The following is a 57,671-nucleotide window of genomic DNA, read 5'->3' as shown; positions in this document are numbered from 1 at the left end:
TACACCTATCTGCGCTCCTTCTACGTGGATGAGACCCGTCCGTTCGGGGTGAATAACGCCGTGTTCCCGTCCGTGGGCATGCCCCATGTGCTGGAGCCGTTGCAGGGAACCCCCCGTGCAGAGTTCGCTACTCACACGGTCGACGGAGTGGAAACCCAGCAGGTTGTCAGTATCAAATCTGACGGTAATGGTGAAATGGATGACGAAGAGTATGATCAGACGGTACTGGATCTGGTAAACTTCTTGGTCTACTCGGCTGAACCGGTACAACAGGAGCGTGAACGCATGGGCTTCTGGGTGCTTGGTTTCATCGTGATCTTCTTCATCTTCACTGTGCTGTTGAAGAAGGAATTCTGGCGCGACGTTCACTAAGCGACCAGATCCGGGTAATATAATGCACGGCAATGAAGACCAAGATGCTTCATTGCCGTTTCTGCTTTTTAATGACGGGAGGGTTCAATGGCTGTAGCTGCCAATAAGCGTTCGGTAATGACGCTGTTTTCCGGTGCCAACGATATGTTCAGCCATCAGGTGCGTATTGTCCTGGCGGAGAAGGGTGTTAGCGTGGATATCTGCCAGGTTGATCCAGCCAATCTGCCGGATGAGCTGGCCGAGCTGAACCCGTACAACTCTGTACCGACCCTGGTTGATCGTGAGCTGGCACTCTACACCTCGCGCATCATCATGGAGTATCTGGACGAGCGCTTCCCGCATCCGCCCCTGATGCCTGTTTACCCGGTTGCCCGTGGTAACAGCCGTCTGATGATGCACCGCATCGAGCTGGACTGGTACTCCCTGGCCGACAAGATCATGGCCGGTACCGATGCTGAAGCGGCACGCAACGAACTGCGTGACAACCTGCTGGCCATCGCGCCGATCTTCGGTGAAATGCCCTATTTCATGAGCGAAGAGTTCGGTCTGGTGGATTGCTACATGGCACCGCTGCTGTGGCGTCTGCCGAGTCTTGGTATCGACCTGACCGGTCGTGGTGCCAAAGAGCTGAAGGCCTACATGGTTCGTCTGTTCGAGCGTGAGTCCTTCCAGGCTTCCCTGACCGAAGCCGAACGCGAGATCCGTGCTGGCGTATGAGCATGGAACCGACAATGACACCGAGCCGCCCGTACTTGTTACGGGCGTTCTTTGACTGGTTGCTGGACAACGATCTGACCCCTCATTTGGTGGTCAACGTCAACATTCCCCATGTGATGGTGCCGATGCAGTTTGCTCAGGATGGGCAAATTGTACTGAATATCGCGCCCCGAGCCGTGATGCAATTTCACATGGATAACGAGGCTATCAGCTTCAGTGCCCGTTTTGGCGGGGTATCCCAGCAGGTCTATATCCCGATGGCGGCCGTGCTGGCTATTCATGCCCGGGAGAACGGCGTGGGCACCATGTTCCCGCCCGAGCCGGGTTACGATATCTGGCTGGAGCAGGCTGAAGCGCCAGTGGAGCCTGAGCCGGAACCGCCGCGTCCAAGCGGTCGTCCGACCCTGAAGGTGATCAAATAAAAAACGCAGCCGATTGGCTGCGTTTTTTTATGTGCGGTCGGGCTTAGTTCTGGGCGAATTCGAAGGCCTTGATCACGCGCTTCACGCCGGTGACATGGCGGGCGATGTTGACTGCCTGCTCTCCCTCCTGGCGAGTCACCAGACCAATCAGGAACACCTCGCTGTTCTCGGTGACCACCTTGACCTTGGTGCTGTCGAAATTCTTGGTGCCGAACATATCGGCTTTCACCTTGGAGGTGATCCAGGAGTCATTGCTGCGGGTGGTGAAACTGGCAGGTTGGCCGATGCGTAATTCGTTGTAGACGTGGCGCACCCCTTCGATGCGACTGACAATTTTGCCCGCCTCAATCTTGTAAACGTCAGAAGGTGTCTGGCCGACCAGCAGGACGCGGCCATTGTTGCTGTAGACGCTGATCTTGCTGGCTGCGCTGAGGGGTTTGTTGTCGGCCAGCAGATTGGCCGCTTTCAACTCGATGGTCTGGTCATCCCACTGCGCGCCCAGGGTTCGGCGATCGCCAGAGGCCTTGGCAGTCCCTGCGGCGCCGCCAACAACCAGGGCTGCGCAGCCTTGCAGCAGCAGGGTGCTAACCAGCAGACCGAGCAGGATAGTGTGCTTTTTCATGGTTTCAATCTTCCTGTTGCGGGAAAAGTGTCTGGTCGATGAGATCACACAGGCAGTGCAGGGTCAACAGGTTCACTTCCAGAATGCGAGGGCGACGGGCGGAGGGAACACGGATCTCCACATCGTTCGGGCCGAGCAGACCAGCCATTTCGCCACCGTCCCCCCCGCTCAGCACCACTATGGTCATGTCACGGGAGAGGGCAGCCTCGGCGGCCTTGATCAGGCTGCGGCTGTGGCCGGAGGTGGTGATGACCACCAGAATGTCGCCAGGCTGGCCCAGCGCGCGGATCTGCTTGGCGTAGACCTCTTCAAAACCGTGATCGGTGGCGATGGCGCTGATGGTCGCCATGTCCGGGGTCAGGGCCATGCCGGGCAGGGAGGGGCGCTGGGTCTCGTAGCAGTTGACCAGCTCGGAGATGAACAGTTGCGCGAGTGCGGCAGAAGGACCGTTACCGCATGCCAGCACCTTGTGGCCATTGAGCAGGCAGATGGTGATCATCTGGGCTGCAGTATGGATGGCATCCGGCAGCGCTTCGGCGGCGGCGATCTTGGTCTGGATGCTTTCGGTGTAGTTCTCTTTGATGCGGTCAGTCATAGGGTCCTCTTAAAATGCGTTCTGGATCCAGGCTGGCTGGTCGCCCTCGAACGCAATCACATCGAATCGGCAGGCCTGATTGGCCTCGTTGATGGCATGTTGCTTCAAATAGTGGCGCGCTGCCAGCATGATCTTGTGCTGTTTGCTGCGGGTGACCGAGCTGGCGGCCCCGCCATGGCTGCCGGTGGCCCGGTAGCGCACCTCAACAAACACCAGGGTCTGGCCCTGGTGCATGATGAGATCTATTTCACCGCCACGACAGCGGTAGTTGCGAGCTACCGGTTGCAGGCCCCGAGCCTGCAACCAGCGTTCAGCGACTTGTTCAAAGTGCTGTCCCTTGCTCGTTGGTGAGGGGAACAGGCTCGGCAACTGCTGGCGCATCCGTTTCCATAGTTCCTTCATTGGAGGGCTCCTCCAGCTGCTGAACGGCGTTCTCGTCGACCAGTTTGCCGTTCTGGTAGGTGGCCCAGCTCAGCATCCGCACGATATTACCCTGGGCATCCACGCTCAGCTGACCGCTCATGCCGGCCTGCTGCATGCCACCCACCTTGCGCATCTGCTGCAGGTTCTCTGCCAGACTGACGGCATCGTAGCCCATGGCAAACAGGCGCAACAGGTCACCCTGGGTCTGCGGCCAGAGCAGGGCGATCTGCTCGCGCTGTTTCTCGTAGCCGCCCAGCAGCAGCGGCATATCGGCGATATGCATACCGTTGAGCTCGGAGGCGACCTCGGTGGCGGCGCTGTCGTAGCCACGGGAGCTGGTGTAGATGGGCAGGCTGCCCATCGGATTGACCGAGACATCCACGTAGGGCTTGATCATCCGGGTTTCCAGGCTGTTGGCCACCACATATACGGCATCGATGCTGCGCGGTGCGGCATCAGAGAGTTGCACCACTTCACCAGCTCGGGCGGTAGAGCGGCCGCTCAGGGCATTCTTGACCATCCCCTGCACTTCGTTGCGGGCACCGAAGGTGGCAACGACCGGCTTATCCTGGCTCAGGGTAGCCCAGCTCTGCTCGAACGCCTTGATACTGCTGTAACCGATCCGCCCCTGGGCGGCGATCAGCAGCGGTTTACGGTAGCCTTGGGTGTAAAGGTACTGGGCTGCCTGCGCGGCATCTGCGGCGGCAGAGAGGGAGAAGTAGTAGGTGGTGTCGTTGACGACCGGCTTGTCCAGCTCGTTGAGTGCCAGTACCGGCACGGTCGGATTGGCCTTGAGCAGCTCCTCGACCCGGTCTTTCAGCAGCGGGCCGATGATCATGTCAGCCCCTTCCTGAATCGCCTGCTTATAAAGGTCGCCGGTTGACTTGCTCTGGGTGTCGTAGAAGTTCAGGGTGAATTGCCCCTGATTTTCCTTATAAGACATCAGCATACCGTTACGGATGGCGGCGCCCTGCGGCTCCAGATTGCCGGAGAGGGGCAGCAGCACAGCGATCTGTTGCACCGAGGTGCTGGCAGTGGCCGCCAGATCGCCCAATCCTGCCGGCATATCCTTCTGGGCTGGATGGTTGGGGAAGTCGCGCTTCCAGCCTGCCAGTTGGCGGGCCAGCAGGTTCGGCTGGGCGCCAAACTCGTTGACCAGTGCCGCCAGTCGCAACCAGCCGGTGGTCACATCAGGGGCCGGAGCCTCTTCCAGCGCTTGCAGGGTGGAGGGGGTCATGCTTTTGAGCAACGACCAGATTTGCTGATGGTTGGTCGCCTGCTCGCTCTGATTGAGGTAGGGCTCCAGTGCAATCAACGACTTGGCTGCGCCAAACTTGTTGTTGATGTCGAGCTGCAGCACTACGCGCTGGCGATACCAATCCTTTTGGGTATCGGCATCAAGCACCACCTCGGGTTTGCCTTCCAGCAGGATCAGCGCCTGATTGGCGTGGCCTTGCGCCAGCAACAGATGGGCTTGCAGCAGTTGCAACTGCGCCTTCTGAACGGGATCCTTGGCCTGCTTCTGCAATTGCTGGAACAGTGCCGAGGCCGGTTTGGCCTGGCCCAGCGCCAGATAGCTGCGTGCCGCCAGCATCTGCCAGGTAAAGGACTCGGCCGGCTTGGCGGGGTCCACCTGCTCAAGATACCACTGGGCATTCTTGGTCAGATTGGAGAACGCAGAGGGCATGCCTGACTGCCCTGACGGTTGATTGGGCTCCGACGCACAGGCGGCGAGCAGTACTGCCGCGAGTATGATGCCGAAGAGTCGTGATACACTTAGCTGCTTTGTAACCCGGTTCAAGTTCATTCCCCGACCAGTGTTGAAGTTCCCCATAGTGTAAACGGGCCAATATGGCGACACAATTGTCGGGGCACTCGGAGATCCCATGAGTGACATCCCAACCCTGTATATAGTCCCCACTCCGATCGGTAATCTGGCGGACATCACCCAGCGTGCATTGGATATTTTACGCAGTGTCGATCTGGTGGCCGCCGAAGATACCCGTCATACCGGTATCCTGCTCAGCCACTACCAAATCTCGGTGCCGACCTTCGCCCTGCACGATCACAACGAGCAGCAGAAAGCCGATGTGCTGATCGGCCGGATCAAAGAGGGTAAGAGTGTTGCGCTGGTCTCCGATGCCGGCACCCCGCTCATCAGCGACCCCGGTTATCACTTGGTCACCCGCTGTCGTGAAGCCGGGGTCAAGGTGGTGCCGTTGCCCGGCCCTTGTGCCGCCATCACCGCCTTGAGCGCGGCCGGTCTGCCCACTGATCGATTTGCCTTTGAAGGCTTCCTGCCCGCCAAGAGCAAGGGTCGCGATGATCGTCTGCAAGCCGTTATCGAAGATCCCCGTTCGCTGGTGTTTTACGAATCTCCGCGCCGTGTGCAGGATACAGTGGAAGCGATTGCTCGCATTCTCGGTGAGCGTCAGGTGGTGGTGTGCCGTGAGCTGACCAAGACCTTCGAGTCGATCCACGGTCTGCCAGCCTCTGAAATGCTGACCTGGCTTGGTGAGGATGACAACCGCTGCCGCGGCGAGATCGTGCTGGTCGTGGCTGGTGCCTCCAAAGATGAAGAAGATCTGCCAGCCGAGGCGATCCGCACTTTGGGACTGCTGGTGGCAGAGCTGCCACTGAAAAAAGCGGCTGCCCTGACCGCCGAGATCCACGGCGTGAAGAAGAATGCCCTCTATAAATACGGTCTCGAGCACTATTGAGTCGGTGGAATAGGCCGGCAGACTGTTTTTTGACCTGAGCAATCCCTTGTATCGACAATCAGTCAGCCTATAAACGGGGGCCAAAGCGCGATAAATGGCTGTAAACGGGAATTGCCGGTTTACCCCGTGCGTATCGCAAGGCTATAATCCGCGCCTCGGAGTTGGCTGGGCAATCGCTGCTTCGTCGTTGTGTCCCTCGGGACAGACGGGCGGAGGGGAGGAAAGTCCGGGCTTCACAGGGCAGGGTGCCAGGTAACGCCTGGGGGGCGTGAGCCTACGACCAGTGCAACAGAGAGCAGACCGCCGATGGCCCGCAAGGGATCAGGTAAGGGTGAAAGGGTGCGGTAAGAGCGCACCGCGCGACTGGCAACAGTTCGTGGCACGGTAAACTCCACCCGAAGCAAGACCAAATAGGCCCCTATTGGCGCGGCCCGCGTTGGGGGCGGGTAGGTTGCTTGAGCCAGCGAGCGATTGCTGGCCTAGAGGAATGATTGCTACCCGGGGCAACCCGGTACAGAACCCGGCTTACAGGCCGACTCCGACCTCATTCCGAAGAGCCCTGCGATTTATCGCGGGGCTCTTTTTTATGCATGAGAAAATATGGCTTCTTTGGCAGGATATTTTCGACCTTGTCATTTTGAATGAAAATATATGTTTTAAATCAATCGAATAGTTTTGTATTTGGCGCGATGGCAGCGATAGATGGTGATAGAACCCAGGATGGTTGTTCGCACCCACATATTGTGTGTGTTCTCAGTTCATTCACTTATTTCAATTAATCACCAGAGTTTAACGCCAAATAACTTGTGGAAAATCAACCCACTCAATCTGCGGTATGCAATTGCTGCGTCAATATGTTCCCTCTGTCCCATCTCCTTGCTTGAAAAGCCCCCTGCACGTCCTTAAACTTCAAGGTGGGGAAAAGTGGATCAAAGTGGTTTTTAGAGGGGCAATCTGCCTGCTCACTCACCTTCAGGGACTGCAATTTGTTGCGTGGCGCTCATGCCATCAGCCTGGACAGTAAAGGGCGGCTGGCAATTCCGACCAAATTCCGTGATTGGCTGCGCGATGAAAGCGACGGCCAGCTGGTCTGCACCATCGATATTGCCCATCCCTGTTTGCTGCTTTATCCCCTGAATGAATGGGAAGAGGTCGAGCGCAAGCTCAAGACTCTCTCCAGCATGAATCCGCAAGAGCGCCGTTTGCAGCGCCTGCTGCTGGGACATGCAACCGAATGCGAGCTGGATGGCAATGGCCGTCTGCTGCTCAGTCAGCCACTGCGCAACCATGCGGGGCTGGACAAGAAAATCATGCTGGTGGGCCAGCTCAACAAGTTTGAGTTGTGGGATGAAGCCCGCTGGCAACAACAGGTCAATGACGACATCTTGGGTCTGCCCGGGGACGATTGGGCAAGCTCACCACGACTACAGGATTTCTCTTTATAAATGACCCAAGCCGCTGAACACATCACAGTGCTGCTGCACGAAGCCGTTGAAGGTCTGGCCATCAAGCCGGACGGTGTCTACGTCGACGGTACTTTTGGCCGTGGTGGTCATTCTCGTCTGATCCTGCAGCACCTTGGCCCCAATGGCCGCCTGATCGCCATCGACCGCGACCCGCAGGCGATCGCCGAGGCCGCCAAGATCCAGGATCCCCGTTTCGAAATCGTGCATGGCCCCTTCTCCGGCATCGCCTCCTATCTGGATGAGCGCGGTTTGCTGGGCAAGGTGGATGGCTTCCTGCTGGATCTGGGGGTCTCTTCACCTCAGCTGGATGATGCCGAGCGCGGCTTCAGCTTTATGAAAGATGGTCCGCTCGATATGCGGATGGACCCCACCTCCGGCCAGAGCGCTGCCGAGTGGCTGGCCAAGGCCGATGTGGATGACATCGCCTGGGTGCTGAAGACCTTCGGAGAGGAGCGTTTTGCCAAGAAGATCGCCCGCGCCATCGTGCATGACCGTGTGACCGAGCCTTATGTGCGTACCCGCCAACTGGCGGAGATGATTGCCCGGGTCAATCCGAGCAAGGAGAAAGGCAAGCATGCGGCAACCCGCAGCTTCCAGGCCATCCGCATCTATATCAACAGCGAGCTGGACGAGATCGAAACCGCGCTCAACGGTGCACTGGAAGTGCTGGCACCACATGGCCGTCTCTCAGTGATCAGCTTCCATTCGTTGGAAGACCGGTTGGTGAAGCATTTCATCCGCAAGCACGAGAAGGGGCCGGAAGTGCCTTATGGCATTCCGTTGACCGAGGCCCAGCTGGCTGGCGGTCGCAAATTGAAGTCGGTCGGCAAGGCACTCAAGCCTTCTGATCATGAAGTATCTGAAAACAGCCGGTCACGCAGCTCGGTGTTGCGGGTTGCCGAACGGCTGGCGGAGTAAGCGATGAGCGAAGTGCGTGTTCATCTGGCCAAGGAGATCGTTGCCGATCTCTGGCGGCACAAGCTGCAGATTTTTCTGTCGGTCGCCGTGCTGGTGACCGCGTTTGCCGTGATCCTGGTGACCAACATGACCCGCGGTCTGACGGCCAAGCAGAACGATCTGATGGCAGAAGAGGATCGCCTCAATATCGAATGGCGCCACCTGCTGCTGGAGCAGGGCACCCTGGCTGAACACTCCCGGGTGGCGAGTCTGGCGATGGACAAGTTGCAGATGGGTCGTCCGCTGGTGACCACCGAGAAGGTAATTACCCAACCATGAAACGCAAGGCTACAGCCAAAGCTGCCAAAGCGAATGTCAAAGCGCCATCGATCTATCCGTGGCGCTTTCGCACGCTTGCGGTGTTTATCGGCATCGCGTTTGTGGGTCTGATCCTGCGTCTGGCCTGGATCCAGGTGATCAATCCGGATCGTCTGCGTCAGGAAGGGGACATGCGTTCCCTGCGTACCACCTCTACCCAGGCGGTGCGCGGCATGATCACCGATCGCAACGGCGAGCAGCTGGCGGTTTCTGTGCCGGTCGAAGCGGTCTGGGCCGATCCCAAGACGGTACACGAATCCGGCGCCATCAATAATGAGCGCGCCTGGCTGGCGCTCTCCGCCGTGCTCAAGCTCGACATCAATACCCTCAAACACCGCATCGCCAACCCCAGCAAGCGCTTCGTCTATCTGCAGCGTCAGGTTACTCCTGCGGTGGCGGAATATATCAAGGGGCTCAAGCTGGGTGGCGTCTACCTGCGCCCCGAAGCACGCCGCTTCTACCCGACTGGCGAAATCAGCGCCCATCTGGTGGGGGTGACCAACATCGATGGCAGCGGTATTGAAGGGATTGAGCGCAGCTACAACGAGTGGCTGACGGCGACACCCGGCGAAATGCGGGTACGAAAGGATCGTCAGGGGCGCGTCATCGAGCGGCTTGGCATCGTCAAAGAGGGCAAGAACGCCAACGATCTGCAGCTCAGTATCGATCAGCGGGTGCAGGCTCTGGCCTACCGTGCCCTCAAGCGGGCAACCGACGAGAACAAGGCGACCTCCGGCTCCATGGTGATGCTGGATATCAAGACCGGTGAAGTACTCGCCATGGTCAACACCCCCTCCTATAACCCGAACAACCGCGGCCAGTATCAGAGTTTCCGGGTACGCAACCGGGTGGTGACCGATACCTACGAGCCGGGTTCTACCGTCAAGCCATTGATTTTGCTCAGTGCCTTGCAGGCAGGTGTCACCAGCTGGAAAGATTTTATTCCCGGTGGGCCGCTCTTTATCGGTGCTAAGCAGATCAAGGACGTCAGTATCCACAAGGCGACCAACCTCTACGATATCCTGCGCTACTCCTCCAACATCGGTATGTCGCGCATCGCGCTGCGGATGCCGGCGCAGGAGATGATCAATACCCTCAGCATGTTCGGTTTCGGCATGGATACCGGCAGCGGGCTGATGGGCGAGAGTAGCGGCATGCTGCCCCAGCGTCGCCGCTGGTCCGATATCGAGCGAGCGACCCTCTCGTTCGGTTATGGTCTGCGGGTCACCCCGCTGCAGCTGGCTTCCGCCTACGCCACCCTGGCCAACAAGGGCAAGCGGGTGCCGCTCTCCATCGTCAAGGTGACTACGCCGCCCAAGGGTGAGCAAGTTATTGATCACAACAACGCCGCTGCCATGTTGCAGGCGCTGGAGTATGTGGTCGACAACGCTATTCCAAAAGCCAAGATCCCGGGCTATCGGGTCGGTGGCAAGAGTGGTACCGCCAAGGTCGCCGTCGCCGGTGGCTATGGCAAGGATTACATGGCCTGGTTTGCCGGTTTCGCACCCGCCAGTGATCCCCGTTTCGTCATGGTGGTGGTGATCAACGAGCCAAAAGGCAGCGCCTATTATGGCGGCGCCGTGGCGACCCCACCGTTTGCAGAGGCCATGGGCGGGGTGCTGCAGCTCTTCAATATTCGTCCCGATGCGGTGCCGCCAGCGGTGCCCACCAAACTTGCCCGTACGGAGGCTTCTCTTGTCCCGCGCACTTGATGCATTACTGCGCCCCTTCGGTATCCTGGCGCCGGCGCTCACCTTGACCGATATCCAGCTGGATAGTCGGCGGGTTGGCCCCGGCTCGCTCTTCGTGGCCATTCGTGGTCATCAGGTGGATGGCAGACGGTTTATCGAACAGGCGGTGGCTCAGGGAGCGACCGCTGTTGTGTTTGAGGAGGATGGTGAATTTATCCCACCATCGACTCCGGTTCCCTGTATCGGGATGCGGGATCTGCCCGCTCACCTCTCTGCTCTTGCGGGCTATTTCTACGATCAGCCAGCCCAAAAATTGGATCTGGTCGGGATCACCGGCACCAACGGCAAGAGCACTACCGCTTTGCTGGTCGCCAACTGGCGCACCCTGCTGGGTGGCAAGGCGGGTGTGATGGGCACCATCGGCAACGGCCTGTTTGGCAATTTGATCGAAGCGGAAAATACCACCGGCAGTGCCGTTCAGGTGCAAGCCAATCTGGCTGCGCTGCAAGCGCAGGGGGCGGATCTGGTGGCGATGGAGGTCTCCAGCCACGGTCTGGTACAGCACCGTGTTGCCGCGCTGCCCTTTGCCGCTGCCGTTTTCACCAACTTGAGCCGGGATCACCTCGACTACCACGGCACCATGGAAGCCTATGGCGCCGCCAAGGAGCAGCTGTTGCAGCTGGTCGATGAGTCGAATGCGGTGATCAACCGTGATGACGAGCTGGGTGCCAAGTGGATCGAAAGATACCCGGCAGCGGTGGCCTTCAGTGTGGATGGCCCGATTGAACACCATTCTGGCCGTCAATTAACGGCGCAGCAGCTCGATTTTCACCAGCAAGGTTTTCGCGCGCAGATTAACTCCAGCTGGGGGAATGGTGTATTATCCGCCCCCTTGCTCGGGCGCTTCAACGTCAGCAATGTGCTTGCCGCAATGGGCGTGATGCTGGTGCTCGGTTACGACTTCAACGAGCTGCTGGCGACAGCGCCTCAATTGCAGCCGGTGACCGGCCGCATGGAGTGTTTTGGCGGTGGTGATACGCCGCTGGCGGTGGTCGATTACGCCCACACCCCGGATGCGCTGGAGAAGGCATTGCAGGCCCTGCGGGTGCACTGCACAGGGCAGCTCTGGTGTCTGGTCGGTTGTGGTGGCGACCGCGATCGCGGCAAGCGCCCCATGATGGCCGCCATGGCCGAGCAGTATGCGGATCGCGTGATCCTGACCGACGACAATCCCCGTACCGAGGAGCCGGCCCGGATCATGGCCGACATGGTGGCGGGTCTTCGCGATCCTGCTGCGGTGCAGGTGGAGCACGACCGGGTCAAGGCAATTGCGCTGGCCATCGGTCAGGCGAGCAAGCAGGACATCATCCTGGTGGCCGGTAAGGGTCACGAGGATTATCAGATCATTGGAACCGACAAGCGGCACTACAGCGACCGGGAAACCGTCGCGGCCGCCTTGCACACATTATTGGAGTCATTCAAATGATGACCCTCAGGCTTGCCGAGCTGGCGCAGGTACTCGATGCCCGTCTGATTGGTAACGATGGCGAGATCACCGTCGTCAGTACCGACACCCGCACTTTGGGCGCGGGTGCCCTGTTCGTTGCTCTGCGCGGCGAGCGCTTCGATGCCCACGATTTTTGCGAGCAGGCCGTTCAGGCAGGGGCCTCTGCCCTGCTGGTCGAGCGTGAACTGCCGCTGGCCATCCCCCAGCTGGTGGTGACCGACAGTCTGAAGGGGCTGGGCCGTCTCGGCAAACTGGTGCGTGAGCGCATCAATCCGAAAGTGCTGGCCATTACCGGCAGCTGCGGCAAGACCACAGTGAAGGAGATGGCAACTGCCATCCTGCGCAACGAAGGGGAAGTGCTGGCCACCGCTGGCAACTTCAACAATGAGGTGGGCGTGCCGCTCACCCTGCTGCGCCTCGAGCCGCAACACCGGTTTGCAGTGATGGAGCTGGGTGCCAACCATCCGGGCGAGATCGCCTGGACTACCTCGCTGGCCAAACCCGATGCCGCCATCATCAACAACGTGGCGGCGGCCCATCTGGAGGGCTTCGGCTCGTTGGAAGGGGTATTCCACGCCAAGAGCGAAATCTTTGAGGGGCTGAGCGAGGGCGGCACGGCCATTGTCAACGCCGACAACGAATTCTGGCCGAAGTGGCGTGAGCGTGGCATTCAGTGCGCCTTCTCTATCGAAGATCAGAGTCAGCCGTTCCACGCGCGCAACCTTGTGCTCAACGAACAAGGCTGCGCCGAGTTTGTGATGGTGACCCCGCAAGGTGAGCTGAGCCTGACTCTGGCGATCCCGGGTCGCCACAACGTGGCCAACGCACTGGCTGCCGCCGCGGGCTGTCTGGCCCTCGGCGCATCCCTCGGCTCCGTCAAGGCGGGGCTGGAACAGATGGCGCCGGTCAAGGGGCGCTTCTGCGTGCAGCGCTGGGGCGGTCTGACCCTGGTGGATGATACCTACAATGCCAGCGTGGAATCCGTGCTGGCTGGCATCGATGCCCTGACCGCCATGGGCGGCTTCAAGGTGCTGGTGTTTGGTGATATGCGGGAACTGGGTGAGGAGTCTGCCGAGCAACACGCCCGGGTTGGCCGTCATGCCCGCGAGTGCGGTCTGGATGCCGTGCTGACAGTGGGGGAAGATAGTCGCCATACCGCAGATGCCGCGGCGGGCCGACATTTCGATAACAAGGCGTCGTTGTTTGAAGTGCTTGCGCAAATGATAAATACACATCAGGAAATTTCGATTCTGGTCAAGGGCGCCCGTGGCTCCCGCATGGAAGATATCGTCGAGATGGTCAAAGGCCATCAGGAGTCAGCCACATGCTAGTCTGGCTGGCCGAACTGCTCACCCCGCACTTCACCTTCTTCAACGTCTTCTCCTACCTGACGTTTCGCGCCATCCTGTCGATCATCACCGGACTGGGGGTTGCCCTCTGGATGGGGCCACGCCTCATTCGCCGTCTGCAGATCCTGAAGTTTGGTCAGGTGATCCGCAACGACGGTCCCGAGTCCCACCTCAGCAAGCGGGGCACCCCGACCATGGGGGGCCTGATGATCATTGCTGCGATTTTCACTTCAGTGTTGCTCTGGTGCCGCCTCGACAACCCCTATGTCTGGCTGGTGCTGTTTGTGCTGGGTGCCTACGGCGCCATCGGCTTTGCCGACGACTACCTCAAGGTGGTGCGCAAGAATACCGACGGCCTGATCGCTCGCTGGAAGTATTTCTGGCAATCCGCGGTAGCGCTGGCGGTGGCTGTGTTCCTCTATGCGACCGCAACCCATGAGGGCCAAACCCAGCTGGTGGTGCCTTTCCTCAAGGATGTGATGCCGCAGCTTGGTCTGATGTTTATCGTGCTGACCTACTTTGTCATCGTCGGCACTTCCAATGCGGTCAACCTGACCGACGGTCTCGACGGCTTGGCTATCATGCCGACCGTGATGGTGGCGGGGGGCTTTGCCCTGATCGCCTGGGCTACCGGTAACGTCAACTTTGCCAACTACCTGCACATTCCCTACGTGCCCTATACCTCCGAGTTGGTGATCGTCTGTACCGCCATTGTCGGGGCGGGTCTGGGTTTCCTCTGGTTCAACACCTATCCGGCGCAGGTCTTCATGGGGGACGTTGGTTCCCTGGCGCTGGGCGGCGCGCTCGGCACCATCGCCGTGTTGGTCCGTCAGGAGTTCCTGCTGGTGATCATGGGCGGCGTCTTCGTGATGGAGACCGTCTCGGTGATCCTGCAGGTGGGTTCATATAAGCTGCGCGGCGTGCGGATCTTCCGCATGGCGCCGATCCATCACCACTACGAGAAGAAGGGCTGGCCGGAGCCGCGCGTCATCGTGCGCTTCTGGATCATCACCCTCGTGCTGGTGCTGCTGGGTCTTGCCACCCTGAAGGTGAGGTAAGGCCATGGTCATCATCATCGGATTGGGCAAAACTGGACTCTCCTGTGTCGATTACTTCCTCGGCCGTGGCGTGACGCCATTGGTGATGGATACCCGTGCCAACCCGCCCGGCAAGGATCAACTGCCGCCTGAGGTAGAGCTCATTCACGGGCTCGACGAGGCGCTGCTCAAGCAGGCGCACATGATCGTCGCGAGCCCGGGTATCGCGCTGGCGACCCCCGAACTGAAAGCGGCTGCCGAGTGTGGCGTGCAGATCGTCGGTGATATCGAGCTGTTTGTGCGCGAAACCCAGACCCCGGTCATCGCCATCACCGGCTCGAACGGCAAGAGCACCGTCACCACCCTGGTGGGCGAGATGATTGCCGAAGCCGGTCTCAATGTCGGCGTGGGCGGCAATATCGGCACGCCTGCGCTGGAGCTGCTCAAGCAGCCGATGGATCTCTGCGTGCTGGAGCTCTCCAGCTTCCAGCTGGAAACTACTCACAGTTTGCGTGCTGCCGCCTCCGTGGTGCTGAACCTCTCAGAAGATCACATGGATCGTTATCAGGGCATGGCCGACTATCGCGCCGCCAAGATGGAGATCCATCAGCACTCCAAACACATTCTGGTCAATCGTGACGATGCCCAGACCCTGCCTGATGTGGGTCAGGTGTGGCAGAGCTTTGGTCTCGACTGCAATGGCTATGGCCGCTGCCTGCTGGATGGCCGCTACTGGTTGACCCTGCACGGTGAACCACTGCTGGCAGTGGACGAGATGAAGATCGTCGGTGCCCACAATCAGGCCAACGCGCTGGCCGCCATGGCGTTGTGCGATGCGGTCGGTATTCCCCGTGCGGCTCAGCTTACCGTGCTGCGTCGTTTCGAAGGCTTGCCCCATCGTGCCCGCTTCGTGCGGGAGGTGAACGGGGTGCGCTGGATCAACGACTCCAAGGCCACCAACGTGGGGGCCACGCTGGCTGCCGTTGCCGGTGTGCGCGAGTCGGTCAAGGGGCGCCTGCTGCTGCTGGCCGGTGGTCAGGGCAAGGGGCAGGATTTTGGCCCGATCCAGGCGCTGTTGGGCAACCAGATCGATCACATGTACTGCTTCGGTCAGGATGCCGAGGTGCTGCTGGCACTGGGCGAGCAGACCGAACGGGTGGCCGACTTGGCCGCTGCAGTTGCCAAAGCGGCGGCCGATGCCAAGCCCGGTGACTGGGTGCTGCTGGCGCCGGCCTGTGCCAGCCTCGATCAGTTCAAATCGTTCGAGGTGCGCGGCGATCGCTTCACCGAGATGGTGCTGGCACTATGAACGCCCTTCGCGCAGCAGCAGGTCTGTTCCAGCGCTGGTTGTTACCGGCGCGTCCTGCCGGTCTCTACGATCGGCAGCTGGTACTGCTGGCGCTCTCCCTGATGGCGGTCGGGGTGGTTATCGTGGCCTCGGCGTCGATCCCCGAAGGGATTGCGCTGGGGGATGACCCCTTCATGTTTGTGAAGCGTCACGCCCTGTTTCTGGTGATGGCGCTCGGTATCTCCTGGTTTGTGTTGCAGGTGCCGATGGCGCGCTGGCAACAGCACAACGGCCCCATGCTGCTGCTGGCGATCTTGATGCTGGTGCTGGTGCTACTGGTGGGCCGCAACGTTAACGGTGCGGTGCGCTGGTTGCCGCTTGGCCCCTTCAACCTGCAGCCTGCCGAGTTTGGCAAGCTGGCGCTGTTTGTCTATCTGGCCGGCTATCTGGTGCGACGCCAGAGCGAAGTGCGTGAAGCCTGGATCGGCTTTTTGAAACCGCTAGCGGTGTTCGGGGTGCTGGCGGTCTTGCTGCTGTTGCAGCCTGACCTGGGTTCCACCGTGGTGATGTTCGTTACCTCGTTCGGCATGCTGTTTCTGGCCGGTGCCCGACTGGGACAGTTTTTGACCCTGATCGGCGCGGGCCTCGGCTCTGTGGTGATGTTGATCATCGTCGAGCCCTACCGGATGCGGCGGGTGACCTCCTTTATGGATCCTTGGGCCGATCCGTTCGGCAGCGGCTACCAGTTGACCCAGTCGTTGATGGCGTTTGGCCGTGGCAGCTGGTTTGGCGAAGGGCTTGGCAACTCCATCCAGAAGATGGAGTACCTGCCGGAAGCGCACACTGACTTCGTGTTTGCGATCCTCGGTGAAGAGCTGGGTTACGTCGGGGTGCTGGGCGCCCTGTTCCTGATTTTTGCGCTGGCGGTCAAGGCGCTCAAGCTGGGGCATCGCGCGCTGGTGGCCGAGCGGCTCTATGACGGTTATCTGGCCATCGGCATCGGCATCTGGTTCAGCTTCCAGACCTTCGTCAACGTCGGCGCGGCCAGCGGCATGATGCCGACCAAGGGCTTGACCCTGCCGCTGGTGAGTTACGGTGGTTCCAGTCTCATCATCATGTCGGTGGCGGTGAGCATGTTGATTCGAATCGATTTTGAGTTGCGTCAGGCGACAGCCCAGGCGCGCGTGCGGGAGGTTTAGTGAGCAAGACTCTGTTGGTGATGGCAGGTGGTACCGGTGGGCATGTGTTCCCCGGTCTGGCCGTGGCCGATCGCCTGAAGGCCCAGGGCTGGACTGTCCACTGGCTCGGCACTGCCGACCGGATGGAGGCGGAGCTGGTGCCCGCCCACGGTTATCCCATCTCCTTCATCGATATTCAGGGGGTGCGTGGCAACGGCATCAAGCGACTGCTGGTTGCGCCCTATCGCATCATCAAATCGATCCTGCAGGCGCGTCAGGTACTCAAGACTGTTCGTCCTGATGTGGTACTCGGCATGGGCGGTTTTGCTTCCGGCCCGGGTGGCGTGGCGGCCTGGTTCTCCGGCATTCCGTTGTTGCTCCATGAGCAAAATGCTGCTGCCGGCATGACCAACAAGCTGCTGGCCCGTATCGCCAGGCGGGTGCTGATGGCATTTCCGGGCGCTTTCGCGCCGAGCCGTCGTACCGCCGTGGTGGGCAATCCGGTGCGTCCCGAAGTGGTCGCCCTGCCGGATCCGCAACTGCGCAGCGGGGATGAGCCACTGCATCTGCTGATCGTGGGTGGCAGTCTGGGGGCGCGGGTGCTCAACGAGCAGGTGCCTGCTGCGGTGGCGGCATCCGGCGTGCCCATTGAAGTGCGTCACCAGTGTGGCAAGGGCAATGCCGAGACAGTGTCTGCTGCCTATGCCCAGCACGGCATCAATGCCGAGGTGAGTGAATTTATCAAGGATATGGCCAGTGCCTACGCCTGGGCTGACCTGGTGGTCTGCCGTGCCGGTGCGCTGACTGTTTCTGAAGTGGCTGCCGCCGGTGTGGCCGCCATATTTGTGCCACTGCCCCATGCGGTGGATGATCACCAGACCCGTAACGCCCTGACCCTGGTCGACGGCGGAGCGGCCGAGTTTCTGCCCCAGTCCGAGCTGAACACCGCTTCACTGGCGGCACGCCTGACCTGGCTGGCTGGTCGCCGGGAGACCCTGTTTAACATGGCGAAAGCGGCTCGCCGCGTCGCCATCACGGATGCGGCCGAGCGGGTTGCAGATGAGTGCAAACAGCTCGCAACCGGGCAGCGTGGTAAAGATTGATGAGCAAGGTTGCAGCGGTGACACCGTGCAGCCTTGTACCTGACTATATTGATGCCGCCGTGTGACAGCACACAGCCTGCGGCAGACTAAAGAGACGATTATGACCAAGGTTGAACTGGCAAAACTGCGTACTGTGATCCCCGAAATGCGCCGCGTGCGTCGCATCCACTTTATCGGCATCGGTGGTGCCGGTATGGGCGGGATCGCCGAAGTGCTTGCCAACGAAGGGTATCAGGTAACGGGTTCTGATCTGGCTCGCAACGCCGTGACCGAGCGATTGGCCGGACTGGGCGCGCACATCTTCGTCGGCCACAGTGCCGAACACGTTGAGGGTGCCAGCGTGGTGGTGGTCTCTACCGCCATCAAGCAGGACAACCCGGAGCTGCTGGCTGCCCGTGAACTGCGGATCCCGGTCGTGCGCCGCGCCGAGATGCTGGCCGAGCTGATGCGTTTCCGTCACGGTATCGCCATCGCCGGTACCCACGGCAAAACCACCACCACCAGTCTGGTGGCGAGTATCTATGCCGAAGCCGATCGCGACCCGACCTTCGTCATCGGTGGCCTGCTCAACAGTGCCGGTACCAATGCCCGGCTGGGCAGCAGCCGCTACCTGATTGCCGAAGCAGACGAGAGCGATGCCTCTTTCCTGCATCTGCAGCCGATGGTCTCTATCGTGACCAACATCGAAGCGGATCACATGGATACCTACGGCGGTGATTTCTCCAAGCTGAAGGCCACCTTCATCGAGTTTCTGCACAATCTGCCCTTCTACGGATTGGCGGTGGTCTGCATCGATGATCCGGTGATCCGTGGCATGTTGCCCGAGATTGCCCGTCCGACCCTGACCTACGGCCTCTCCGACGATGCGGATGTGCAGGTGCTGGATTTTGTCCAGACCACCAACCACAGCTGCTTCCGTGTTCGCCGCAAAGAGGCGGGCGAGCTGCAGGTCACCCTCAATTTGCCGGGTATTCACAACGCATTGAACGCCGCAGCGGCGATAGCTGTCGCGACAGAGGACGGTGTCAGCGATGAGGCCATCATCTCTGCACTGGCCAAATTTGAAGGGGTCGGTCGTCGCTTCCAGCAGTATGGCGAGTTTGAAACCGGTCGCGGCAAGGCGATGCTGGTGGACGATTACGGTCACCACCCGAGCGAAGTGAAGGTCACCATCAACGCCGCCCGTGCCGGTTGGCCCGAGAAGCGCCTGGTGATGGTGTTCCAGCCGCACCGTTATACCCGCACCCGCGACCTCTACGAGGACTTCGCCGATGTGCTCTCCAAGGTAGACGTGCTGGTGATGCTGGAGGTTTATGCTGCCGGTGAGGAGCCGATCCCGGGCGCTGATGGACGGGCACTGTGCCGCTCCATTCGCTCGCGCGGCAACCTGGAACCCATCTTCGTCGCTACACCAGATGACGTGCCAGCCGTGCTGGCCGACCTGATCGGCGAGGGGGATTTGGTGCTGACTCAAGGCGCCGGGAACGTCGGGGCACTGGCCCGTCGTCTCGGAGAGATGAAATTGAGCATAGATAGCATGAAATCTGGCGCCTGAGGGCCCAATGAGTATTTTGACCGCCAAGCCGGGGCCTATATAATGGCGAACCGGTCTGTCAAAGGCCGGTTTAGCGCGTTACACGGGGATCGATCGGGTGGAGGCAAGGGCACAGGGGCGCACCAAGGGTGGCTTCATCGCAGGGGTAGCGTTTTTCCTGCTGGTGATATGGGGCTGCTACCGGACGGCGCTGGATGTTAAAGGTTGGCTGACAGATGCCAACCGGTTGCCCATGAGCGAGCTGTTGCTGCAGGGGCAACACCAGTATTTGCAAACCGAAGAGCTGCGGATGGCTGTGCTGGATGGCGCCGAGCTGCGCAACTTCTTCGAATTGGACGTCAACGAATTGCAGGCACGGCTCAATGCCCTGCCATGGGTGGCCTCGGTCTCGGTACGAAAGAAGTGGCCGAACAAGATCAAGATCTACCTCACGGAACAAGATGTGGCGGCGCGCTGGAATGGCAACCGCTTTGTCAACACCAAGGGCAAGGTATTCAGTGCCCCGGATCGGGTCAAGACGCCGCTGTTGCAGCTGTCAGGGCCGGATGACCAGGCCGCCCGGGTGTTGAAAGAGAGTCGGCAGTACGAGTCGCAACTGGCTGCCAAGGGATACAAGTTGCTGGGGGTGAATCTGACCCCCCGCCATGCCTGGGAACTGACCCTGGATGGCAATATCAAGCTGTTCCTGGGACGCAATGACATTGCGCTCCGGCTACAGCGGTTTATCGATGCCTTCCCGGTTATCGAACCCCGTGCGCAAGTCGCCTACGTGGATCTTCGATACGACACCGGAATGGCAGTTGGCTGGAAGAAGAGCGAAGAGAAAGTGCATGACCAACACCGCAGATAGGAATTTGATTGTCGGACTGGATATCGGCACAACCAAGGTGGCGGTTCTGGTCGGGGAAGTATTGCCGGACGGTGAACTGAACGTCATCGGTATGGGCAGTCACGCTTCTCGCGGAATGGAGAAGGGCGGGGTCAATGACCTCGACTCCGTGGTCAAGTCACTGCGCCGCGCGGTGGAAGAGGCCGAGATGATGGCAGATTGCCAGATCAGCTCGGTCTATCTGGGGTTGTCCGGCAAGCATATTGATTGCCGCAACGAGACCGGTATGGTGCCCATCTCCGATGAAGAGGTGACTCAGGAGGATGTGGACAACGTGATCCACACCGCCAAGTCGGTTCGCCTCTCCGACGAGCTGCGCGTGCTGCATGTGCTGCCTCAGGAGTTTGCCATCGATTATCAGGAAGGGATCAAGAATCCGGTTGGCCTCTCCGGTGTAAGGATGGCAGCCAAGGTTCACCTGATCACCTGCCATAACGACATGGCCCGCAACATTGAGAAATGTGTGGAGAAGGTCGGTTTGCGTGTGGATCAACTGATCTTCTCCGCGCTGGCCTCCAGCTATGCCGTGTTGACCGAAGACGAGAAAGAGCTGGGTGTCTGCGTGGTGGACATCGGTGGCGGCACCATGGATATGTCGCTGTTTACCGGCGGTGCCCTGCGCCACACCAAGGTGATCCCGTATGCTGGCAGCACTGTGACCAGCGATATCGCCTACGCCTTTGGCACGCCGCCGCTCGACGCGGAAGCGATCAAGGTGCGCTACGGTTGCGCCCTCGGTCGTCTGGTCAGCAAGGAAGACAATATTGAAGTACCCAGTGTCGGCGGTCGCCCGGCGCGCAGCCTGCAACGGCAGACACTGGCTGAAGTGATTGAGCCCCGTTACACCGAGTTGCTCTCCATGGTGAATGATGAGCTGGTGCGGGTACAAAGCGAGTTGAAAGCGCAGGGGGTCAAGCATCAGCTGGCAGCCGGTGTGGTCTTGACCGGCGGCGCTGCCCAGATTGAAGGCATTGTGGAGTGTGCAGAGCAGATCTTCCAGAGCCAGGTCCGGGTGGGAGAGCCCATGAACATACGTGGTTTGAGTGATTACGTGCAGGCACCGGTGTACTCGACTGCGGTCGGGTTGCTGCAATATGGCCGCACCCATCAAGCCACAGGTAGCAACAAAGAATATGCCGCCAAGGCAAGCGTCGGTGGCCTGGTCAAACGGGTTAGCAACTGGCTGCGTGGCGAGTTCTAAGAATTTTGCTGAGTCAGGCAAATAAAGCGGAGAGACAACATGTTTGAATTTATGGATAGCCACACTGACGAAGCCGTCATTAAAGTGATCGGTGTAGGTGGCGGCGGCGGTAACGCTGTCGAACACATGGTTCGTCAAAATATTGAGGGTGTTGAGTTTATTACCGTCAACACCGACGCCCAGGCACTGCGTAACTCCAGCGCCAACACTACCCTGCAGATCGGCGGTGGCATCACCAAGGGTCTGGGTGCCGGCGCCAATCCGGAAGTGGGTCGTGATGCGGCTATGGAAGATCGCGAAGCGCTGCGTGAGCTGCTGACCGGTTCCGACATGGTGTTCATCGCCGCCGGTATGGGTGGTGGTACCGGTACCGGTGCTGCGCCGATCGTGGCCGAGGTGGCACGCGAGATGGGCATCCTGACCGTTGCTGTAGTGACCAAGCCGTTCTCCTTCGAAGGGAAGAAGCGGATGGGCTTCGCCGCCCACGGTATCGAAGAGCTCTCGAAGAACGTCGACTCCCTGATCACCATCCCCAACGACAAGTTGCTGAAGGTGCTGGGTCGCGGTATCTCCCTGCTGGATGCCTTCAAGGCGGCCAACGATGTACTGCTTGGCGCGGTACAGGGCATTGCCGAGCTGATCACCCGTCCGGGTTTGATCAACGTCGACTTCGCGGACGTGCGTACTGTGATGCGTGAAATGGGTACAGCCATGATGGGTACCGGTTCCGCCTCTGGCGATGACCGTGCTGAAGAAGCGGCCGAGAAAGCCATCTCCAGCCCGCTGCTGGAAGATGTGGATCTGGCTGGTGCCCGTGGCATCCTGGTCAACATCACCGCCGGTATGGACATGACCATCGAAGAGTTCGAAACCGTAGGTAACGCGGTCAAGGCCTTCGCTTCCGAGAACGCCACTGTAGTTGTGGGTACCGTAATCGATCCGGAAATGCACGACGAGCTGCGTGTGACTGTGGTTGCTACCGGTATCGGTGCCGAGCGCAAGCCGGACATCACTCTGGTCAAGAGCAGCCAGGTGCAAGAGCGCCCGGTGCGTCAGCCGCTGGTTAGCGACATGATACAAGGCCGCGTGATGGACGAAGCCCCGGCCAAGGTGGTCAACGCCGAGCCGCAAGCTCGTCGTGAACCGGATTACCTGGATATTCCGGCGTTCCTGCGCAAGCAAGCTGACTAAGCCTCTTATGGCTCTCGTTTGTTTGTTGTTCAAGGAATGTGCTAAGATGGCCTGCCAACGACCATCTGGTCCGGATTTTAAGCTGTTTAGGGTACACCCATGATTAGACAAAGAACCTTGAAAACGAGTGTACAGGCGACTGGTGTCGGCCTGCATTCGGGCCGGAAAGTCACTATGACGTTCCGTCCGGCGCCTGTGAACACAGGGATCGTTTACTTGCGTACCGACCTGAATCCTGTGGTGGAGCTGCCAGCCAATGCCGATCAGGTGCGCGATACCGTGCTCTGTACCGCTCTGGTCAACGAAGCCGGTGTCCGTGTCTCTACCATTGAGCACCTCTCTGCCGCGCTGGCCGGGATGGGGATCGACAACCTCTATGTTGAGGTCGACGCCCCCGAGATCCCGGTGATGGACGGCAGTGCGCATCCCTTTATCTACCTGCTGCAGGAAGTCGGGATCCGTGAGCAGAATGCTGCCAAGCAGTTTGTGCGGATCAAGAAGAGCATCCGGGTTGAAGACGGCGACAAGTGGGCGGAATTCCACCCCTATCGTAACGGCTTCAAGATGGATCTCGAGATCGATTTCCAGCATCCGGTCTTTGAAGGGCGCAATCAGCGTTGCGTACTGGACTTCTCCGGTGCCTCCTTCGTGAAAGAGATCAGCCGTGCCCGTACCTTCGGGTTCATGCGTGATATCGAGTACCTGCGTTCCCAGAACCTGGCGCTGGGCGGAAGCCTGGAAAACGCTGTGGTACTGGACGATTATCGGGTGCTGAACGAAGACGGTTTGCGTTATGAGGACGAGTTCGTCAAGCACAAGATGCTGGATGCGATCGGTGACCTCTATATGTGTAACCGCAGCATCATCGGTGAGTTCCGTGCCTACAAGACCGGACACGCCCTGAACAACAAGCTGCTGCGTGCCTTGCTGGCCGAGCAGGAGGCTTGGGAACTGGTGACCTTCGAGGGTGAGGGCGACAAAGCGCCTATCGCTTACTACGATAACGGTCTGGTTCTGGCCTGATAGCTGTGCAACGGAGCGTCGGTCCTCTCTCCGCACCGACGTTCCGTCATTTGTTTACTCCATCCTTTAATACCGATTATCTCCCGGTTTTATTTCCCGTGCAGGCTCCTGGCCGCACCTGACCGAGCAGACTGATTTCTATGAGCATTACCCTGATCCTCCACGGCAAGCAGCGACGCAAGTTGCACCTGCCCAAACAACGTCTGGCCTGGGTCGGCGGTATTCTCTTCTCCCTGTTGGCCCTTGGTGGTGGTTGGCTCTGGCAGAGCTGGCACCAGAAAATGGAGGCGCTGGAAGTGGCGCTTGCCGTTGCCGAGCAACAGTCCGTCGACCAGAGTGGCGATGAAGCCCGTGAACAGTTGGCAATGCTGGCAGCTCAGGTAGGCACCATGCAGGGCCAGCTTGGCCGTCTCAATGCCCTCGGCGAACGATTGACCGAGCAGGCCGATCTCGATCCCGACGAGTTCAATTTCAAAGAGCTGCCCCCCATGGGCGGCCCTTCTTATGATGAAGAGCTGGAAGTGAGCCTCAACGAGCTGCAAGCCTCGATGAAACACCTCAGCCAGCAGCTCAGCAGCCGTGAAGAGCAGCTGTCGGTACTTGAATCTTTCATCATGAATCACCATATCACCGATGCCGGTTTTATTTCCGGCACGCCAGTCAAACAGGAGCGAGTTTGGGTCTCGTCCGGGTTTGGTGGACGGGTCGATCCGTTCAACGGGCGTGCCAAGATGCACAAAGGGGTCGATTTCCGTGGCAAACCCGGAACCCCGATTCTGGCCACCGGGCCCGGCATTGTCAGCTGGGCGGGCCGTCATCCGGAATTTGGCAATATGGTGGAGATTAATCACGGCAATGGCCTGGTCACCCGCTATGCCCACAACTCCAAGTTGCTGGTTGAGGTGGGCACCCTGGTTGATCAGGGTCAGAAGATTGCCTTGATGGGACGCACCGGTCGCGCGACTGGGGTCCATCTGCATTACGAAGTGTTGAAAGATGGTCGTCAGGTCAACCCCGCACGCTTTCTCAGTGCCAGACGGGGTTAGGTTTTTTTCTTCAGGTTCCAGTGACGGAACGCTTTTATAACCAGAAATAGTTGGTACCCATGATTAGCACACTGCTTACCAAGATTATCGGCAGCCGGAACGACAGAACGCTCAAGGCTTTGCGCAAAATTGTAAAACAGATCAATGCCATGGAGCCGCAGTTCGAGGCTCTCTCCGATGCCGAGTTGCAGGCCAAAACGGCTGAATATCGTCAGCGTATCGAGCAGGGTGAGACCCTGGAGCAGTTGCTGCCAGAAGCGTTCGCGACCGTGCGTGAAGCCTCCAAGCGGGTGTTCGGCATGCGTCACTTCGACGTGCAGCTGATCGGCGGCATGGTGCTGAACTCCAACCGCATCGCGGAAATGAAAACCGGTGAAGGTAAGACTCTTACTGCGACTCTGCCAGCTTACCTGAACGCCCTGAGTGGCCGTGGTGTGCACGTGGTAACGGTGAACGACTATCTGGCCAAACGTGACGCTGAGGCGAACCGCCCGCTGTTTGCCTTCCTCGGCATGACAGTCGATTGCAACGTGCCCGGTATGGATGCGTCCCAGAAGCGTGACGCCTATGCCGCCGACATCACCTACGGTACCAACAACGAATTCGGTTTCGACTACCTGCGCGACAACATGGCGTTCTCGCCAGAGCAGCGCGTACAGCGCCCGCTCAACTACGCGCTGGTGGATGAGGTGGACTCGGTGCTTATCGATGAGGCCCGGACTCCGCTCATCATCTCCGGTCCGGCCGAAGATAGCTCAGAGCTCTATATTCGCGTCAACAAGCTGATCCCGCTGCTGGTCAAGCAGGACAAGGAAGACACCGAAGAGTACACCGGCGACGGTCACTACACGGTGGACGAGAAGAACCGTCAGGCCCTGCTGACCGAAAACGGTCAGATCTTCGTGGAAGAGCTGCTCAAGAAAGAGGGGCTGCTGGACGAGAACGACTCCCTGTTCTCCGCCTCCAACATCAGCCTGCTGCACCACGTCAATGCCGGTCTGCGTGCTCACACCCTGTTCGAGCGCAACGTGGACTACATCGTCCAGAAAGACGAGATCGTCATCGTCGACGAGCACACCGGTCGTACCATGCCGGGTCGTCGCTGGTCCGATGGTCTGCATCAGGCCGTTGAAGCGAAGGAAGGGGTGAAGATCCAGAACGAGAACCAGACGCTGGCATCCATCACCTTCCAGAACTACTTCCGTCTCTACAACAAGCTGGCGGGGATGACAGGGACTGCGGATACCGAAGCCTTTGAATTCCAGCAGATTTATGGCCTGGATACCGTGGTTATCCCGACCAACAAGCCGATGGTGCGCAAGGACATGGGCGATCTGGTCTACCTGACCGCCAATGAGAAGTATGCCGCCATCATCGAAGATATCCGTCAGTGTGTGGCCAAGGGCCAGCCTGTACTGGTTGGTACCGTCTCTATCGAGAACTCCGAGCTGCTCTCCGGCATCCTGACCAAGGAGAAGATCCCGCACAAGGTGCTGAACGCCAAGTTCCACGCCATGGAAGCGGAGATCGTTGCCCAGGCAGGTCAGACTGGTGCGGTCACCATCGCGACCAACATGGCCGGTCGTGGTACCGACATCGTGTTGGGCGGCAACTGGCAGGCAGAGATTGCCAAGCTGGAGAACCCGACCAGCGAGCAGATTGCCGAGCTGAAAGCCGCCTGGCAGGTGCGTCACGATGCGGTGCTGGCCGCCGGTGGTCTGCACATTATCGGCACCGAGCGTCACGAATCCCGTCGTATCGATAACCAGCTGCGCGGCCGTTCCGGTCGTCAGGGTGACCCGGGCTCCTCCCGTTTTTACCTCTCCATGGAAGATACCCTGATGCGGATCTTCGCCTCCGATCGCGTGACCGGCATGATGAAGAAGCTGGGCATGGAAGAGGGCGAAGCCATCGAGCACCCGTGGGTCACCAAGGCGATCGAAAACGCCCAGCGCAAGGTGGAAGGTCGCAACTTCGACATCCGCAAGAGCTTGCTGGAGTTTGATGACGTTGCCAACGACCAGCGCAAGGTGGTCTACGAGCAGCGCAATGAGCTGCTGGATACCAACGACATCTCCGAGACCATCCACGTTATCCGTGACGACGTCTACGGCGCGGTGATCGACGAATACATCCCGCCCCAGTCTCTGGAAGAGATGTGGGACGTGCCGGGTCTGGAAGCACGCCTGAAGGCGGACTTTGCGCTGGATCTGCCGCTGCAGCAGTGGCTGGCGGAAGATGACAAGCTGTATGAAGAGAAGCTGCGCGAGCGCATTCTGGACGAAGCCACCAAGCTCTATGCCCACAAGGAAGAGCTGGTCGGCAAAGAGGTGCTGCGCAACTTCGAGAAAGCGGTGATGCTGCAAACCCTGGATGGTCTGTGGAAAGAGCATCTGGCCGCCATGGATCACCTGCGTCAGGGCATCCATCTGCGCGGCTACGCCCAGAAGAACCCCAAGCAGGAGTACAAGCGCGAATCCTTTGATCTGTTCACCCAGATGCTGGAAACCCTCAAGCGCGACGTGGTCAGCATCCTGAGCCGTGTTCAGGTGCAGGAGCGCGATGTGGAAGCGATGGAAGAGCAGCAACGCCAGCAGGCGGAAGCCGCTCCCCGTACCTATACCCACGCCGCTGCCGAGAGCCAGCTGGCCGATGAACAGGCTGCAGGCGAAGAGGGTCACACCACCTTCGTACGCGACGAGCAGAAGGTCGGTCGAAACGATCCCTGCCCGTGCGGCTCCGGCAAGAAGTACAAGCACTGCCACGGTCAGTTGACCTGATCGACGCTATGCCATAACAGGCGGGCCAAGTGCCCGCCTTGTTTTTGTCAGAAGATGGCGAAGTCACAGTAGTGGCGCCACTTTGCAAAGGATTATCGGATATCAGGCATTATCGGTCCTTCACCCAGCCAGAGGTTGGGCGCATCGAACGGCCCGGTCATGTATCGCGTGTAAAGGTAGCAAGATGGAACAGAAAAAACGGATCTGGGTGGCGGTTGGCGTCATCGAGAATGAACGGGGCGATATCTTCATCGCCCGACGCTCCTCCGATCGCCATCAGGGGGATCGCTGGGAGTTTCCCGGTGGCAAGGTGGAGTCGGGCGAGGATCTGCTCACCGCACTGGATCGGGAGCTGTGGGAAGAGATCGGCATCCGGGTATTGGATTGTGCCCCCTTCATGGAACTGCAGCACGACTACCCCGAGAAGCAGGTATTGCTGGATATCTGGAAGGTGACCCGTTTCAGCGGTGAGCCGTTCGGCAAAGAGGGGCAGGAGTGTCTGTGGGTGCCGGTGGCCGAGCTGCACAACTACCACTTCCCCGATGCCAATGGCCCGATTGTAGCGCGGCTACAGGGTCTGCTGGCGTGAGCCGGTAGCAATCAACAAGTATGAAAAAAGGGCCAATCGGCCCTTTTTTCATATTGCGGAGGTGAGTGACCAAGGGCTTATAGCCACTGATCGCCCTCTTCCGGCTCCGGCAGCAGATCCGGGTTGATCTCCCCCGGGATGCGCTTCTCTTCATCGGCCCATTCGCCGAGATCGATCAGCTGGCAGCGCTTGCTGCAGAAGGGGCGGAACGGACTCTGCGGGCCCCACTCCACTTCGCTCTGACAGGTCGGGCACTTTACCTTGGTGACCATAAGCGCTCCTTAGCAGCAGGCGAGCTGGAACGGCACGTCGCCAATCGGCTGTTCTGCGGTGGGCAGAAAGCGCAGGGCGAAGCGGTTCTTGTGGCCGCTCAGGGTCGGGTAGCAGAACAGATTGCCCGGCAGCTTGATGCGGATCAGCTCGGCGCTCTCGGCGGTGTCCTGGAAGAAACCGTTGCTGGCAACCTGCTCGCTGAAGCTGCCTGATTCACGCCACAGGCGCAGCAGCAGAGTGATGGCATTCATCAGCAGGTTGATATCGCTCAGCCAGCCCTGCATCTGCTGGTGACGGGTGATGGCCGGGGTACCGAGCCAGTGGTGCAGCTGCGGCACATCGAAGGCACACAGGCCACCGGGGATGGAGAAACGCTGGCGAATGGAGCCGAGCAGACGATCCTCTTTCAGGCGGGCACCCGGGCGTGGCGAATTGAGCAGGTTGCGGGAGAGCTGGCTGCTCTCTTGCTGCATCAGTTTGATCTGCTCCAGATCGACGTCGGGCAGGCTGGCCCAGTGGCTCAGACGCTGGCCGAGACGCTCCAGATCCTTGATGAGGTCGGCGCGCAGGTCACCACGCTCCAGCAACTCCTGCAGATCGAACAGCCCCTTGAAGAAGGCGATATGTGCCCAGGATTGTTCACTCTCCAGATTGTCGCGGATCTGGGAAAACAGGGACTCCAGACGAAGATAGGTCCGGCTTTTTTCATTGAGGGGGAAATCGTAAATCATGCCTAATCCTGGCCAGCCATAAACCGGCCTAGTGTACTCACACTTGGCGGCCTTGTTGAGAGGCAATTGCCAGATATGTCTCGTGCAGCGCCAAAATCCGCGTTTTAATCGCCATTTCGCTGCCATTGTGGTTTTCGATGACATCATCCGCCGCCGCGAGACGTTCCGACCGGCTCGCCTGAGCGGCGATGATGGCCCGGGCTTGCTCGGCCGATACCCCATCACGGCGACAGGTGCGCTCTATCTGGGTGGCTTCATCCACATCGACCACCAACACACGGTTGGCGAGGCCGGTGAGTTTGTTCTCCACCAGCAGCGGCACCACCAGTAGGCAGTAAGGAGAACTGGCCGCGGCACACTGACGCAGCATTTCACTGCGAATGAGCGGATGGAGCAGGGCATTGAGCCACTCTTTGGCTTGCTGGTCGCTGAAAACCCGCTCACGCAGGGCGCGACGGTCGAGTTGACCGCTAGGTTCAATCACATCAGGGCCAAAATGGTCGGCGATGGCGGCAAAGGCCGGGGTGCCCGGCTCTACGACCTCACGGGCGATCACATCGGCATCCACCACCTCGATACCCAGCGCGGCAAACTGATTGGCGATAGTGGTCTTGCCGCTGCCGATACCACCTGTGATAGCAACTACATACATGGGGGCCTCTTGCTCAAAGCAGGGTAGAGAGATACCAGCGGGTGATGGTATCGCCCCATAGCAGGGCGATCCAGCCCGCGATGGCGAGGTAGGGGCCGAAGGGGATGGGCTTGCCCTGATGATGTTTTTGCAAGGCGATCAGGCTGATGCCGATCACGGCGCCGACCAGAGATGAGAGCAGCAGAATTATGGGCAGCGCCTGCCAACCGAGCCAGGCGCCCAGCGCCGCTAGCAGCTTGAAGTCGCCATAGCCCATCCCCTCCTTGCCGGTTAGCAGCTTGAAAGCCCAGTAGAGGCTCCAGAGCACCAGATAGCCCGCCATGGCGCCGCTCACTGCATCAGCCAAGGGGACGAAGCCACTTGCCAGATTGAACAGCAGCCCGCCCCACAGCAGTGGCAGGGTGAGCTGGTCGGGCAGCAACATTTTGTCGAGATCGATGAAGGTAAGGGCGACCAGCACCCAGGTCAGCAATAGGGCGGCCAGCGTCCCCCAGCCCGGGGTTATGACCATTGCTACGGCGAGCGAGAGCAGGGCGGTAAGCAGCTCTACCAGCGGATAGCGGGCCGAGATGGGGGCCTGACAGTCGCGGCAACGCCCTTTGAGCCAGAGCCAGCTCAACAGCGGGATGTTCTCCAGCGCAGTGATGGCGTGGCCACAGTGAGGACATGCGGAGCGGGGGACCATCAGGTTGTAGCGCTCTGGCGCAGTGGCCTCCTCATCGGTGGAAAAGTAGCCGCGATACTCGGCCTGCCACTCCCGCTCCAGCATAATGGGCAAGCGGTGGATCACTACGTTAAGGAAGCTGCCGATCATCAGGGAGAAAAGAAAAACCAGCGAAAAATAGAGCCAGGGCAAGCTGTGAGCCAGCTCGAGAAGAAGTGTCATAACCAACCGTCAGTCATAAAATGAGGGGGAGGGCATGGTTGTGGAGCCATGCCCTGATGAATCAGCCTACCACGTCGCCAAGCTTGAAGATGGGCAGGTACATGGCAATAACCATACCGCCGACCAGCACCCCGAGCACCACCATGATGAGGGGTTCCAGCAGGCTGGTGAGGCCATCGACCAGATCATCCACCTCCTGTTCGAAGATGGTGGCGACCTTGGAGAGCATATCATCGATGGCGCCGGACTCCTCACCGATCATCACCATCTGGATCACCATGTCGGGGAAGAGATCGACGGTGCGCATCGCCACGTTGATCTGCATACCGGCCACCACCTCGTTGCGGATCGCCATGACCGCGGTGCGATAGACATAGTTACCAGAGGCCCCAGCCGCCGAAATCAGCGCATCTACCAGCGGGATACCGGCGGAGAAGGTGGTCGACAGGGTGCGGGCAAAGCGAGCCATGGCCGCCTTGTGCAGGATCATCCCGACCACCGGAATGGTCAGGACGAACTTGTCGGTATTGTCTTTCACCTTCTGGGAGGCCCGCCAAGCCCGCACGTAAAGGAAGATGCCAAGGGCCGTGCCACCAAAGAAGACATACCACCAGTTCTGCATAAAGCGGGAGATGCCGATAACAAACTGGGTGAACACCGGCAGCTCGGCACCGAAGCTCTTGAAGATATCCTCGAACTGGGGGATGACGAACAGCAGCAGGATGGAAGTCACCACGATGGCCACCAGAATAACCATGGTGGGATAGAACATTGCCTTCTTGATCTTCGACTTGAGCGCTTCCGACTTTTCCCGATAGGTGGCGATACGGTCGTAGATGGTCTCCAGCGCACCGGATTGTTCTCCAGCCTCCACCAGATCGCAGTAGAGATCGTCAAAATGGCGGGGGTGGCGGCGCAACGCCTCCGACATGGGGGTGCCGGTTTCGACATCTGCGGCAATCTCCCCCATCAGTTCGCGCATGGCAGCTTTCTCGTGGCTGCGGGCGATGATCTGCAGACTCTGTACCAGTGGTACGCCGGCGGAGAGCATGGTGGTGATCTGGCGGGAGACGATGGCGATATCCATCGGTTTGATCTTGGCGCCACCCTTGGAGAAGAGCCCCTGGGATTTCTTGGCTACCTTGGTGACGTTGACCCCCTGCTTGCGCAGTTCGGTCTTGACGGTGTTGATGCTGTCAGCCTGCAGCTCGCCGGAGACCTTCTGCCCCTTGCGATTAACCCCGTGCCAGCGGAAGGCGAAGACTTTCTTGGGGGCATTGTTCTTTTTCGTTAGGGTTGCCATCTTTGCATCCTGCAATGGGGTTAGTTGTCAGAGTCGGACTCTGCACGTCACCAACCTGGTCAAGGTGCCCGACTGGCTTGATGCCGGCGGGGTACTGATAGGGTGGGTGGTGCCTTCTTGGCGCCAACCCGGTCACTTGAATATCTGATTACTCTGTTGGCCGGACAATCATCCGTTCCGTATTCGTGAACAACGAATTCGCTCTGCCAACCAAATCGGCGGGTCGTTCCGCACACGGATCAGTTGGTGGTGACCCGGTTGACCTCGGCCAGGCTGGTGACGCCGAGGCGTGCTTTCTCCAGTCCCGAGGTGCGCAGGGTGCGCATCCCCTCTTTCTGGGCAATCGCCGCAATTTGCAGGGAGTTGGCCCCCTGCATGATCAATTTTGCGATATTTTCCGACATTAGCATGATTTCGTAGATGCCGACCCGCCCCTTGTAGCCGCCGGAACACTCCTTGCACCCCACCGGTTTGAACAGTCGAAGCCCAGCCGCCAACTGCTGTGGTGTAAAGCCCAGCTCCAGCAGTTCGGCTTCCGGCACCACTTCCGGCGCCTTGCAGTGCTCGCACAGCTTGCGGGCCAGCCGCTGGGCCATGATCAGGGTCACCGAAGAGGCGATATTGAAGGCGGGCACCCCCATGTTCATCATCCGGGTCAGGGTCTCGGCGGCGGAGTTGGTGTGCAGGGTCGAGAGCACCAGGTGGCCGGTCTGGGCCGCCTTGATGGCGATCTCGGCGGTTTCGAGATCGCGAATTTCCCCCACCATCACCACATCCGGGTCTTGCCGCAAGAAGGATCGCAGGGCGCTGGCAAAGGTGAGCCCCGCCTTGGGGTTGACCTGCACCTGATTGACGCCGGGCAGGTTGATCTCCACCGGATCTTCGGCAGTGGAGATGTTCACCTCGGTGGTGTTGAGAATATTGAGGCCGGTGTAGAGCGAGACCGTCTTGCCCGAGCCGGTGGGGCCGGTGACCAGGATCATCCCCTGCGGTTTCGAGAGGGCGCGCAGGTACTGCGCCTTCTGGCGGTCGTCGAAGCCAAGCTGCTCGATATTGAGGCGGGCCGCCGAGGAGTCGAGCAGACGGATCACGATCTTCTCCCCCCACATGGTGGGCAGGGTGTTGACCCGCATATCCATCGACTTGTTGCGCGACAGCTTCAGCTTGATGCGGCCATCCTGTGGCAGCCGCCGCTCGGCAATATCGAGCCGCGCCATGACCTTGAGGCGGGCAGAGAAGCGGTTGGCCAGATTGACCGGCGGGGTGGCGATTTCGTGCAAAATGCCGTCGATGCGAAAGCGCACCCGATATTTGAATTCATAGGGCTCGAAGTGCAGGTCGGAGGCGCCGCGCTTTATGGCATCCATCAGGATCTTGTTGATGTACTTGACGATGGGGGCGTCGTCATCGGTGGTATTGACGCTCTCGTCGAGCCGGCTGCTCTCGTCGCTTACCTCCAGGTCGGAGATCTCGGCCTCGTCGATATCCTCCATGCCGAGGGCGTCGTTTTCGCTCTCCAGCAGCTTGCCGATGGCGGCGGTGAGCTTGTTCTCCTCCACCAGCAGCGCCTCGGTATGGAGCCCGAAGCTGAAGCCGAAATCCTCCAGTGCCGACACATTGGTCGGATCCGACATGGCGATATAAAGCGTGTGGCCCTGGGTATAGATGGGCAGCACATGGTGTTTCTCAATCAGCTTCTGATTGAGGTACTTCTGCGGGATCTCGGCCAAATCGAAGGCGGCAAGATCCAGCAGAGGTACCCCATACTCCAGCTCGCAAAAATCGGCCAGCGCCTTGCTGTCGAGGATGTCGTTTTCTATCAGAAAGGTCACAAAGGGTTTGCGCTGGGCCTTGGCCTGGCTCAGATAGCGCTGGGAGTCCTCTTCACTAATGAGTGAAGAGGCGGCCAGGCTTAACGCCAGGCCGCTATTAGGGCTAGAGGTCATGCGTTAGCAAAGTGCGGGAGCATTAGTACACGTGCCAGTGACAGCCCATGTGAGTTTATTGTTGGCTGCTGTTGGAGTCAGTATATAAGTTTCTCCATTCAGACCATTTACTGCTGTGGTGCCACCCACAGCGGTCGCAGTAATTATTCCATTTTCGACTTTCAACGATGCTGTATTAGCGGAAACGTTACTAGCTATATCGGCAGCAATACCATTGTTGCCTCCATCGCATACCGTTAAATCACTGAGATTCTGATAGCAAAGCTCTACTGCGGTTTTTACTCCGCTAGTAGCAGCAATTACTTCAGAGAAACGAGCTTTTTTTGTATAGTTCTGATACGCCGGCAGCGCGACGGCGGCCAGAATGGCCACGATCGCGACCACGATCATCAATTCAATAAGGGTAAAACCCGACTGTTTCTTCATTTTGCTGTTCATGGAAAATATCCTTTTATCCTTGGTTCCTGGGAAGTGCCGGTGGAAAATCATCCGCACGTCAGTATCTTATCCGAGCTGACCGGGGTGGCAACAGAGATTGTCTGTTTTGTTAACCACACCTCTGTCATTTAGCAAAAACTTGATACGCGTCATAAAAGAAGTGGCCTCTTATGACTCTTTTTGTGGCTGGGTTCGGGTCCGTCTTTACACTCCTTTTGCCGAGGGATCCTGCTTAAAGAAAAGGCGCCAATGGCGCCTTTTGCAAGTTGTTTATCCGGTTAGATCGCGTATTTGCTCACGCCTGTGGAGGGCGTCTCATGGCTGGATAAAGCGCATGGAGAGATCGAGCGCCCGCACATGCTTGGTCAGCGCCCCCACCGAGATAAAGTCGACACCGGTGGCGGCAAATTCGGCCAGGGTATCCAGCGTCACATTGCCGGAGACCTCCAGCTTGGCGCGGCCCTGATTGATGGCGACCGCTTCCCGCATCATGGCCACGTCGAAGTTGTCCAGCATCACGATGTCGGCCTTTGCCACCAGCGCCTGCTCCAGCTCCGCCAGCGTCTCGACCTCCACCTCCACCGGTTTGCCCGGATTGAGCCGACGAGCCTCGCTAATCGCCTCGGCAATGCCGCCGCAGGCGAGGATATGGTTCTCCTTGATGAGATAGGCGTCATGGAGGCCGATGCGATGATTCTTGCCGCCGCCACAGGTGACCGCGTACTTCTGGGCGGTGCGCAGCCCCGGGATGGTCTTGCGGGTGTCGAGCAGGCGGCAGTCGGTGCCCTCCAGCTCAGCCACGTAGCGGGCGGTGAGGGTGGCGACGCCGGAGAGGGTCTGGACAAAGTTCAGCGCATTGCGCTCGCCGGTCAGCAGCAGGCGGGCCGGGCCATGGAGGCGGAACAGCTCCTGATTGGGGGAGAGCTCCTCCCCATCCTGCACCTTCCACTCCACCTTCACGTCGCCGCCGAGTTGTACGAACACCTCGTCCACCCAGGGCTGGCCGCAGAATACACCGGCTTCCCGGGTGATCACCCGGGCGCTGGCCATCCGGTCGGCCGGGATCAGCTGGGCGGTGATATCGGCGCTGGCGTCCGGTTGGTCCAGTGTGGTGAGGGCATCGCCCAGATCTTCGAGTAGTGCGGCGCGCACGGCGCGGCTGACATCCTGTTGAAACATGCCTTATTCCTGCAAGGGTCTGAGCAGCAGTTGCCGCTCCTTTTGAACCAGCTCCAGCCGACCGAGGGCGTTCATGCCAACCAGCACTTCGTCACCGTCTGCCGCCGGATTGATAAAGATGGCCAGATCGTACAAGGTCAATGGCCCCATCGCCAGCGTTTCGATGGTGCCGTTGCCGACCCGGATCGGCCCTGCTGCCGTATTGACCTGGCTGCTGCCACGGGCAGTGAGGCCGAGCCGCTCGGCAACCTGCTGCGGGATGGTGATGCGGGTGGCGCCGGTATCGAGCAGCAGTTGCACCGGCTGGCCGTTGATGGCACCCTCCAGACGATAGTGGCCGCTCTGGTCGGCCCGTAGCAGCAGCTCGCCGCTGGCGGTGACGCTTGGTTGGTTGCGGGAGTGAAAATAGAGGGTCAGCAGGCCCATCAGAGAGAGCCAGGCCAGTAACCACATCCAGCGTGCCGTGTGCTGCATACCCCATCCATATCGAGCGGAAGATGACTCAGCCTAACATACCATTTCCCTTTGATTCAGTGAGTTGGTGTCGGGTTGCCTATCAGGTATCTTCGTGTTCTCGCCATTTATCAGCCAACTCGAGTAGCCGATGACTCAACTCGCTTCGCAACCTTGTTTCTCTATCGATGCCGCTGGCTGGTGCCAGCAGGCGCGCCGGGTGCCTTCTCCCCATCACAACGAACGGGCTGCGCCGGATGATATCTCCCTGCTGGTGGTGCATGGCATCAGCCTGCCGCCGGGGGAGTTTGGTGGCCCCTTTATCGATGATCTCTTTATGGGGCGGCTCGACCCCGATGCTCACCCCTATTTTGCCGGTATTCATCAGTTGCGGGTCTCGGCCCACTGCCTGATCCGCCGTGATGGCGAGCTGGTGCAGTATGTGCCGTTCGGCGAGCGTGCCTGGCATGCGGGAGTATCGAGTTGGCAGGGAAGGGAGGCATGCAATGACTTCTCCATCGGTATCGAGCTGGAAGGGACCGACGAGACCCCCTATACCGAGGCCCAGTACCGGGCGCTGGCGGGGCTCACCCGAGCCATCTCGGAACGCTATCCGGCCATCACCCACGAAAAAATTGTCGGCCATTGCGACATCGCGCCAGGGCGCAAGACGGATCCCGGAGCCAGTTTCCAGTGGGATTACTACCGTCAGCTACTAAACAGCTAAAGTAAATATTCAAATTTAGTTTGGATTTTAAAATCAATGGCTTGCCGATCTGGCAGGCCATTTTTGTCTCTGGTTGCGCAAATGTTATTTGTGAGCGCGGTCAAGAATATTGGTCAGACCATTTTCTATGAGCTAAATCATGTTTCCCCTGCTTTACCCCTTAAGTGGTGGGGTTGATTCTTGACTCAGATCATCTTTTGAGTGGACTTTTCAAAAGGCCTCTGCTAATTTTCGCCCCATCCATAAAATTGGTAATACCAATTTAACAAAGTAGCCTCATGCCCTATCGCAAGATTACGCAACCCAAGTTGGCCGACTCCATTGTCGCCGAGCTGGAACAGATGATTCTGGAAGGCAGCCTGCAGCCGGGGCAGAAATTGCCTCCCGAGCGGGAACTTGCCATCCAGTTTCAGGTATCGCGCCCCTCCTTGCGCGAAGCCATCCAGCGACTGGAAGCGCGCGGATTGCTTTATCGCCGTCAGGGCGGCGGCACTTATGTGCAGAATGCCCTGAGCAAGGGGATCGCCGATCCTCTGTTCGAACTGCTCAGTACCCACCCGGAAGCCCAGTATGACCTGCTGGAGTTTCGCCACGCGCTGGAAGGCATTTGTGCCTACTACGCGGCCTTGCGGGGAACCGGGTCTGATTTCGAGCGTATTCGTCAGGTGCAAACCACCATCGAAGAGGCAGGCCAACTCGGTTCGCTGGTGGCCGAGTCGGCAGCCGTGACCCAGTTCTATCTGGCGGTGGCCGAGGCGTCCCACAACGTGGTGCTGCTGCACCTGTTGCGGGCCATGAGCCCCATGCTCGAACAGAACATTCTGCAGAATAACGAGATTTTGAATCGCCGCCCGGGAGTGGTAGCCAAGATACGTCGCCATCGCGCGAATCTGATCGAAGCTATTCTTTCGGGGGCTCCGGAGCGGGCCAGAACAGCTTGTCATGAGCATCTGGCCTTTATCGAGGACACCTTGTTGGATATGCAGAGGGAAGACAGCCGGATCCAGCGATCCATGCGTCGGATCCGTCAGCAGGAAAACTAATCCCACAAGGCTTTATTGTCGAATGCTTGCGCCCTTCGCCGTGCAATGCCGTGCAATCACAACAACATAGGAACCAGCCATGTCTGATATCCTGAAGAACGATGTGGACCCGATAGAAACGCTGGAGTGGCTTGCCTCTCTGGAATCCCTGCTGCGTGAAGAGGGTCCGCAACGCGCTCAGTTCATCCTTGAACAGTTGGCCGAGAAAGCCCGCGCAAGCGGTGTGGACGTGGCTGCCAAGGCAAACCGCGATTACATCAACACCATCCCGTCCAGCGACGAGCCGGACTACCCGGGTGACCTGGAGATGGAGCGCCGCATTCGCGCCATCATCCGCTGGAACGCCATGATGATCGTGCTGCGCGCTTCCAAGAAAGATCTGGACCTGGGTGGGCATATGTCCTCCTTCGCTTCTTCTGCGACCATCTACGATGTCTGCTTCAACCACTTCTTCCGCGCGCGCAACGAGAAGGATGGTGGCGATCTGGTCTATTTCCAGGGTCACATCTCTCCGGGCATCTATGCTCGCGCCTTTGCTGAGGGTCGTCTGACCGAAGAGCAGCTGGACAACTTCCGTCAGGAAGTGGACGGCAAGGGTCTGCCTTCCTATCCGCACCCGAAACTGATGCCGGACTTCTGGCAGTTCCCGACCGTATCCATGGGTCTGGGCCCTATCGCCGCCATCTATCAGGCTCGTTTCCTGAAGTACCTGACCGACCGTGGCATCAAGGATTGCTCCGAGCAGACCGTTTACGCCTTCCTGGGTGACGGCGAGATGGACGAGCCGGAAGCCAAAGGTGCCCTGACCGTTGCCGTGCGTGAAAAGCTCGACAACCTGGTATTTGTGGTTAACTGCAACCTGCAGCGTCTGGATGGTCCGGTTGTCGGTAACGGCAAGGTCATCAACGAGCTGGAAGGCCTGTTCGCTGGCGCCGGTTGGGACGTGACCAAGGTGATCTGGGGTCGCAAGTGGGATGAGCTGCTGAAGAAAGACACTTCCGGCAAGCTGATCCAGCTGATGAACGAGACCGTGGACGGTGACTACCAGACCATGAAGTCCCGCGACGGTGGCTACATCCGCGAACACTTCTTCAACCGTTATCCGGAAACTGCCGCGCTGGTCAAAGATATGACCGACGAGGAGATCTTCGCTCTGAACCGCGGTGGTCACGATCCTCGCAAACTGTTCGCTGCATTCAACAAGGCAACCCAGACCAAGGGCAAGCCGACCGTGATCCTGGCCAAGACCATCAAGGGTTACGGCATGGGTGAAGCGGCTGAAGGCAAGAACATCGCTCACCAGGTCAAGAAGATGGAGCTGGACTCCGTGCGTCACCTGCGTGACCGCTTCAACCTGCCGGTGGCCGACGAGCAGCTGGCCGATCTGCCGTACCTGAAGATCGAAGCCGGTTCTGCCGAGCACAAATACCTGCACGACCGTCGCACCGCCCTGAAAGGCTATGTGCCGACCCGTCTGCGCGAAAGCACCACCAAGCTGGAAATCCCGGCACTGGATGCCTTCGGCCCGCTGCTGGGTGAGCAGGCGCGCGAAATCTCCACCACCATGGCGTTCGTGCGTTCCCTGAACGTGATGCTGAAAGACAAGTCCATCGGCAAGCGCATCGTTCCGATCCTCGCTGACGAAGCCCGTACCTTCGGTATGGAAGGTCTGTTCCGCCAGATCGGTATCTACAGCCCGCACGGTCAGCAGTACACCCCGCAAGACCGCGACATCGTCTCCTACTACAAGGAAGACAAGCAGGGTCAGGTTCTTCAAGACGGTATCAACGAGCTGGGCGCCATGTCCTCCTGGCTGGCTGCTGCGACCTCTTACAGCACCAACGACTGCCCGATGATCCCGTTCTACATCTACTACTCCATGTTCGGCTTCCAGCGGATCGGCGACATGGCGTGGGCAGCCGGTGACCAGCAAGCCCGTGGCTTCCTGCTGGGTGCGACCTCCGGTCGTACTACCCTGAACGGCGAAGGTTTGCAGCACGAAGATGGTCACAGCCACATCCTGGCGAACACCATCCCGAACTGCATCTCCTACGACCCGTCCTACGCCTATGAAGTGGCGGTGATCGTACAGGACGGCCTGCGCCGCATGTACGGTGAGAACCCGGAGAACGTGTTCTACTACATCACCACCCTGAACGAGAACTACGCCATGCCGGCCATGCCGGAAGGCGCCGAGGAAGGCATCCGCAAGGGTATCTACAAGCTGGAATCCGTCGCCGGCTCCAAGGCGAAAGTTCAGCTGCTGGGTTGTGGTTCTATCCTGGGTCACGTGCGCAAGGCTGCTCAGATCCTGGCCAGCGAGTACGGCATCGGTTCCGATGTGTTCAGCGTCACCTCCTTCAACGAGCTGGCTCGTGACGGTCAGGACGCGGATCGCTGGAACATGCTGCACCCGACTGCCGAAGCTCGCGTACCGTACATCGCTCAGGTACTGGGTTCCGAAGCCACCATCGCTGCGACCGACTACATGAAGTCCTTCGCCGATCAGGTTCGCGCCTTTGTTCCGACCGAGAACTACCGCGTGCTGGGTACCGACGGTTACGGCCGTTCCGACAGCCGTGCCAACCTGCGTCGTCACTTCGAAGTGAACGAGTTCTACGTGGTGGTTGCTGCCCTGACCGAACTGGCCAAGCGCGGCGAGGTAGACAAGCAGGTTGTGGCCGACGCCATCGCCAAGTACGGCATCGATGCCGACAAGGTCAACCCGCTGTACGCGTAAGTGGATCAAGGGTCGCGCCGTCATGCGGCGTGACCCTGCCAGGATTTAAAACGGTTAACGCGAGATGTGCGTGGCGGCATCAGCCAGCCACGCGGATCGACGCAAGAGGATAAAGCACAATGTCCAAACAGATTATGGTGCCGGATATCGGCGCCGATGAGGTTGAAGTCACCGAGATCATGGTGGCCGTGGGTGACAAGGTCGAGTTGGACCAGTCCATCATCGCGGTAGAAGGCGACAAGGCCTCCATGGAAGTACCGGCTCCATCTGCCGGTATCGTTAAAGAGATCCTGATCAAGGTGGGCGACAAGGTTGCCACCGGTTCCCAGATCATGATCTTCGAAGCCGAAGGCGCTGCCGCCCCTGCTGAAGTGGTTGCACCGGTTGCTGCTGCTCCGGCCGCCGCACCTGCCGCTGCCGTGCGCAAAGATGTGCACGTGCCGGACATCGGTGACGACGAAGTGGACGTGACTGAAATCATGGTTGCCGTCGGCGACATGGTAGAAGCTGACCAGTCCATCATTGCCGTGGAAGGTGACAAGGCCTCCATGGAAGTACCGGCTCCGTTCGCAGGTCGCGTGGTCGAGATCAAGGTTGCCGCTGGCGCCAAGGTCTCTACCGGTTCTCTGGTGATGGTATTTGAAGTGGCTGGCGCTGCGCCTGCTGCCGTTGCTGCTCCGGCTCAAGCTGCCGCGCCCGTGGCTGCTGCCCCGGTTGCCGCCGCTGCCAAAGAGGTCAACGTACCGGATATCGGTGGCGACGAAGTGGAAGTCACCGAGATCATGGTTGCCGTGGGTGACAAGGTTGAAGCCGACCAGTCCCTGATCGCCGTGGAAGGTGACAAGGCCTCCATGGAAGTGCCTGCGCCGTTCGCCGGTGTGGTCAAAGAGATCAAGGTGAAGGCGGGTGACAAGGTCTCCACCGGTTCCCTGATCATGGTCTTCGAAGTGGCTGGCGCTGCTCCTGCCGCCGCGCCGGTTGCTCAAGCTGCAGCCCCGGTCGCTGCAGCCCCTGTTGCCGCTGCTCCGGCTCCGGTTGCCCAGGCTGCTGCCGCTGCGACCGATTTCGTTGCCAACGACGCCTACGTGCACGCTTCTCCGGCGGTACGCCGTCTGGCGCGCGAGTTCGGCGTCAACCTGGCCAAGGTGAAAGCCTCCGGTCGCAAGGGCCGTATCGTCAAAGAAGACGTGCAAGCCTACGTGAAGGATGCCATCAAGCGCGCCGAGTCCGCTCCTGCCTCTGCCGGCGTAGCCGGTGGCAACGGTTTGGGCGTACTGCCGTGGCCGAAAGTAGACTTCAGCAAGTTCGGTGATGTGGAAGAGGTCGAGCTGACCCGCATCCAGAAGATCTCCGGTCCGAACCTGCACCGCAACTGGGTCATGATCCCTCATGTCACCCAGTTCGACGAAGCCGATACCACCGAGCTGGAAGCGTTCCGCAAAGAGCAGAACGCGATGCTCGAGAAGCAGAAGGCAGACGTGAAGATCACCCCGCTGGTGTTCATCCTGAAAGCCGCCGCCAAGGCGCTGGAAGCTCACCCGCGCTTCTGCAGCTCCCTGTCCGAAGATGGCAGCAAGCTGATCATGAAGAAGTACATCCACATCGGTGTGGCGGTAGATACCCCCAACGGTCTGGTTGTGCCCGTGGTGCGCGATGTTAACAAGAAGGGCATCATGGAGCTGTCTCGCGATCTGGCCGAGATCTCCAAGAAGGCCCGTGCCGGCAAGCTGACCGCTGCCGACATGCAGGGCGGTTGCTTCACCATCTCCAGCCTGGGTGGCATCGGCGGTACTAGCTTTACCCCGATCGTCAACGCGCCGGAAGTGGCTATCCTCGGTGTTTCCAAGTCCGAGATGAAGCCGAAGTGGAACGGCAAAGAGTTCGCGCCGCGCCTGATGCTGCCGCTGGCTCTGAGCTACGACCACCGCGTGATAGATGGTGCCGATGGGGCTCGCTTCATCACCACCATGAACGGCGTGCTGTCCGACATTCGTCGACTGGTCCTGTAAGTGAGAGGGCGGGCCCAGAGCCTGCCCTTTTTACTTCTCATTTCATTAACATGATCGTAAACTTGCCCCGTTTTTTTCACGGCTGCAGCCACCCGTTTCGGTATAAGACTGCGCTGTCCGGGGATATAAGAACGACAAAGAGGTCATGATGAGTAAAGAAATCAAAACCCAGGTCGTAGTACTGGGTGCTGGCCCTGCCGGTTATTCCGCTGCTTTCCGTGCAGCCGATCTGGGTCTGGATACTATTATCGTCGAGCGTTACTCCACCCTGGGTGGCGTCTGCCTGAACGTGGGCTGCATCCCCTCCAAGGCGCTGCTGCACGTTGCCAAAGTGATTGAAGAAGCCAAGGCGCTGGCCGAGCACGGCATTGTCTTCGGTGCCCCGCAGACCGACATCGACAAGATCCGTCTGTGGAAAGAGAAGGTTATCAACCAGCTGACCGGCGGTCTGGCTGGCATGGCCAAGATGCGTAAAGTTCAGGTTGTTAACGGCTTGGGTAAATTTACCGGCCCGAACACCCTTGAAGTGGAAGGTGCAGACGGCAAGACTACCGTGACCTTCGACAACGCCATCATCGCGGCCGGTTCCCGTCCGGTGAAACTGCCGTTCATCCCCCACGATGACCCGCGCGTATGGGACTCTACCGATGCGCTGGAGCTGAAAACCGTTCCCGGCAAACTGCTGGTTATCGGTGGCGGCATCATCGGTCTGGAGATGGGTACCGTTTACTCCTCTCTGGGTTCCGAGATCGACGTGGTGGAATTTGCCGACCAGCTGGTTCCGGCTGCCGACAAAGACATCGTCAAGATCTACACCAAGCGTGTGGCCAAGAAATTCAACATCATGCTGGAGACCAAGGTCACCGCAGTTGAAGCGCGCGAAGACGGCCTGTACGTCTCCTACGAAGGCAAACACGCCCCGGCCGAGCCGGTTCGTTACGACAACGTGCTGGTTGCCGTAGGCCGTGTGCCGAACGGCAAGATGCTGGATGCCGAGAAAGCTGGCGTTGCTGTGACTGAGCGTGGTTTCATCGAGGTGGACAAGCAGCTGCGTACCAACGTGGCTCACATCCACGCCATCGGTGACATCGTGGGCCAGCCGATGCTGGCACACAAAGGTGTTCACGAAGGTCACGTTGCCGCCGAAGTGATCGCCGGCAAGAAGCACTACTTCGACCCGAAAGTGATCCCGTCCATCGCCTACACCGAGCCAGAGATGGCATGGGTTGGTCTGACCGAGAAGGAAGCCAAGCAACAGGGCCTGAACTTCGAAGTCGCCACCTTCCCGTGGGCTGCTTCCGGCCGCGCCATTGCGTCCGACTGCTCCGACGGTATGACCAAGCTGATCTTCGACAAGGAGAGCGGCCGCGTCATCGGTGGTGCCATCGTGGGTACCAACGGTGGTGAATTGCTGGGTGAAATCGGTCTGGCCATCGAGATGGGGGCTGACGCCGAAGATATCGCGCTGACCATCCACGCTCACCCGACTCTGCACGAGTCCGTGGGTCTGGCTGCCGAAGTGTTCGAAGGCTCCATCACCGACCTGCCGAACGCCAAGGCCAAGAAGAAAAAGTAATTTTCTTCCCCGCTTGTCTAAAAAGCCGCTCGAATGAGCGGCTTTTTGTTTTCTCCTTGCTGCCCCGACTTCGACAAAGCCCAATATGCTAAAGATAGGTTTTGGCACTGATGAGAGAGGCACGATGCTAGAAGCACCCATTCCACCCGATGAGGCATTGCGGTTGGAGACCCTGCGGCGGCTCTCTTTGCTGGATTCCGAGGCCGAGGAGCGGTTTGATCGGCTGACCCGCATGGCCCGACGGGTGTTCAATGTCCCCATCGCGCTGGTGAGTCTGGTGGATGAAGATCGCCAGTGGTTCAAATCCTGTATCGGACTGGAGGTCCGCGAGACCGCCCGAGACATTTCGTTCTGTGGCCACGCCATCATGGGCAATGAGACCTTTATCGTGCCGGATGCTTCGCAGGATCCCCACTTTGCCGACAATCCGCTGGTGGTAGGCGGGCCCGGCATCCGCTTCTATGCCGGACAGCCACTGCGGATCGCCAACGGCTGCAAACTGGGGACGCTCTGCATCATAGATACGGTGCCGCGGGAATTGAGCGAGGAGGATGTGGGGTTGCTCAAGGATCTGGCGGCGATGGTGGTGCGGGAGCTCGAAGCAGTGCAGCTGGCCACCATTGATGAGTTGACCCTGATCTCCAATCGGCGCGGGTTCGTGATGCTGGCGGAGAAGAGCCTCTCGCTGGCCAGTCGCTTGCAGATGCCGCTGGCGCTGCTCTATCTGGATCTCAATGGCTTCAAGGGGATCAATGATCGGTGGGGGCATGCAGAAGGGGATCGGGCCCTGATCGCCTTTGCCACTCTGCTAAAGCAGGCTTTTCGTGGCGCCGACGTGTTTGCCCGCATGGGCGGCGATGAGTTCGCCGTCCTGTTGCCCAATGTGCTAGAGGCGCAGGCACAACTAGCCTATGAGCGTTTCAATGCCATGTTGGCCGAGCACAATCAGCACAGTGGTTGCGGCTATGCGCTGACCTGCAGCACCGGGATTGTCTGCTATGACGGGCACGGCTGTGTCTCCCTGGCCGAGCTGCTCACCCGCGCGGATGAGCTGATGTATCAGCGCAAACGGGATGGCAAGGGCTGACTGCTATGCCGGATTAGCCGCCATCAACAACAGAGAGCGCCACGGCGCTCTCTGTTGTTGATGGCTTAGGTCAAGGCCAAGGTCGGGGTCAGAGCCGGAAGTTGCCGACCAGCTTGTCCAGCTGACCGGAGAGCTGCTGCAGGCTGCGGCTCGATTCGGTCAGCTGGTGGGCGATATCGGCGGTCTCCATGGTGAGCTGGTTGATATCTTCCACGTTGCGGTTGATTTCGCCGACCACGCTGGACTGCTCCTCGGTGGCGGTGGCGACCTGGATATTCATGTCGTTGATCTGGGTGATGTGGGCGGTGATCTGGCCGAGGGCGGCGTTGGCCTCATCGGCCTGGCTCACCACCTCCAGACTCTGGTTGCGTCCCTGTGCCATGGCGCTGACCGCGCGGGCACTCTGCTCCTGCAAGCGGTTGATCATCCCCTGGATCTCGGCAGTCGAGGCGGCGGAGCGGTTGGCCAGATTGCGCACTTCATCTGCCACCACGGCGAAACCTCGACCCTGTTCACCGGCGCGAGCGGCCTCGATGGCGGCGTTCAATGCCAGCAGGTTGGTCTGCTCCGAGATACTGCGGATGGTTTCGAGGATGCTGCCGATGGAGTCGGTCTGGCTCGCCAGCGACTCGATAACCACTGCCACCTGCTCAATCTCGCCGGAGAGGTCGACGATGCCGTGGCGCGCCTGCGCCACCACTACCGCACCCGCATCGGCCTGATCGTTGGCCTGTCTGGCTACTTCGGCTGCCAGCGAAGCGTTACCGGCGATCTCGCTCACCGTGGCCCCCATTTCGTGGATGGCGGTGGCCACCTGCACAGTACGGTCACGCTGGGCAGTACAGTTGTGCTGGGTCAGCTGCGCCTTGTTGGCCACCTCGTTGGCGGTGGCCGCGAGCTGGCGGGAGTTCTCCGCCACCTGCTCGATGGAGCCGTGGATCTTGGCGACGAAGTTGTTGAAGCCGGTAGCGACCTGACTCAGTTCGTCACGTCCTTCCACTTTCAGACGCTGGGTAAGATCCCCATCGCCGCTGCCCAGCTCCTTGAACAGGCGGGCCAACTCGTTGAGCGGGCGGCTGACCGAGCCTGCCAACAGCATCCCCATCAGCCCCATGGCCAGCGCAATCACCAGCGAGATCATCAGGATCTCGTTGCGGGTCTGATCCAGCTCGGCATAGATCTCGGCTTCTGGCACCTGGGCCACCAGATACCAGTCGAGCAGCGGGATATAGCTGCTGGCCAGTACCATGGGTTCGCCATTTACCTCGGCGTTGATAACGGCAAAGGGGCGTTTGGCCAGCAGGCTGCCGGTATCTCCGCTGGCAATGTTGCCAAGCGTGTCACGCTCGATGCGGTTGGCCTCGGGGTGCAGCTTCACCTTGCCGCTGCCATCGACCATAAAGACGATGCCGCTCTCTTCCAGCCGGAAGTTGGAGACCATGGTCACCATGGTGTCGAGGGATTTGGCAAAGCCCGCCAGCCCGCGCCCGTTGAGCTGCTGGAAGTTGACGAACAGCTTCACCTCGCCGTTGCTCTCGCGGAAGATGCTGAGGGTCATCTCCTTCTGGCTCTTGGTGTAGTCATAGAACCAGGCGTCTTGCGTGGGGGTCAGGTTGCGCAGAAAGCCATCCTGGTTGTAGTAGGCGGCACTCTGGCGATCGGCGAAGGAGGCGGTCACCAGACCATACTGGTTGGCCACATCCTTGAGCTGGTTGATGAGGATTGGCTCCTGCTCTTTGGGCATGCCCCGATCCACCCAGTCGAGGATGAAGCGGTCGGTGGCCAGTTGGCGGGCTGCCTGGGCGATGCCGTGGAGATCCTGTTCAATCTCCTTGCTGATCCGCTGGGTCAGGTTGGGGAGCTCCTGCTCGAACATCCGGTTTTCGATCAGTTGCTGGGCCGAGCGTTGACTGAAGTAGCCTACCAGCAGGCAGGAGACGACCACGGCCAGGGTGACCGTGACCAGTATTTTCTGTTTAAGAGTGAGGGTTGCCAGCATAAAGGTGCTCAAAAGGTTGAGATTGACGACGCTCATATTAGCGGCAGCGCGGCGCTACCCATGAGGCTTGCAGCCCTTTATTTGCGGATTACGTTTGCGCTCACAGGGGCGGCGGCGCGCCCCTTCGCCATGCAGCACAGGCGGGATGCGGATTGACGGTTGCGCTAACTGCCGGGCCCCTTATAGTAGAGGCCATCCTTGGTGACTGACCCTCTGAATAATATGGAAAATATGATGCGCAGCTTAGGTGCGGGATGGACCCGTCTGCTTTTGGTGATGCTGGCGGCCATGCCGCTGTTGGCTGTGGCGGCACAGGGGGAGCGCCCGAAAATTGCGGTGGTGCTCAGTGGCGGCGGCGCCAAGGGCTCGGCCCATATCGGCATTCTCAAGGTGCTGGAGCAGAAACGGATTCCGGTCGACATCATAGTCGGCACCAGCATGGGCTCTTATGTGGCGGGGATGTATGCCATGGGGCTCAGTGCCGAGGAGGTGGAGCGCACCACCTTGGCCATCGACTGGAACAAGGGGTATCAGGACAAGGTGGGCCGCGACGAGCTGTCGCTGCGCAAAAAGCAGCAGAACGAGCAGTACCAACTGCGCACCGACATAGGGGTGAATGGCGACACCACCCAGCTGCCGGACGGTTTCTTCCAGGGCCAATCCATGGCCAGCCTGCTGCGGGGGGCCACCTCCAACCTGCCGGTGCAGGAGAGCTTCGATGATCTCCCCATTCCCTACCGCGCCATGGCGACCGACATGGAGACGGTCACCCCCTTTGTGCTGGATCACGGCAGCCTGGCCAAGGCGATGCAGGCCTCCATGTCCATTCCCGGCGCCCTCAAGCCGGTGGAGTGGGAGGGGCACATCCTGGCGGACGGCGGCAGCGTCAACAACATGCCGGTGGATGTCGCCAAGGCGATGGGGGCCGACGTGGTGATCGCGGTGGATATCGGTGCCAAGCTGCGTACCCGGGAGTCCCTCAAGTCAGGCTTGGCGATGATCGACCAGCTCACCACCTACATGACCCAGGTGGGCACCGACAAGCAGAAGGCGCTGATGGGACCGAAGGATATTCTGATCGCCCCCGAGTTTGGCGATATGGGGATCGCCGACTTTGCCCGGATGCCGGAGGGGATCAAGATCGGTGAGGCGGCGGCTGACAAGGTGTCGCTGCAACTCGATAAACTGTCGCTCACCAAGGCGCAGTACAATGCCTATCGCAACCAGAAGCTGAGCCGTCGTGCCGAGCGTAGCGGTCAGCCCGCCTACTTCATCGACAAGGTGGAGATCATCAACAAGTCGCGCCTCTCGGATGAGACGGTGCGCGCCATGCTGAAAGTGCGGCCGGACAAGGTACAGACCAACGAGAGTCTGGAAGCGGGCATTCGCCGCCTCTATGCCCTTGAGTCGTTCGACCGCATCACCTACGAGGTGGAGGAGCGTGATGGGGAGAATGTGCTGCTGGTGGATGCCAGCGAGAAGAACTGGGGGCCGGGCTACCTCAACTTCCAGTTCGGTTTCACCGATGACTTCGAGAACACCTCCAACTACAACGTCGGCATGTCCTATACCCTCACCAACGTCAACGAGTGGGGTGCCGAGTGGCTGACCGAGGCGTCGCTGGGCACGGCCAAACATATCAAGACCGACTTCTATACCCCGCTCGAACCCTCCCAGACCTTCTATGGTGAGGCGAGTCTGGCCTATGACCAGACCCTGCGCCGCCTGTTTTTCCCCAATCCGGATCCCGAGATGGTTTCGATAAGCTATCTCGACTCCGAATACTCCTTCTTCAGCGGTGATCTGGCGGTGGGCTGGAACCGCCAGCCCTGGAGCCGGTTGTCGATGGGACTGGAGGGACAACTGGGCACGATTGATGTGAAGAACTTCAAGGGGCTGGAGATGGATGCCACGGCGTGGGGCCCCTATGTCCGCTTTGAACACGACAATCTGGATAGCCGCTATTTCCCCTATCAGGGGATGAAATGGGACATGAAACTGGGCCACTCACACGTCAGTGTGGATGGACTCGAGTCAGCAGATGGCCGCAGTGAAGGCTGGAATTATCAGCTCTCGATGATCAAGCCCTGGTCATGGGACAGGCACAGCCTCAACCTGATCCTCGAAGGGGGCGGCTCGGGCAGTGAAGAGGTGGTGCCGCTGCATATTCAGGATCTGGGCGGGCTGTTCCGCCTCTCCGGTTTCCAGCGCTACCAGCTGAGCGGTCGCTACAGCCTGTTTGGTGGCCTGCGTTACATCTATCGGGTGGCAGACAATGACTTCGGTGCCCTCAAGATGCCGCTCTATCTGGGTGGATCTCTGGAGCAGGGCGGGGTCTGGAACAAGGGGGAAGATATCAGTCTGGAGAGCTCCTTCACCGCCGGTTCGCTTTATGTCGGGGTGGAGAGCTTCCTCGGCCCGGTGTTCCTCGGCTATGGCATGGCGGAGGGGGGCAATGACGTCTTCTATCTGCAATTGGGCAGTACGTTCGAATAATGCCGAAATGATGCCAATTTGTTAACTCTGGTTGAGGGCGTTCAATTAATTTTCAAAAAACACCAATCTGTTTAATTGGTTACGATTTTGTGGTGAATAAGCAAACAGGGTTTGGATTTTAATTAGTCGTTAAAACTTATATAGTGGGGAGCACCCTACGGGGTGTCCCGCAAGGACTATCGCCGCGAGCGTGGGCGAACCCCAAAAAAAGACCAAAGAGGAATTAGTCGTGCTTGAAACATACCGTAAACACGTCGCAGAACGTGCCGCCGAGGGCGTGGTTGCCAAACCTCTGGACGCAGAGCAGGTCGCCGCCCTGGTAACGCTTCTCAAGAACCCGCCCGCTGGCGAAGAAGACTTTCTGAAAGAGCTGTTGTCCTCCCGTATTCCCCCCGGTGTTGATGAAGCGGCCTATGTCAAAGCCGGTTTCCTCACCGCCGTCGCCAAGGGCGAAGCCCACTCTCCCATCCTGACTGCCGCCGAAGCCGTTGAACTGCTGGGCACCATGCAGGGTGGTTACAACATTCAACCGCTGATCGACCTGCTGGATCACGCCACTCTGGCGCCGCTTGCCGCCAAGGGGCTCTCCCACACCCTGCTGATGTTTGACTCTTTCCACGACGTGGAAGAGAAGGCCAAGGCGGGCAATGTCCACGCCAAACAGGTGATGCAGTCCTGGGCTGATGCCGAGTGGTTCCTCTCCCGCCCGGAGCTGGCCGAGAAGATCACTGTCACCGTGTTCAAGGTGACCGGCGAAACCAACACCGACGACCTCTCGCCGGCACCGGACGCCTGGTCCCGCCCGGACATTCCGCTGCACGCCCTGGCGATGCTGAAAAACGCCCGTCCCGGCATTACTCCGGACAAGGATGGCGCCGTCGGCCCCATCAAGACCATCGATGCCCTGAAAGAGAAAGGCTTCCCGCTTGCCTATGTGGGTGACGTGGTCGGTACCGGTTCTTCCCGTAAATCCGCCACTAACTCGGTGCTCTGGTTTATGGGTGACGACATTCCGTTCGTGCCGAACAAGCGCGCTGGCGGTGTCTGTCTGGGTGGCAAGATTGCCCCGATCTTCTTCAACACCATGGAAGATGCCGGCGCACTGCCTATCGAAGTGGACGTCTCCAAGCTGGAAATGGGCGATGTGATCGACATCTACCCCTATGCCGGCAAGATCTGCAAACACGGCACCGAACAGGTGCTGGCGCAGTTTGAACTGAAAACCGACGTGCTGATCGACGAAGTACGCGCCGGTGGCCGTATTCCGCTGATCATCGGTCGCGGCCTGACCGACAAGGCCCGCGAAGCACTGGGTCTGCCGTTCTCCACCGTATTCCGTCGCCCGCAGCCGGTGGCCGATACCGGTAAAGGCTTCACCTTGGCCCAGAAGATGGTGGGCAAGGCGTGCGGCGTGAAGGGCATTCGCCCGGGCACTTACTGCGAGCCCAAGATGACCACGGTCGGCTCTCAGGACACCACGGGCCCGATGACCCGCGACGAGCTCAAGGATCTGGCCTGCCTCGGCTTCTCCGCCGATCTGACCATGCAGTCCTTCTGCCACACCGCAGCTTATCCCAAGCCCATCGACGTACAGACCCACCACACCCTGCCGGACTTCATCATGAACCGCGGCGGTGTGAGCTTGCGTCCGGGGGATGGCGTCATCCACTCCTGGCTGAACCGCATGCTGCTGCCGGATACCGTGGGTACCGGTGGTGACTCCCACACCCGTTTCCCCATCGGTATCTCCTTCCCGGCGGGCTCCGGTCTGGTGGCTTTCGCCGCCGCTACTGGCGTGATGCCACTGGACATGCCGGAGTCCGTGCTGGTGCGCTTCAAGGGTGAACTGCAACCGGGCATCACCCTGCGTGACCTGGTCCATGCCATCCCCTACGCCGCCATCCAGAAAGGGCTGCTGACCGTCGAGAAGGCGGGCAAGAAGAACATCTTCTCCGGCCGCATCCTCGAGATCGAAGGTCTGCCGACCCTGAAAGTGGAACAGGCATTCGAGCTGGCGGACGCCAGCGCCGAGCGTTCCGCCGCCGGTTGCACCATCAAGCTGGATAAAGAGCCGATCATCGAGTATCTGAAGTCCAACATCGTGATGCTGAAATGGATGCTCTCCGAAGGCTACGGCGACGTGCGCACCATCACCCGTCGCATCAAGGGGATGGAAGAGTGGCTGGCCAACCCGACCCTGATGGAAGCGGACAAGGATGCCGAGTACGCCGAAATCATCGAGATCGATCTGGCCACCATCAAGGAGCCGATCCTGTGTGCGCCGAACGATCCGGACGATGCCCGTCTGCTGAGCGACGTGGCTGGCGACAAGATCGACGAGGTGTTCATCGGTTCCTGCATGACCAACATCGGTCACTTCCGTGCCGCCGGCAAACTGCTCGAGAAGTATCAGGGCGAGCTGCCGACCCGCATGTGGATCGCGCCGCCCACCAAGATGGACAAGGATCAGCTGACCGAAGAGGGCTACTACGGCATCTTTGGTCGCGTCGGTGCCCGCATCGAGATCCCGGGCTGCTCCCTCTGCATGGGCAACCAGGCACGGGTTGCGGAAGGAGCCTCCGTGGTCTCTACTTCCACCCGTAACTTCCCGAACCGTCTGGGTAAAGGTGCCAACGTCTATCTGGCCTCTGCGGAGCTGGCAGCCGTTGCCGCTATCCTTGGCAAGATCCCGACCGTGGCGGAGTACCTGCAGTACGCCAAGGCGCTCGATGCCACTGCGGCAGATACTTACCGCTACCTCAACTTCAACGAGATCGCCTCCTACACCAAGAAGGCCGATGCGGTGATCCTGCAGCAAGCCGTTTAACGGAGTTCTTGCGCGATTTGCGCGATAAGAAGCCAATAATGCCGCGTATTTACGCGGCATTATTTATTTGTGTGTTATTCACCGTCTTTTTTGAAGATTGTTTGCACGATCCTTGCTAGAGAGATCCAACCACCTGTTTGGTGGTTCGTTTTATAAACGCTTTGGGTTATGTTGTTCGGTTATGTGCGGTAATGATGAGGCATCGTTATCGAGGGAAAGTGGATATCTGTTCACTGGGTGCTTGCGTTGGCAGGCCTGACGAATTGCGGCGTGGTTCTTTATGTTTCTGTTCAGGATCGATCTCTCCCGAACCGGGTTACGCTTCGGCGGTGCCTTGCTGGTTTTTACCCTGCCGCTGCTGGTGGGAGCTTGGCTCATCCACAGCAATTATGTGCAGGAGCTGAAAGCGGAATCCAGCGCCTCGGCCCACAAGGCCAGAACCCTGATGGAGTCGATGCTGGATCATGCGGAGCAGGCCAATCGCTCCGTGCTGCCCTTGGTGAAGGCTCCCTGTCGCGACAACCTGCTGGTGCTGCGCAAGAAGGTCGCCATCGAGCCCTTCCTGCGTTCGGTCAATCTGGTGCGAAACGGTATCATCAATTGCACTTCGCTGTTTGGTGAGGCCAATGATGCCGATGACGGCTCCATCTACACCGGCCGCAAGCTGCTGCTGATGAGTGGCAACCGGGTGCGGCAAAATCACCCGCTGCTGGTGGTGCGCACCGAGCAGGGAAAGGATGCCGCCTTGAGCGCCATCGACAGTACCCAGCTCAGCTTCATGCTCTCCATGAGCGGAAAATCCAGTGCGCTCTATCTGCAGGTGGGGTCGGCCTGGCTCAATGAGTCTGGCCGCTATCTGAGCGAGGCGCCCACCCTCCATCGCGGGATCAGCCAGGCCCTCACCTCATCCCATTATCCTTTCACCATCCATGCCGGTTATGCCATGCCGGTCTACTGGAAGTCGCTGTGGGCCGCGCGGCACGTGGCGCTGTCGTGGCTGGCGGTTTCCTCGCTTTTGCTGGCCTGGCTGGTGTGGTGGGTGCTGGGGCGCCCCGGCTCGCCAACAGATGAGTTGCGACGCGCCCTGCGGGCCAGGGAGTTTGTTCCCTATCTGCAGCCGCTGATTGCCAGCCACGATGGCAAGATGATGGGCGCCGAGGTGCTGATGCGCTGGGAGCATGTCAATGAAGGGGTGATCCGGCCCGATCTCTTTATTCCGCAAGCGGAAGAGTCGGGACTGATCGTTCCCATGACCACCCATATCATGAAGCAGGTGGCGACAAGGTTGAACCGCTCTCAAGAGCAGTTGCCCGATGGGTTTCATATCAGCTTCAACATCAGCGCCGCTCATTGCCACGATTTTGCCCTGCTGGCCGAGTGTCGCGCCTTCCTCGGCCACTTCCTCCCCGGCAAGGTGGTACTGGTGCTGGAGCTGACCGAGCGGGAGCTGTTGATGTCAGATCCCCAGACCCTCTCCCTGTTCCGCCAGCTGGACGAGATGGGGGTCAAACTTGCCATCGACGACTTTGGCACCGGCCACTCCAGCCTGGCTTACCTGCAGCAGTTTCATGTGGATTACCTCAAGATCGACAAATCCTTTATTGCCCGCATCGGTACCGAGTCGCTCTCGGAACATATCGTGGACAACGTGATCGATCTGGCGACCCGGCTCGGTCTGGCGCTGGTGGCGGAAGGGGTGGAGAGCGAGCGTCAGGCTGACTACCTCAGGGCTAAAGGGGTCGACTATCTACAGGGATACCTGTTTGCCCGCCCCATGCCGCTGCGCCAGTTCTGCGAGGAGCTGCTGCCGGAAGAGGCGCAGACCCGGCAGCCAGATGGGGTACGAGGCATCCCGAACGCCACCTGATCTATCGGTGACTGACGGGCGGACACGCTCCCTTCTGGCAGGGTAGGGAAGTGCTCTCTCCCTATCCCCCCTCAAGTGCAGGGGCTTGTTTTCCATGCCTTGTGGCTCGCTTTTCGGTAGAATCGGCGCTCATTTTGACGTCAGTAAAAGATGAGGCGCGGTATGACGGTTCAGTTCCAGGCATTTCACAGCATCAAGGCGATCGGTAATCGGGAGGTGCTGTTCAACTGGTCGAGAACCAATCCCCTCGGAGCGCTGGATCAGGTGTGGCGCCCGAAAAGCCGCGACGAGTTGCAAGCGCTGCTGCGGGAACACCCCGAGCGCAAGCTGCGCCTTATCGGCTCCGGCCTCTCCTTCGAACCCATCCACAGCGTCTATGCCGAGGGCAGTCAGGCACTGCTGGTGGACTTGCACCACCTGCGCGGCCAGCTGACGAAAACTGCCGATACCGTGACCTATCAGGCGGGGACGCCGCTCGATACCGTTTATGCCGAGCTGATCGCCATGGAGCGGATGCTTCCCGCATCCCCCGGTGTCATCGGCATCCAGACCCTGGGCGGCGCCCTCAGCACCGGCACCCACGGTCAGGGGCTGCACCAGTCTGCCCTCTGCGATGCGGTGGAGGCGATGACGGTGATGCTGGCCAGTGGCGACATCATCCGGGTGGATCGCACCGACCCGCGCTTCGGCGCCTTCGTGATGGGGATGGGGATGCTCGGCATCCTGCTCGACGTCACCCTGCGCACCGTGCCAAATCGCATTATGCGCTGCACCAAGTTCACCACCGACTATCCCTTCCTGCTGGCACACAACGAGCGGCTCAACCGCGAGCACGGCTTCGTGAAGAGCTGGTGGTTTGCCTGGACCGGCGAGAGCCATATCTGGCTGGTGGATCCCGCTTCCGAGGAGGAGGTGGCCCGCTACCGCGCAGGCTGCAGCGAGCCGCTGCTGCTGGAGGGCGATATCGACGCCCGCATGAATGCCACCATAGATGCCACCTTGCAGAAGATGGCGAAAGATACCAAGGATGAGGCGTTGGCTGGTGAGCACTTCGAGACGGTACGCCGCTTCAAGGATGCCTCCGATCTGGTGGGCAACGTCTACCAAATTCTCTGCAAGGGGATCCCGGCACCTCAGATCAACTGTGAGGTGGCGGTGCCGCTTCATCGCATGAACGAGGCGCTGGAGACCCTGCAGGCGTGGCAGCAGGCCAATCCGGGCGTGCTGCACTATCCCTTTATCCTGCGTTGTACCGGCCCTTCCGAGGCCTGGCTCAGCGCCGCTTATGGCCAGTCGGTCTGCTGGATCGGTTTTCTGGTCTATCTGGCGGCGGACGGCACCTTCGTCAACGGCTCCATGGAGCAGATGCGCGAGCTGCAACAACTGCTGGCGCCGCTTGGCGGCATTCCCCACTTCGGCAAGCATCTGGCGATGGATCTCTACGACTTCCCGGCCCTGTTGCCACGCTGGAACGATTTCGTGGCGTTGAAAGCCGAGCTCGACCCCCACGGCCGCTTTGAAAACCGCTGGCTCAGCGACCTGTTTGCCAACCGGTAAGGATCTGACATGACCGATATGCAAGATACCCGTATCCCAGTGACCCTGCTGACCGGCTTTCTCGGCAGCGGCAAGACAACGCTGCTCAACCACTGGGTCAAGCAGCCGGAGCTCGGTGAGTGCGCCGTGCTGATCAACGAGTTCGGCTCGGTGGGGCTGGATCACCATCTGGTGCAACAGGTGGATGAGCAGGTGATGCTGCTCGACTCCGGCTGCATCTGCTGCTCGGTACAGGGCTCGTTGGTGGAGGCGTTGCAGGGGCTCTTTATGAAGGCCATCCAGCGCAAGATCAAACCGTTCAAGCGGCTGATTATCGAGACCACCGGTCTGGCAGATCCGGCCCCCGTGCTGTTCACGTTGAGGGAAGAGGGCTTTATCGCTCAGCGCTACCGCTTCGATGGCACCGTCACCGTCGTGGATGCCGGTCATATTGAGCTGCAGTTGGCGGCCCAGTATGAGGCGGTGAAACAGGTGGCGCTGGCGGATCTGCTGGTGGTGAGCAAGGGGGATCTGGTGGACGGCGAACAGCTGGCGCGGGTCGAAGCCCAATTGGCGGCCCTCAATCCAGCGGCCCCGATCCAGCAGGTGACCAATGGCGAACTGTCGCCAGCGGTGCTGGAGAAGCTCGGCGCTTACAACGAAGCGGCCGGGCGCGATGTGCGCCAGCTGCTGGCCTGGCTGCGCACCGAATCCCCCAAGCAGGGGCTGGCGTCACCGATGCAGCCGAAGATGCAACCGTTCGCCGCCAAGGTGGGCACAGCTGCGCCCACCCACTTCGAGCACGGCAACATCGAGAGTTTCTCTTTGCGCATCGGTGAGCCGCTCAAGCCCTCTCGCCTGCTGGCCGCCATCGATGCGGTGCAGGCGCAGTATGGCGATGCCCTGCTGCGCCTCAAGGGGATTTTGCAGCTGGAAGGGGAGAGCCAGCCGGTGGTGATCCACGGCGTCCACGGCCAGCTCTATCCGCTGCAGGCACTGGGTGAGTGGCCGGAGGGCAAGGCCCAGTCCCGACTGGTGTTTATCGTGAAAAGTCAGGACAAGGCCGGTATCGAGCAGCTCTTTATGGCGACCCTCAAGGCCCCCGAGCCCACTCTGGAAGAGCGGCTCAAAGCCATGCTGGGTCAGCCCGATAACTGATCTTGCGCGTTGCAGCTCTCCTGCATCGGGTCAGGACGGCGACGGTTGAACAGCACAAACGCCACCGGCACAAAGTAGAACGAGAGCAGGGTCGCCAGCGCTGTGCCACCGGCGATGGCGATGGCAAAGGGAGGCCAGAAGCCGCCGCCCCCCAGCAATAGCGGGATGAAGCCGCCCACCGTGGTGATGGTGGTCGAGACGATGTGGCGGCTGCAACCGGCCACCAGGTCACGGATCTGCGGCAAATTGCCCTGTTGTGCCTGCGGGTCTGCCTTCAGCTCGGCCAGAATGACGATGGCGGCGTTGATGGCCAGCCCCATCAGTCCCAGCAGGGCGATGATCACTGTAAACCCGAAGGGGTACCCCAGCAGCCAGACCCACAGCAGCCCGAGCCCCGCCGACTGGATCGCCACCAGGGTGACGATGCCTGCCAGCCGGAACGAGTTGAAGCTGAGCACCAGCACGGCCACCAGCAGCACGGCGACCAGGCTGACGTGCGCCATCAGATTGCCCACCGATTCATCCCGCTTGGCGGCTTCTCCGCCAAACTCCAGTCGATAGCCCGGCGGCAACGCCAGCGCCTTGGCGGCCAGCCTCTCTTTGACCTGCTCCAGCACGGTTTGCGGCAGTACGCCGACCGCCAGATAGGCCTCCAGCACATTGACCCGCTCACCATCCCGACGGCTGATCTCCCCCCAGCTTGGCA

The 57,671-nt window shown here is 59.7% G+C and carries 48 protein-coding genes and 1 other RNA gene (2 of these 49 cut by a window edge); 34 read left to right on the top strand and 15 right to left on the bottom strand.

The genetic code is table 11. The annotated features are described in order from the left end of the window. The 3 genes from AB5Y67_RS16705 to AB5Y67_RS16695 form a co-directional block, all read left to right on the top strand. A protein-coding gene (locus AB5Y67_RS16705; protein WP_005336280.1) for a cytochrome c1 crosses the window boundary here: on the top strand, nucleotides 1–372 show its 3' portion. The gene continues 363 nt to the left of window position 1, outside the view; the window shows 372 of its 735 coding nt (coding positions 364–735); its start codon lies off the left edge, out of view; it ends in the stop codon at nucleotides 370–372. 87 nt (nucleotides 373–459) lie between these two features. Then, nucleotides 460–1,089: a stringent starvation protein SspA gene (gene sspA, locus AB5Y67_RS16700; RefSeq protein ID WP_005336279.1), complete on the top strand. Its 630-nt coding sequence runs from the start codon at nucleotides 460–462 to the stop codon at nucleotides 1,087–1,089. After that, a complete protein-coding gene (locus tag AB5Y67_RS16695; protein WP_005336278.1) occupies nucleotides 1,086–1,511 on the top strand; it encodes a ClpXP protease specificity-enhancing factor in 426 nt (141 codons plus the stop codon). The genes sspA and AB5Y67_RS16695 overlap by 4 nt, the downstream gene beginning before the upstream one ends. A 43-nt stretch (nucleotides 1,512–1,554) precedes the next feature. Here AB5Y67_RS16695 and dolP read toward each other — a convergent pair whose 3' ends face one another. Genes dolP through AB5Y67_RS16675 form a run of 4 tightly spaced genes read right to left on the bottom strand, consistent with a single transcriptional unit; the run spans nucleotide 1,555 to nucleotide 4,838 of the window. Next, nucleotides 1,555–2,133: a division/outer membrane stress-associated lipid-binding lipoprotein gene (gene dolP / locus AB5Y67_RS16690; protein WP_043821894.1), complete on the bottom strand. Its 579-nt coding sequence runs from the start codon at nucleotides 2,131–2,133 to the stop codon at nucleotides 1,555–1,557. A gap of 4 nt (nucleotides 2,134–2,137) precedes the next feature. After that, entirely contained in the window at nucleotides 2,138–2,728 is a 591-nt protein-coding gene (locus AB5Y67_RS16685; RefSeq protein ID WP_005336275.1) for an SIS domain-containing protein, read from the bottom strand. Between the two features lie 9 nt (nucleotides 2,729–2,737). Continuing rightward, complete coding sequence (locus AB5Y67_RS16680) at nucleotides 2,738–3,130, bottom strand: YraN family protein (protein ID WP_085941981.1); 393 nt, start codon at nucleotides 3,128–3,130, stop codon at nucleotides 2,738–2,740. Then, nucleotides 3,051–4,838 (bottom strand): penicillin-binding protein activator, encoded by a 1,788-nt coding sequence (locus AB5Y67_RS16675; RefSeq protein WP_223849272.1) that lies wholly within the window; start codon nucleotides 4,836–4,838, stop codon nucleotides 3,051–3,053. Before AB5Y67_RS16675 ends, AB5Y67_RS16680 begins: the two co-directional genes overlap by 80 nt. A gap of 199 nt (nucleotides 4,839–5,037) precedes the next feature. Between AB5Y67_RS16675 and rsmI the strand changes: the two genes are divergently transcribed. The 20 genes from rsmI (at nucleotide 5,038) to mutT (ending at nucleotide 28,039) form a co-directional block, all read left to right on the top strand. Next, the gene (gene rsmI, locus AB5Y67_RS16670) at nucleotides 5,038–5,871 is read left to right on the top strand and encodes a 16S rRNA (cytidine(1402)-2'-O)-methyltransferase (RefSeq protein WP_123172229.1); all 834 of its coding nucleotides are present in this window, start codon (nucleotides 5,038–5,040) and stop codon (nucleotides 5,869–5,871) included. 157 nt (nucleotides 5,872–6,028) lie between these two features. Beyond that, an RNA gene (gene rnpB, locus AB5Y67_RS16665) (RNase P RNA component class A) lies at nucleotides 6,029–6,415 on the top strand. Between the two features lie 442 nt (nucleotides 6,416–6,857). Next, nucleotides 6,858–7,316, top strand: a complete 459-nt coding sequence (mraZ, locus tag AB5Y67_RS16660; protein ID WP_013723406.1) for a division/cell wall cluster transcriptional repressor MraZ — start codon at nucleotides 6,858–6,860, stop codon at nucleotides 7,314–7,316. Further along, on the top strand, nucleotides 7,317–8,255 hold the full coding sequence (gene rsmH / locus AB5Y67_RS16655) for a 16S rRNA (cytosine(1402)-N(4))-methyltransferase RsmH (RefSeq protein ID WP_005336168.1): 939 nt from the start codon (nucleotides 7,317–7,319) through the stop codon (nucleotides 8,253–8,255). A 3-nt stretch (nucleotides 8,256–8,258) separates the two neighbouring features. Next, complete coding sequence (ftsL, locus tag AB5Y67_RS16650; RefSeq protein WP_005336166.1) at nucleotides 8,259–8,573, top strand: cell division protein FtsL; 315 nt, start codon at nucleotides 8,259–8,261, stop codon at nucleotides 8,571–8,573. Beyond that, nucleotides 8,570–10,324: a peptidoglycan glycosyltransferase FtsI gene (locus AB5Y67_RS16645; protein ID WP_005336163.1), complete on the top strand. Its 1,755-nt coding sequence runs from the start codon at nucleotides 8,570–8,572 to the stop codon at nucleotides 10,322–10,324. The genes ftsL and AB5Y67_RS16645 overlap by 4 nt, the downstream gene beginning before the upstream one ends. Beyond that, complete coding sequence (gene murE / locus AB5Y67_RS16640; RefSeq protein ID WP_123172230.1) at nucleotides 10,257–11,789, top strand: UDP-N-acetylmuramoyl-L-alanyl-D-glutamate--2,6-diaminopimelate ligase; 1,533 nt, start codon at nucleotides 10,257–10,259, stop codon at nucleotides 11,787–11,789. The genes AB5Y67_RS16645 and murE overlap by 68 nt, the downstream gene beginning before the upstream one ends. Further along, nucleotides 11,786–13,141, top strand: a complete 1,356-nt coding sequence (gene murF, locus AB5Y67_RS16635; protein ID WP_123172231.1) for a UDP-N-acetylmuramoyl-tripeptide--D-alanyl-D-alanine ligase — start codon at nucleotides 11,786–11,788, stop codon at nucleotides 13,139–13,141. The genes murE and murF overlap by 4 nt, the downstream gene beginning before the upstream one ends. Then, a complete protein-coding gene (gene mraY / locus AB5Y67_RS16630) occupies nucleotides 13,135–14,217 on the top strand; it encodes a phospho-N-acetylmuramoyl-pentapeptide-transferase (protein WP_005355120.1) in 1,083 nt (360 codons plus the stop codon). Before murF ends, mraY begins: the two co-directional genes overlap by 7 nt. Before the next feature lie 4 nt (nucleotides 14,218–14,221). After that, nucleotides 14,222–15,505 carry a UDP-N-acetylmuramoyl-L-alanine--D-glutamate ligase gene (gene murD / locus AB5Y67_RS16625; protein ID WP_005336156.1) on the top strand — a complete coding sequence of 428 codons (1,284 nt, stop codon included), beginning with the start codon at nucleotides 14,222–14,224 and terminating at the stop codon, nucleotides 15,503–15,505. Next, nucleotides 15,502–16,683 carry a cell division protein FtsW gene (ftsW, locus tag AB5Y67_RS16620; protein WP_005336154.1) on the top strand — a complete coding sequence of 394 codons (1,182 nt, stop codon included), beginning with the start codon at nucleotides 15,502–15,504 and terminating at the stop codon, nucleotides 16,681–16,683. Before murD ends, ftsW begins: the two co-directional genes overlap by 4 nt. Next, nucleotides 16,683–17,765, top strand: a complete 1,083-nt coding sequence (gene murG / locus AB5Y67_RS16615) for an undecaprenyldiphospho-muramoylpentapeptide beta-N-acetylglucosaminyltransferase (protein WP_123172232.1) — start codon at nucleotides 16,683–16,685, stop codon at nucleotides 17,763–17,765. The genes ftsW and murG overlap by 1 nt, the downstream gene beginning before the upstream one ends. Nucleotides 17,766–17,865: 100 nt before the next feature. Continuing rightward, a complete protein-coding gene (gene murC, locus AB5Y67_RS16610; protein WP_005336150.1) occupies nucleotides 17,866–19,320 on the top strand; it encodes a UDP-N-acetylmuramate--L-alanine ligase in 1,455 nt (484 codons plus the stop codon). A 97-nt stretch (nucleotides 19,321–19,417) separates the two neighbouring features. Continuing rightward, the gene (locus AB5Y67_RS16605) at nucleotides 19,418–20,170 is read left to right on the top strand and encodes a cell division protein FtsQ/DivIB (RefSeq protein ID WP_005336149.1); all 753 of its coding nucleotides are present in this window, start codon (nucleotides 19,418–19,420) and stop codon (nucleotides 20,168–20,170) included. Further along, entirely contained in the window at nucleotides 20,151–21,410 is a 1,260-nt protein-coding gene (gene ftsA / locus AB5Y67_RS16600; protein WP_005336148.1) for a cell division protein FtsA, read from the top strand. Before AB5Y67_RS16605 ends, ftsA begins: the two co-directional genes overlap by 20 nt. A gap of 39 nt (nucleotides 21,411–21,449) precedes the next feature. Further along, nucleotides 21,450–22,601 carry a cell division protein FtsZ gene (gene ftsZ, locus AB5Y67_RS16595; protein WP_123172234.1) on the top strand — a complete coding sequence of 384 codons (1,152 nt, stop codon included), beginning with the start codon at nucleotides 21,450–21,452 and terminating at the stop codon, nucleotides 22,599–22,601. A gap of 99 nt (nucleotides 22,602–22,700) precedes the next feature. Next, nucleotides 22,701–23,624, top strand: coding sequence for a UDP-3-O-acyl-N-acetylglucosamine deacetylase (lpxC, locus tag AB5Y67_RS16590; protein WP_005336146.1), 924 nt, complete (start codon nucleotides 22,701–22,703; stop codon nucleotides 23,622–23,624). Between the two features lie 140 nt (nucleotides 23,625–23,764). Beyond that, complete coding sequence (locus AB5Y67_RS16585) at nucleotides 23,765–24,670, top strand: M23 family metallopeptidase (RefSeq protein ID WP_005355107.1); 906 nt, start codon at nucleotides 23,765–23,767, stop codon at nucleotides 24,668–24,670. Nucleotides 24,671–24,729: 59 nt separating this feature from the next. Further along, nucleotides 24,730–27,450 carry a preprotein translocase subunit SecA gene (gene secA / locus AB5Y67_RS16580; protein ID WP_005336144.1) on the top strand — a complete coding sequence of 907 codons (2,721 nt, stop codon included), beginning with the start codon at nucleotides 24,730–24,732 and terminating at the stop codon, nucleotides 27,448–27,450. Between the two features lie 184 nt (nucleotides 27,451–27,634). Further along, nucleotides 27,635–28,039 carry an 8-oxo-dGTP diphosphatase MutT gene (gene mutT, locus AB5Y67_RS16575; RefSeq protein ID WP_019444787.1) on the top strand — a complete coding sequence of 135 codons (405 nt, stop codon included), beginning with the start codon at nucleotides 27,635–27,637 and terminating at the stop codon, nucleotides 28,037–28,039. A 77-nt stretch (nucleotides 28,040–28,116) separates the two neighbouring features. Here mutT and yacG read toward each other — a convergent pair whose 3' ends face one another. The 9 genes from yacG to AB5Y67_RS16530 form a co-directional block, all read right to left on the bottom strand. After that, the gene (gene yacG / locus AB5Y67_RS16570) at nucleotides 28,117–28,311 is read right to left on the bottom strand and encodes a DNA gyrase inhibitor YacG (protein ID WP_005336142.1); all 195 of its coding nucleotides are present in this window, start codon (nucleotides 28,309–28,311) and stop codon (nucleotides 28,117–28,119) included. A gap of 9 nt (nucleotides 28,312–28,320) precedes the next feature. After that, entirely contained in the window at nucleotides 28,321–29,043 is a 723-nt protein-coding gene (gene zapD / locus AB5Y67_RS16565) for a cell division protein ZapD (RefSeq protein ID WP_005336141.1), read from the bottom strand. Between the two features lie 37 nt (nucleotides 29,044–29,080). Continuing rightward, nucleotides 29,081–29,695: a dephospho-CoA kinase gene (coaE, locus tag AB5Y67_RS16560; protein ID WP_199427827.1), complete on the bottom strand. Its 615-nt coding sequence runs from the start codon at nucleotides 29,693–29,695 to the stop codon at nucleotides 29,081–29,083. 13 nt (nucleotides 29,696–29,708) lie between these two features. Continuing rightward, nucleotides 29,709–30,581, bottom strand: a complete 873-nt coding sequence (locus tag AB5Y67_RS16555) for an A24 family peptidase (RefSeq protein WP_368208021.1) — start codon at nucleotides 30,579–30,581, stop codon at nucleotides 29,709–29,711. Between the two features lie 61 nt (nucleotides 30,582–30,642). After that, the gene (locus tag AB5Y67_RS16550) at nucleotides 30,643–31,884 is read right to left on the bottom strand and encodes a type II secretion system F family protein (RefSeq protein ID WP_201952890.1); all 1,242 of its coding nucleotides are present in this window, start codon (nucleotides 31,882–31,884) and stop codon (nucleotides 30,643–30,645) included. Between the two features lie 239 nt (nucleotides 31,885–32,123). Then, nucleotides 32,124–33,830: a PilB family type IVa pilus assembly ATPase TapB gene (tapB, locus tag AB5Y67_RS16545; protein WP_368208019.1), complete on the bottom strand. Its 1,707-nt coding sequence runs from the start codon at nucleotides 33,828–33,830 to the stop codon at nucleotides 32,124–32,126. 3 nt (nucleotides 33,831–33,833) lie between these two features. Next, nucleotides 33,834–34,268, bottom strand: a complete 435-nt coding sequence (tapA, locus tag AB5Y67_RS16540) for a type IVa pilus major pilin TapA (protein WP_368208017.1) — start codon at nucleotides 34,266–34,268, stop codon at nucleotides 33,834–33,836. A 315-nt stretch (nucleotides 34,269–34,583) separates the two neighbouring features. Then, complete coding sequence (gene nadC / locus AB5Y67_RS16535; protein ID WP_368208016.1) at nucleotides 34,584–35,447, bottom strand: carboxylating nicotinate-nucleotide diphosphorylase; 864 nt, start codon at nucleotides 35,445–35,447, stop codon at nucleotides 34,584–34,586. 3 nt (nucleotides 35,448–35,450) lie between these two features. After that, entirely contained in the window at nucleotides 35,451–35,921 is a 471-nt protein-coding gene (locus AB5Y67_RS16530) for a TIGR02281 family clan AA aspartic protease (protein WP_257686550.1), read from the bottom strand. Nucleotides 35,922–36,051: 130 nt separating this feature from the next. Here AB5Y67_RS16530 and ampD point away from each other — a divergent pair, with 130 nt between their 5' ends. The 6 genes from ampD to AB5Y67_RS16500 all read left to right on the top strand — a co-directional run bounded on the left by ampD (nucleotide 36,052) and on the right by AB5Y67_RS16500 (nucleotide 45,082). Beyond that, nucleotides 36,052–36,627: a 1,6-anhydro-N-acetylmuramyl-L-alanine amidase AmpD gene (gene ampD, locus AB5Y67_RS16525; protein WP_150389828.1), complete on the top strand. Its 576-nt coding sequence runs from the start codon at nucleotides 36,052–36,054 to the stop codon at nucleotides 36,625–36,627. A 278-nt stretch (nucleotides 36,628–36,905) separates the two neighbouring features. Continuing rightward, nucleotides 36,906–37,670, top strand: a complete 765-nt coding sequence (gene pdhR / locus AB5Y67_RS16520; RefSeq protein ID WP_005336127.1) for a pyruvate dehydrogenase complex transcriptional repressor PdhR — start codon at nucleotides 36,906–36,908, stop codon at nucleotides 37,668–37,670. 79 nt (nucleotides 37,671–37,749) lie between these two features. After that, the gene (aceE, locus tag AB5Y67_RS16515) at nucleotides 37,750–40,410 is read left to right on the top strand and encodes a pyruvate dehydrogenase (acetyl-transferring), homodimeric type (RefSeq protein ID WP_247823575.1); all 2,661 of its coding nucleotides are present in this window, start codon (nucleotides 37,750–37,752) and stop codon (nucleotides 40,408–40,410) included. A 119-nt stretch (nucleotides 40,411–40,529) separates the two neighbouring features. After that, the gene (gene aceF, locus AB5Y67_RS16510; protein ID WP_201952880.1) at nucleotides 40,530–42,419 is read left to right on the top strand and encodes a pyruvate dehydrogenase complex dihydrolipoyllysine-residue acetyltransferase; all 1,890 of its coding nucleotides are present in this window, start codon (nucleotides 40,530–40,532) and stop codon (nucleotides 42,417–42,419) included. 148 nt (nucleotides 42,420–42,567) lie between these two features. Then, entirely contained in the window at nucleotides 42,568–43,995 is a 1,428-nt protein-coding gene (gene lpdA / locus AB5Y67_RS16505) for a dihydrolipoyl dehydrogenase (RefSeq protein WP_005336123.1), read from the top strand. A gap of 124 nt (nucleotides 43,996–44,119) precedes the next feature. Then, a complete protein-coding gene (locus AB5Y67_RS16500) occupies nucleotides 44,120–45,082 on the top strand; it encodes a sensor domain-containing diguanylate cyclase (RefSeq protein ID WP_325793973.1) in 963 nt (320 codons plus the stop codon). A gap of 88 nt (nucleotides 45,083–45,170) precedes the next feature. On the opposite strand, the gene AB5Y67_RS16495 is transcribed toward AB5Y67_RS16500, so the two are convergent. Next, nucleotides 45,171–47,081, bottom strand: a complete 1,911-nt coding sequence (locus AB5Y67_RS16495; RefSeq protein WP_199427833.1) for a methyl-accepting chemotaxis protein — start codon at nucleotides 47,079–47,081, stop codon at nucleotides 45,171–45,173. Nucleotides 47,082–47,315: 234 nt separating this feature from the next. Between AB5Y67_RS16495 and AB5Y67_RS16490 the strand changes: the two genes are divergently transcribed. The 5 genes from AB5Y67_RS16490 (at nucleotide 47,316) to AB5Y67_RS16470 (ending at nucleotide 56,965) form a co-directional block, all read left to right on the top strand. Next, nucleotides 47,316–49,577 carry a patatin-like phospholipase family protein gene (locus AB5Y67_RS16490; RefSeq protein WP_199427834.1) on the top strand — a complete coding sequence of 754 codons (2,262 nt, stop codon included), beginning with the start codon at nucleotides 47,316–47,318 and terminating at the stop codon, nucleotides 49,575–49,577. A gap of 229 nt (nucleotides 49,578–49,806) precedes the next feature. Next, nucleotides 49,807–52,404: a bifunctional aconitate hydratase 2/2-methylisocitrate dehydratase gene (gene acnB / locus AB5Y67_RS16485; protein WP_019444774.1), complete on the top strand. Its 2,598-nt coding sequence runs from the start codon at nucleotides 49,807–49,809 to the stop codon at nucleotides 52,402–52,404. A gap of 280 nt (nucleotides 52,405–52,684) precedes the next feature. Next, nucleotides 52,685–54,271: an EAL domain-containing protein gene (locus AB5Y67_RS16480; protein WP_021231269.1), complete on the top strand. Its 1,587-nt coding sequence runs from the start codon at nucleotides 52,685–52,687 to the stop codon at nucleotides 54,269–54,271. Nucleotides 54,272–54,433: 162 nt separating this feature from the next. Then, the gene (locus tag AB5Y67_RS16475) at nucleotides 54,434–55,828 is read left to right on the top strand and encodes a D-arabinono-1,4-lactone oxidase (RefSeq protein WP_199427835.1); all 1,395 of its coding nucleotides are present in this window, start codon (nucleotides 54,434–54,436) and stop codon (nucleotides 55,826–55,828) included. A gap of 9 nt (nucleotides 55,829–55,837) precedes the next feature. After that, the gene (locus AB5Y67_RS16470; protein WP_164461668.1) at nucleotides 55,838–56,965 is read left to right on the top strand and encodes a GTP-binding protein; all 1,128 of its coding nucleotides are present in this window, start codon (nucleotides 55,838–55,840) and stop codon (nucleotides 56,963–56,965) included. Here the strand turns inward: AB5Y67_RS16470 and AB5Y67_RS16465 are convergent. Then, on the bottom strand, nucleotides 56,950–57,671 hold the final stretch of the coding sequence (locus AB5Y67_RS16465; protein WP_150389822.1) for an efflux RND transporter permease subunit. The gene runs 2,386 nt beyond the window's last position; 722 of the gene's 3,108 nt are visible here — the last part of the coding sequence; its start codon lies beyond the right edge, outside the window — the gene reads right to left on this strand; its stop codon occupies nucleotides 56,950–56,952. The genes AB5Y67_RS16470 and AB5Y67_RS16465 overlap by 16 nt on opposite strands.

The sequence above is a fragment of the Aeromonas sp. s12 genome (assembly GCF_040907925.1).
GTDB lineage: Bacteria > Pseudomonadota > Gammaproteobacteria > Enterobacterales > Aeromonadaceae > Aeromonas > Aeromonas veronii.
This window is presented reverse-complemented; position numbering and strand designations above follow the sequence as displayed.

Bases quoted from the DNA above. Each gene is read 5' to 3' on its own strand.
- sspA (WP_005336279.1), top strand. From the start codon at position 460: ATGGCTGTAGCTGCCAATAAGCGTTCGGTAATGACGCTGTTTTCCGGT.
- AB5Y67_RS16695 (WP_005336278.1), top strand. From the start codon at position 1,086: ATGAGCATGGAACCGACAATGACACCGAGCCGCCCGTACTTGTTACGG.
- dolP (WP_043821894.1), bottom strand. From the start codon at position 2,133: ATGAAAAAGCACACTATCCTGCTCGGTCTGCTGGTTAGCACCCTGCTG.
- AB5Y67_RS16685 (WP_005336275.1), bottom strand. From the start codon at position 2,728: ATGACTGACCGCATCAAAGAGAACTACACCGAAAGCATCCAGACCAAG.
- AB5Y67_RS16680 (WP_085941981.1), bottom strand. From the start codon at position 3,130: ATGAAGGAACTATGGAAACGGATGCGCCAGCAGTTGCCGAGCCTGTTC.
- AB5Y67_RS16675 (WP_223849272.1), bottom strand. From the start codon at position 4,838: ATGCCCTCTGCGTTCTCCAATCTGACCAAGAATGCCCAGTGGTATCTT.
- rsmI (WP_123172229.1), top strand. From the start codon at position 5,038: ATGAGTGACATCCCAACCCTGTATATAGTCCCCACTCCGATCGGTAAT.
- rsmH (WP_005336168.1), top strand. From the start codon at position 7,317: ATGACCCAAGCCGCTGAACACATCACAGTGCTGCTGCACGAAGCCGTT.
- ftsL (WP_005336166.1), top strand. From the start codon at position 8,259: ATGAGCGAAGTGCGTGTTCATCTGGCCAAGGAGATCGTTGCCGATCTC.
- AB5Y67_RS16645 (WP_005336163.1), top strand. From the start codon at position 8,570: ATGAAACGCAAGGCTACAGCCAAAGCTGCCAAAGCGAATGTCAAAGCG.
- murE (WP_123172230.1), top strand. From the start codon at position 10,257: ATGCGGTGCCGCCAGCGGTGCCCACCAAACTTGCCCGTACGGAGGCTT.
- murF (WP_123172231.1), top strand. From the start codon at position 11,786: ATGATGACCCTCAGGCTTGCCGAGCTGGCGCAGGTACTCGATGCCCGT.
- mraY (WP_005355120.1), top strand. From the start codon at position 13,135: ATGCTAGTCTGGCTGGCCGAACTGCTCACCCCGCACTTCACCTTCTTC.
- murD (WP_005336156.1), top strand. From the start codon at position 14,222: ATGGTCATCATCATCGGATTGGGCAAAACTGGACTCTCCTGTGTCGAT.
- ftsW (WP_005336154.1), top strand. From the start codon at position 15,502: ATGAACGCCCTTCGCGCAGCAGCAGGTCTGTTCCAGCGCTGGTTGTTA.
- murC (WP_005336150.1), top strand. From the start codon at position 17,866: ATGACCAAGGTTGAACTGGCAAAACTGCGTACTGTGATCCCCGAAATG.
- ftsA (WP_005336148.1), top strand. From the start codon at position 20,151: ATGACCAACACCGCAGATAGGAATTTGATTGTCGGACTGGATATCGGC.
- ftsZ (WP_123172234.1), top strand. From the start codon at position 21,450: ATGTTTGAATTTATGGATAGCCACACTGACGAAGCCGTCATTAAAGTG.
- lpxC (WP_005336146.1), top strand. From the start codon at position 22,701: ATGATTAGACAAAGAACCTTGAAAACGAGTGTACAGGCGACTGGTGTC.
- AB5Y67_RS16585 (WP_005355107.1), top strand. From the start codon at position 23,765: ATGAGCATTACCCTGATCCTCCACGGCAAGCAGCGACGCAAGTTGCAC.
- secA (WP_005336144.1), top strand. From the start codon at position 24,730: ATGATTAGCACACTGCTTACCAAGATTATCGGCAGCCGGAACGACAGA.
- mutT (WP_019444787.1), top strand. From the start codon at position 27,635: ATGGAACAGAAAAAACGGATCTGGGTGGCGGTTGGCGTCATCGAGAAT.
- yacG (WP_005336142.1), bottom strand. From the start codon at position 28,311: ATGGTCACCAAGGTAAAGTGCCCGACCTGTCAGAGCGAAGTGGAGTGG.
- zapD (WP_005336141.1), bottom strand. From the start codon at position 29,043: ATGATTTACGATTTCCCCCTCAATGAAAAAAGCCGGACCTATCTTCGT.
- coaE (WP_199427827.1), bottom strand. From the start codon at position 29,695: ATGTATGTAGTTGCTATCACAGGTGGTATCGGCAGCGGCAAGACCACT.
- AB5Y67_RS16555 (WP_368208021.1), bottom strand. From the start codon at position 30,581: ATGACACTTCTTCTCGAGCTGGCTCACAGCTTGCCCTGGCTCTATTTT.
- AB5Y67_RS16550 (WP_201952890.1), bottom strand. From the start codon at position 31,884: ATGGCAACCCTAACGAAAAAGAACAATGCCCCCAAGAAAGTCTTCGCC.
- tapB (WP_368208019.1), bottom strand. From the start codon at position 33,830: ATGACCTCTAGCCCTAATAGCGGCCTGGCGTTAAGCCTGGCCGCCTCT.
- tapA (WP_368208017.1), bottom strand. From the start codon at position 34,268: ATGAACAGCAAAATGAAGAAACAGTCGGGTTTTACCCTTATTGAATTG.
- nadC (WP_368208016.1), bottom strand. From the start codon at position 35,447: ATGTTTCAACAGGATGTCAGCCGCGCCGTGCGCGCCGCACTACTCGAA.
- AB5Y67_RS16530 (WP_257686550.1), bottom strand. From the start codon at position 35,921: ATGCAGCACACGGCACGCTGGATGTGGTTACTGGCCTGGCTCTCTCTG.
- ampD (WP_150389828.1), top strand. From the start codon at position 36,052: ATGACTCAACTCGCTTCGCAACCTTGTTTCTCTATCGATGCCGCTGGC.
- pdhR (WP_005336127.1), top strand. From the start codon at position 36,906: ATGCCCTATCGCAAGATTACGCAACCCAAGTTGGCCGACTCCATTGTC.
- aceE (WP_247823575.1), top strand. From the start codon at position 37,750: ATGTCTGATATCCTGAAGAACGATGTGGACCCGATAGAAACGCTGGAG.
- aceF (WP_201952880.1), top strand. From the start codon at position 40,530: ATGTCCAAACAGATTATGGTGCCGGATATCGGCGCCGATGAGGTTGAA.
- lpdA (WP_005336123.1), top strand. From the start codon at position 42,568: ATGAGTAAAGAAATCAAAACCCAGGTCGTAGTACTGGGTGCTGGCCCT.
- AB5Y67_RS16500 (WP_325793973.1), top strand. From the start codon at position 44,120: ATGCTAGAAGCACCCATTCCACCCGATGAGGCATTGCGGTTGGAGACC.
- AB5Y67_RS16495 (WP_199427833.1), bottom strand. From the start codon at position 47,081: ATGCTGGCAACCCTCACTCTTAAACAGAAAATACTGGTCACGGTCACC.
- AB5Y67_RS16490 (WP_199427834.1), top strand. From the start codon at position 47,316: ATGCGCAGCTTAGGTGCGGGATGGACCCGTCTGCTTTTGGTGATGCTG.
- AB5Y67_RS16480 (WP_021231269.1), top strand. From the start codon at position 52,685: ATGTTTCTGTTCAGGATCGATCTCTCCCGAACCGGGTTACGCTTCGGC.
- AB5Y67_RS16475 (WP_199427835.1), top strand. From the start codon at position 54,434: ATGACGGTTCAGTTCCAGGCATTTCACAGCATCAAGGCGATCGGTAAT.
- AB5Y67_RS16470 (WP_164461668.1), top strand. From the start codon at position 55,838: ATGACCGATATGCAAGATACCCGTATCCCAGTGACCCTGCTGACCGGC.